Raw genomic sequence first — 57,671 nt, 5'->3', positions numbered from 1 at the left:
AATACTCTATATATTAAAATTCAAGATTACGAATAAAACGATAATCCGCAGACGACTTCTTAAGTCGATAGAGACTAGCAGGGCGTCCCTTCTCAGCACGTTTTTCTCCGGTATCAATTAATAAGTCGGCTTGTTCAATCCGTCGTCTAAAAGATTTTTTCTGGATCTCTTTACCTATCAATATCTCATGCACATGCTGTAATTCAGGCAAAGTAAACACTTCAGGTAACGCAAATCCCGGCACAATAGAATAAAGCGATTTTTGCTTTAATCGCTCTCTCGCTTGCGCAATCAGTTCATTATGATCAAATGCCAGATTTTTCTGTGCTACTTCATCAATAGGTAACCACATCACATGATCCACACTATCAATATGCGCTTTACATGCTTGGTGAGCAATTAACGCCGTGTAACATACAGTAACAGACCAACCTCTTACATCGCGCTGATTATTTCCCACTGAGCAGAGTTGTTCAATGTACGGCGGGATCACCCCTGTTTTCTCTTTTAATTTTCTGAGCACAGTATCTTCTAGGCAGTTGTCTTGTGTTTCATCAACAAAGCCACCAGGTAATCCCCATTTTCCTTTTTCAGGATGATTAGCTCTTTCCACCAAGAGCACTTTTAACTGCCCTTCATGGTAAGTGAATAGTACTGAATCAACAGTAATAAGCGGCGATAGAAAATCACGGCGATTGTAATTTGCTAAAAAATTTTGTTCGTTCATGGTCTGCACTTTATAAAAAGATAATGAGTTTATTTTAATGTTAAACACATGAAAATCAAATTTTGTCATAAAGACACTAAATGACTTGACACCAATAGTGTCCATAAGACAATATATAGTTAATGTCATAAAGACACTAACTGGAGAGGACTATGTTTAACTTAAATTATTTCAAAGCAGACTCATCAACATTTATTATTAAATCGGTCAACGGGAAAGTGCGCCAACAAGGTAAAGGCTTAAGTTTTTGGTATAATTCGGCAACAACATCTATTGCAGCACTGCCGTTAAATGCACAAGAAGCCCCTTTTATCTTTAACTTCCAAACTGCTGATTTTCAGGCACTACGTATTCAAGGACAAATTTCATTCCAAGTCACATCACCTGAAAAAGCTGCTGAAGTCCTCAACTTTAATTTAAGTAAGAATGGCAAATCTTACGCCAGTGAAGATCCCCTAAAGCTCAACGATCGCGTGGTGCGTATTGCTCAAACCCTGATCCAAGCCAAGATCCAAAGCACCCCTTTACGAGAAGCACTACAACTTAGCCAATCCTTGGTTACTTTAGTGATGAAACAACTTACTGAACACCCTTCATTAGAGGCCTTAGGTATTACTATTTTAGATGTTTCTATTGCGGCCATCTCACCCTCTCCCGAAACGCTTAAAGCATTAGAAGCTGAGGCGCGGGAATCCTTACTCAAAGAGGCTGATGATGCAATTTATGCACGTCGTAAATTCTCAGTAGAGCAAGAGCGCACCATTAAAGAAGCTGAATTAGAAACAGACTTATCTATACAGCGTAAACGACAAGAAATTGAAGAAGCTCGTTTAGAAAATGAACGTACCCTATTACGTGAACAAGCCGAAATAGAAAAAGAGCGTCTTGAAGCCAAAGTCAATGCCGAAGCAAAACGTAAAGAATTAGTCGCGTTAAGTGCGGAAAATCAACGCATACAATCTGATGCTGATGCTTATGCTATTGAAGCAACTATGCGAGCTTACCGTGAGTTGCCCGTTGAAAATCTCAAAGCAATGGCTCTAGCAAAAATGGACTCACAACAGTTAATGGCAATGGCATTTGAAACTTTAGCGCTTAATTCAGGAAAAATTGGTGAATTAAATATCACTCCTGATTTATTTAGCCAATTTATGAAAAAAAGAGGATAACCTATGAAAAATAATACCGATTTTCGTTTCATATTAGTGATGCGAAAAAGTCGCTTACAAGAATTAATTGAGCGTTTTAACACTTGGTCACAAGCCAAATTCTATTTAGAACATAACCATGTTGAGGTAACAGATTATCTTAATGAACATAATCTCTATCAAAAACAACTCACAGAAGCTGAGCTTATTTTAAAATCATTTGGGCGTTTTCAGCTCTTGGAAAGAGGATTATTGCCTAGTTATCAATTTTCCTCTCATGATATTGTAGTGGTAATAGGTCAAGATGGCCTCGTCGCTAATACTCTGAAATATCTTAATCAACAACCCGTTATTGCTATCAATCCAGATCCTTCAAGATGGGATGGTAAGCTCTTGCCCTTTGAAATAGGGCAATTGAAAGAGATTATAATTAATACAATAAATCACAAAATGCCTTTTAATTCGGTCACTTTTGCACAAGCAAAAACCAATGATGGTCAATCACTGTTAGCGGTTAATGACTTATTTATTGGCCCTAAAAGCCACACTTCCGCACGTTATATCTTACAATGGGGAGACTCTCAAGAAGTGCAATCCTCATCAGGCATTATTGTATCAACGGGACTTGGCTCTACAGGGTGGTTTCAATCTATTCTTGCTGGAGCCATGGCCATCACCGGAAAAGCATCACACCCTCTTTTACAAGGGTTTAGCTGGAGTGATAAAAAATTACAATTTAGTGTAAGAGAGCCATTTCCTAGTAGAACAACAGGCACCGCTTTAACTTTTGGCACGATTGAGCCGGACTCTCCATTGCAATTAGGATCTTTAATGCCCGAAAATGGTGTTATTTTCTCAGACGGCATTGAAGAGGATTATTTACATTTTAATGCTGGCTGTATTGTGCAAATCAATATCGCAGATAGACAAGGGCAACTCATCGCCCCTAAGGGGCGTCAGCCTATTTAATGATGATTATTTAGCACTGTTTCTAGCCCTGAAATCATCACATCAAGCACAAAAAGGAATGCAGCTTCACCATTATCACTATCCATAATATCAATAGCTTGCGTTAATAGTGGTGGGTAGTTTATCTCTATTTTTGGCACTTTTTCTCGCTCTTTTTGGCTCTCTTGATGTTCTTGGGTTTCAAGCACTGAACCAAGTGTAAAATGCGCGATGGAACTTAATGCATAAACAGCTTGCGTTAACGTAAAGCCAGCATCGCACAAAAATTGCAATTGTTGCTCTGATGTCTCAAATTGATTGGCTGATGGTCGTGTGCCTGCATGGATCTTTCCACCATCACGATACATTAATAGCGCCTGACGAAAACTTTTTGCGTTATTACGCAAAAAATCCTGCCAACTTTCATTCGCTAATGGCAAAACATGATGATGATGCTTTTGTAAAATAGTCTCAGCTAAAGCATCTAATAACGCACGTTTATTCTTTACATGCCAATAAAGTGTCGGTTGCTCTACCCCTAATTTTTGCGCCAACTTACGTGTTGTTAACCCTTCCATACCGACTTCATTTAATAAAATCAATGCGTTATCAATAACCTGTTCTTTATCTAATTTTGCCATTTGTGTCCTCATAATAAAATATTCTTGACAATCTATCACTGATAGAGATATTTTTCACCTCTCTATCAGTGATAGATTTTTAGGATATTTATGAATAAATCAATTATTATCATACTGCTTGTCACAGTATTAGATGCCATTGGTATTGGCCTTATCATGCCAGTACTACCAACACTATTAAACGAGTTTGTGAGCGAAAACAGACTCGCCAATCATTACGGTATATTATTAGCACTCTATGCGACGATGCAGGTGATCTTCGCACCTATTTTAGGAAAATTATCAGATAAATATGGCAGAAAACCTATTTTATTATTTTCGCTATTGGGTGCGGCATTAGATTACCTATTAATGGCTTGCTCTACCTCATTATGGATGCTCTACATTGGACGCATTATTGCGGGTATAACAGGAGCCACTGGTGCAGTATGCGCATCAGCAATGACTGATGTTACTCATCCTCATGAAAGAACACGCTATTTCGGTTTTTTGGGTGGTGCATTTGGTGTGGGTTTAATTATTGGCCCCATGTTAGGGGGATTACTGGGTGAGATCAGCGCCCATACGCCATTTATCTTTGCGGCTATTTCTCATTCGTTATTATTTATATTTTCATTACTTTGTTTCCAAGAAACTCAAACCACAAAAATATCGACTGAAATATCCGTATTAAATCAGGAAACAGCGCCTCACTCTGCCACTGGTTTTATTAAAAAGAGTCTCTGTTTTTGGCTTATTGCCTATTTTATTATTCAACTAATAGGGCAAATTCCGGCCACCATTTGGGTGCTATTCACACAAGTGCGTTTCGCTTGGCACACTACTGAAGTAGGTTTATCTCTTGCATTTCTTGGTGTATTACATATTTTTTTTCAAGCGGTTCTCGCAGGAAAACTGGCGCAAAAATGGGGAGAACGCAACACGGTTATCATTAGCATGTCAATTGATGCATTTGGTTGCTTATTATTAGCCTGGATAAGCCATGTTTGGGTTATGCTCCCCGCTTTAATCTGTTTAGCTGCGGGAGGAATGGGACAACCTGCTTTACAAGGATATTTATCAAAATCTGTTGATCATCATGTTCAAGGACAGTTACAAGGAACGTTAGTCAGTCTAACGAATATAACTGGGATTGTTGGCCCGTTACTCTTCTCTTTTATTTATAGTTACAGCGTTGAATATTGGGATGGCTTATTGTGGTTTATTGGTGCAATGCTTTACAGTGGGTTACTTGTAGCCAGTTATTTTAAACAGAAATCACCAATATTAAAAAAATTTCCCTCATAACATACTTGTCATTAAACAGGTTGAAGATCAAGACTGGCTTCCTTGCAGACTTGATCTTCATTTATCGTGATAAACGTTCCTTGTCTCCACGTCACGCAGTCTCGATACTCATCTTGAGCAACCCAATTTACGCTACTTGCAATCCATACCAATCAATAGCGCTATTGGATATCACTTAATTCCCTATGATGCGAAACCACACAAATATCATAAAATACAAATATAACGCTCAACTTATTGATTATTGATAATTAATCATTGGTCACTTAGTTTTTCTTCCGTGAAAATAGCTCATTTCCTTTTTTCCTTAGCCAAATTTCGACAAGTTGATAACCGGCGATCCCCAGGGCAGAGCCGATCCCCATAACCGCAATAGGATGAATACCCGGCCATAAAATCAACAGAGCACCTGCCACAACAGAAACCGCTGATCCTAGGATGATCCTGCCAATAAATAGTCGTAATGTGATAACTTCATTAGCAACTAGCATCTTCCCTAATGCAATAAAAGCGCCAACAACTACCAATGATACTAGTGTGTGATCATATTCATCCATGAATATACCTCGCATTCGCTTACAGTATTTAGCCGTAAAAAGAACCCTCACCTCCTAGTATCAATCAGATAATCTGTATGGAATATGCAAGATCCTTTTGCTCAAGGATAAATACAACGTCCTTTTGTACTATCCTTGCCCACTTCCTTGTTAATTTGTAATAGGTTATCCATTACCTATTTTTCTCCTCATATTAGTCATTACAACAAATTAGATAATATTTAAATTCAATATGTTGTATCTCCACATGTAGGTTTAACGTGAAATCATTATCTATAAATTTTGTATTTTATACTAGTAACTTTGTTCGGTTATTGTCGGTTAATGGTGTTTAACCGAGGTTAACCGAATTATTTTTAGTTAAATAAACAAATAAACTTGTTTTTCATGATGAAAATCATTAACAACAAATTAAAATACAAAAAAACAATAATATTACTGGTGATTGTACAAACTTAGGCTAATATAGAAGGTGGTGATAGATTGATAATAAAGAGAAAATACCATGCGTGTTTTAACAATTTACTGTCCTGAATGTGGTGAAAAAGCGATGATAAAGAAAAGTAATCGCAAGCATAAAGAGTTAACAGATCTTTACTGTGCCTGCCGTGATCCGCTTTGTGGGCATACCTTTGTGCTAAATCTTACCTTTAGTCATACTCTAAGTCCCAGCGCCAAAAAACAAGATGCCCTTTTATTAGCAATGATAAAAAATCTCTCGCCACAGCAACGAGAAAAAGCCTTAACCTTGTTACAAGAGATATAACCCTTTTTTACTTACTCTATTTTGCCTTGATTTTATGATCCTGCTCCCATTCTGGCAGGTAAATAAGTTAACTGGTTCTTATATAACCATAAATGATGTAGATTTAATTTAATCCAACAGAAACATTCTTATATCGCTTATTAAAGCAACATAGCAATTCAACAACCACAGAACGCGGTTTTGATTAAAAAAGCCATAAAATGAGTCATTCCTTTAATCAGAATTTGTCGAAATCTTATGTAACAGCATTCTGTTACATAAAATTTCAATACAAGTTTCAAATGGAGTATATAGATGAAAAAGCTTATTAATCGTGTTGATGATGTTTTATCAGAACAACTGCAAGGTTTTGCTAAAGCCCACCCTGAAATCAATCTCCATCCCTCTTCTTTTTATGTCACCCGTCATGATGCCCCCGTAAAAGGTAAAGTAGCCCTTTTATCTGGAGGTGGCAGTGGACATGAGCCAATGCATGCCGGTTTTGTTGGAAAAGGCATGCTTGATGGGGCATGTCCTGGTGAGATCTTTACCTCACCAACCCCAGATAAAATGTACGATTGCGCAAAAGCAATTGATAGCGGTGAAGGTGTATTAATGATCGTTAAAAACTACACCGGTGACGTACTCAATTTTGAAACTGCGACAGAGCTACTACATGATGAAGGTGTAAAAATTGCTACAGTATTAGTTGATGATGATGTTGCGGTTAAAGATAGTCTGTATACCGCCGGTCGTCGTGGTGTAGCGAATACCGTATTAATGGAAAAATTGCTAGGTGCGGCGGCTGAGCGTGGCGATACACTCGATGATTTGGTTAAGCTAGGTCATCAAATTAATAATAATGGTTTTTCTATTGGTATTGCACTACAGGCTTGCACCGTACCTGCTGCAGGAAAACCCTCTTTTACTCTCCCTGAAAATGAAATGGAATTTGGCGTTGGGATCCACGGAGAGCCAGGAATAGACCGTCGCCCATTTACTTCATTAAATGATACCGTTGATGCAATGTTTAATACTCTAATTGAAAATGGTCACTATCAGCGCACCATTCGCAGTTGGGATCGAGTCAATGGTGATTGGATTGAAGAGACACAAGAAAAACAGCCACTAAAATCAGGTGATCGTGTTATAGCCCTAGTCAATAATCTTGGCGCCACTCCCCTTTCTGAATTATATGGTGTTTATCATCGCCTTGCCCTGTGCTGTGAAAACTTTGGTCTTAACATCGAACGTTCGTTAATTGGCTCTTATTGTACCTCGCTCGATATGTCGGGGATCTCAATTACCTTATTAAAAGTAGATGACGCGCTACTTACTTTGTGGGATGCACCCGTTGCTACACCTGCGATGACAAAATAAGTTTTCCTATAACGATAACTAAGGATCAGAAAATGGTATTAACTCATCATCAAATTATTCTTTGGCTACAACAATGCGCTCAACTTTTTGAACAAAACAGTGACTATCTCACCGATCTTGACCGTGAAATTGGCGATGCTGACCACGGCTTAAATATGAATAGAGGCTTCAAAAAGGTAGCGGAGAAATTACCTGAATTTGCCGATAAAGATATTGGTTTTATCCTTAAAAATACCGGTATGACATTACTGTCTAATATTGGTGGTGCCAGCGGTCCTCTTTTTGGCACCTTCTTTATTCGTGCCGCTAAGCCCACCGCATCATTACAAAGTCTCGATGTAAATCAACTTTATGAAATGACTAAAGAAGGTGTTGATGGCATTGTCAGTCGCGGTAAAGCACAACCAAATGATAAAACTATGTGTGATGTTTGGTGGCCTGTGGTTGATAGTTTAAAGCATGCGAATGACCAAAGTTTATCTATAGAAGATGCTATTGATAATGCACTGAAAGTTGCAGAAAAAGCGGCGGAGGAAACTATTCCTATGCAAGCGAAAAAAGGCCGTGCCAGTTATCTTGGTGAGCGCAGTATAGGACATAAAGATCCCGGCAGTGCCTCTGTGGTATTGATCCTCCAAGCGCTGTCTAATGCTATCCACGCATAATCATTCACAATATAATCAAGAGAGGTCTGCCATGATTAATATCGTGATTGTTTCTCATAGTAAACATCTTGCTGAGGGTATTGAGGCGTTGGCGAATCAAATGCTTAACCCAACGCATTGCCGACTAGCCATTGCCGCAGGTGTTGATGATGAAGCGCACCCTATTGGTACTGACGCTGTTAAAATTATGACGGCGATTGAATCGATCGCCGAAGCTGATGCCATTATTGTTATGATGGATTTAGGTAGTGCCATACTCAGTACAGAGACAGCAATTGAACTGCTTGATACAGAATTAGCGCAAAAAGTGACACTATGCTCAGCTCCGCTGGTAGAAGGAACATTAGCCGCTGTTGTCGCAGCGTCATCCGGAGCTAGCTTAGAAAAGGTTCTCGAAGAAGCCAACCATGCACTAACCCCTAAAAAGATGCAATTGGGTGAAAACATGGGTGGCTCAGAGCCAAATGATGTCACGCCTTCTATTCAAATGCACGGCAAAGAAGCTCATTGGGTGGTAAAAAATCCTCATGGTTTACACGTTAGACCTGCAGCGACACTGGTTGAGCTACTGTCAAAATTTCGTGCTGACTATCAATTAATTAAGGGAGATAGACGCATTAATCCCCTTAGTTTAAATCAACTTTCTCTTATTCAAATTCGCCAAGGTGATGAAATAACCTTAATTGCTTCAGGGGAACAAGAAAATGAGGCTATTGATGCCTTTTTAGCACTGGCTAAACAAGGTTTTGGCGAAGCATTACCGGATGAACTCACGGAGCAAAGTTTAACTGGTACTCTCGTACCCGCTTCCCCCATCAAGGGACCAGCTTTTATTTGGCATGAGCTAGAATTAGCTCCTATTGAAAATTTATCTGCACCACTCGATAGCACAATACAAATTGAGCAATTTAATCAAGCGATAAAAGATACACTCAATGATTTGAAGCACTATGCTGAAAAAGCCAATCACACATTAGGTGAACAAATAGGCGCTATTTTTAACGGCCATATCATGATGCTGGATGATGAAGAATTACTCACCAATGTTATCGATCGTATTAAAACAGATAACGTTAGCGCTCAGCAGAGTTGGACGAATGAAATGAAAGAACGTATCCAACTCTACCGTACTCTCAGTGATCCTTATTTGAGAGCACGGGAGTTAGATCTTCGTGATCTGCGCAATCAAGTTCTTTACCATTTACAACAGAAAACGCCTCCTAAATTTACCCCATCACAACCCTCTATTTTAGTGGCTAAAGAGTTATTCCCCTCGACATTAATTCAGTTTGATGCAACTCAATTATTAGCCATTACCTTAGCTGAAGGGGATAGTTGTTCTCACAGTGCCATTATCGCCACGCAGATGGGGCTACCTATGTTAGTTCATTTAGGTGATGGATTATTAAAAATAAAAGAAGCACAAGAATTAACCCTTGATCTCAAGAGTAGTGAATTAATTATTGGCTCAATAAATTAATATGCTAATGCAATAAGCGCCAAATGGCGCTTATTGATAACTATCAAACCTTAGGTTTATAACTCTCTTTATCCAGTTCATGCTTTTTCATGCGTAAATAGAGTTTTTTACGTGGGATACCTAAATAATCAGCCACATCGCTCACACGGCCAGCAAATAAATAGAGTGCATCTTCAATTAAGCGACGCTCATAATCATCAACTAAGTTATCTAAAGGCCCTTCAGGGGGGATAATGGCACGATGTTGCTCACTATCAACCATTTTCACAATACCAACAGCATAGAGTTCAGCGACATTCCGTAGCTCACGAATGTTTCCAGGCCAATCATAACGTTTTAATATATCGAGATAATTACGATCAATTTTTGGTACGGCGATCCCAAGCCGCTGAGCACTTTGCCGTAAAAAGGCTCTAAATAGAGGAATAATATCTGGGCGTCTTGCGCTTAATGGTGGCAAAGAAAAAGTTATTTGCGAAAAGTAGTAATAGAACTCAGGTATCAATCGCCCTTCAGTGACCAATTGCTGGGTATTATTTTCTAAAATCGCGATCGTTCTAAATTGACGCTTACCCTGCCTTTCCATATCTAATAGGTAAGCACTTAACCAACGTTGTGCACCAGAAGGTAAATCATAAGGGGAGCGTAAAATAAGTGTGCCGACTTCCTCTTGCTCTATTTGAGCAATCAGTGGCTTAATATCTACTAAATTTTGACAATCTACCGTAGTCACCGCTTTATCGCTGTGAGGACTTAATTCATGTAATAACTGAGCGAGTAGATGTCGCCCTGTCCCCATCTCACCTTCAATCATTAAGTCTTTATCAATATCAGCAATTTGCTGTACTTGCTGTCTAATGGCGGTAATTTGTGCACTATCGCCAACTAAACGCTCTTGAGTCGTGGTGATCATCGTTTTTCTAAGTGAAAGAAGTGATTTTCGCTCTTTATGCGCTTTAGCAACTAACTCTAAAAATAGCGGTGGATTAATGGGCTTTTCAATAAAATCATAAGCGCCTTTTTTAACGGCCTCTACAGCAAGGGGTATATCACCGTGGCCGGTGATCATAATCACCGGAATACGAGGATCAATTTGTTGAATACGCGCTAAGACTTCCATGCCATTCATCGCAGGCATGTAAATATCTAACACTACCGCACCTTCATATTCTGGTGTCAGCAGACTCAATGCTTTTTCTGGCGAATCAGTCACTCTGGCAACCATTCCGGCAAGATTAAGCAAATGACGATAAGATTCGAGAATATCCTCATCATCATCAATTAATAGTATATCAATATCAGACAGCAGTGACTGTGTCATGAGTAAACTCCAAAACAACCATCGCACCGCCATTTAATGCCGATGCTAAATAAATTTCATAACCAAACCGTTGCATAATAGAACGGCAAATCGATAGCCCTAACCCTAGCCCAACATCTTTGGTGGTGGTAAAAGGGGTGAATAATTTTGGTAAAACATCAGCATTAAATCCTTTGCCACTATCGGTAATGCCTACTCGTTGATATTTAGCTTCATCCGATAATAGGTCGACGCTGATCTGACTTTCGCCCATTCCCGCGACCGCATCCATTGCATTAACAAACAGGTTAACTAAGACCTGCTCTATTTGTGTTGGATCGGCACAAATATTCAGTTCACTGGGGATATTATTGATAATGGTGCACTGCTCTCGTTTAGAGCGCGATTCCACTAATACCATGGCACTTTCCACCAGCCCCTGTAACGGCGCTGAAACATAACTGACTTCAGATGAGGATTTTTTAGAAAAATTACGTAATGCTGTAATGATCCTATTCATACGAGCACATAATTTTTCAATACGCTCAATGGGATCAGGGAGTTGGTCATATTTCTCCATCTGTAGTGTTAATTTAACGCTATATAAGTAGGTATTAATGGCTGAAAGCGGTTGATTTAATTCATGAGCAAGACTGGTCATTGCCTGTCCTACTACTGCCATTTTGGCCGCTTGCACTAACTCTTCTTGTGTCTGAATTAAGTGTTTTTGTGCTTGTTCACGACGCACAATCTCTTCATTTAATTGTTGGTTCTTTTCTTGTAAATCTTGGGTTTTTAATGCCACAAGATGTTTTAATTCTAATCGACTTAATTCTTGGCGAGTAATATCCGTGATCGTCACAATATATTTATGCTCGTCTTTATGAGGATATTCGCGAATATTAAATTGCAGAAAATGAGGCTTTCCTTGTTTTACCATGCTCACAATAGACTCACTTTGCCCAAACAAATAAAGCGGACTTGTGGGACTAAACTGCGCTCTTAATATCGTATTGGCTTCACCACTAAATAATAACCATAATGGTTTATTGCTCTGTTCATGACCAATACCTAATAAAGTAGCAGCACTGGGATTGACGGTTTCCATACGTCCATCATGATGACAAGTAATTAAACTGGCATCGGTATTATTAATCAAATTCAGGGCATTCGTGGCTTCAACTTCTTTCATTTGACGCCAAAAGCGTCGCAAACGGCGACTTAATAATCCAATTTCATCTTGCCCTTCAATTAATACAGGCTCTGTTAAATGACCTTTAGCAACATGGGCAAGATCATCACTCAACTTATTTAATCTAGCAATCAGTCGCCTATCTATTAAGATTTTCATGACAATAATGCTGAGCAATAGTGAAGCAACGACAATTAAGATAATGACAATTTTTCCCGTTGCCATCAGTTGTCGCGTATTATCATTGAGCTTATTCAATGCTTCACTGGTGGCAAGCACATTACTTCTTACTGCATTATCAAACTGAGATAATTTTTCATTTAATTTAGGGGTAAGTGCTTTAAGTTTTTTTTCGGTTTCGACATCATCAATCAATGTTTGATAGATATCACCGTCAAAACGAGTGATCGCAATAATTTCTTGCAATACTTGGCGATGAGCAATGGTAGAAGGATAGCTTTTTAATTTCTGATTTAAAACGATAATTTCATCAATTTTGACACTTATATAGTGAAATGCGACATCAATATCACGGCTATAGCGTTGATGTGCAATTTCTTCCACTAAGCTAATTAATTCATTTTCTGTAGTGAATAACTCTTGAAGTAACGTTGATTCTAAAAGCAGTTGTAAGCTATTTTCCTGTACATTTTTTTCATTAAGCATTTGGCTGACATGCCACTCAATTTCATTAAGTAGAGGCTTAATATCTTCACCTACCGCATCATGCATCCAAGCCAATTGACCTAAAAGCTGTGCTAACCTATTTTCGAGTTCACGACGTTTATCTAATAAAATATCTTGCTGCTCAATTAAGTTTGATAAGTCATCCACTAATTGATTATAAAAAGTGCGTTGTGATTGTTGCTCAATCGGAAACTCGCGCAGATTATCTAATAGTTGATAAATCTGCTGTTTTTGTTGTTCTGAAACTGATTTACGTTGTGTTTGTTCACGCTCTTTTAATAGCATCTGTAAATTAGTGCTGTAACGCTCCATATTATAGCTGGTGGTTAACATAGGTAAGGAGTCACCAACAGACGCATTGATTTGAGTGGCTAATTTTCCCCACATAAAAAATATCACCCCACCAATCAATAAAGTGAGTAACGAACTAAAGATAAACGCCAAATAAAGGCGTCTACCGAGTTTGCCCGATTGCTTAGGCATTAATATCTGCATCCATCATACCTTTCAAAAAAACAGTATTTTCAACTGTATATCTGAACCACAAGGCGGTTAGGGAGATTTAGTTTCTTTCAATAAAACTAATGCTTGTTCAAGTTTTTCCGCTTCTAATGTACGCCATTGGTACAATACGGCTAACGCTTGATCTGAATATTCCCGCTGATCGGCTTCTTTCATAAATAAGGCTTGTAATGTCGGTGAATTAGCTTCTTTTTCGCTAATTAGTACTGAACTGGCTATTTTTCGGGCTTGATTGGTTGCTGCGATCCGTTCTGGTGATCGATTTTGTTGTTTTTCTGCCTCGTGGATCTCATTCCAAACTTGGCGCATTAATGGAAAATTATGGGTGATCATTTGATCAAAAAGAACATTGACCACTTCGCTACGGCGATAAGCTTCATTACTGTTTAAAATAAACTCAGTATTATTAGCAAGCTCATCATTATTACGTAAAATTTCTTTGCTGAGGGGGATCTTCGCCATATCACTTTTATAGATAATCTCTTGTCCTTCATCCGATAAAAGAAAGGCGATAAATTTGGCCGCAGTATCTCTTTTACTGCTTTCAGCCACAATAGCGACATAAGCAGGTAAAATAATTGATTTATCAAAATAACTAAAATCAACAAAATCAAAGCGTTTTTGGTGGTTAAAAGCGTAATTATCAATAATAGGCCCCGCCCCTACAATACCTCTGGCAATAGCGTCACTCACTCGTGAACTACGTGCCGATATCGAAGAAAGGTTACCACTGGTTTCTAGTAAAATTTGCCATCCGCGCTCCCAACCATACTCTTGCAGCACATTTTCAACCATCAGTTGCATCGTGCCAGAGTTGGCTGGTGTCGTCATAGTTAAGTGCCCTTGGTAAATCGGATCACTTAAATCAATCCAACTTTTAGGTGCCGGAATACCTAACTTTTGCAAGTATTGTCTGTTACTCATGATCCCAATACCTGAATAACCCACCGTGGTTATTTTGTCATTTAAGATATCACTATGACGAGTTAGCCATTTTGGTGTTTCATAGTTAATCGGTAAGCGCGCGAGTAGTCCTTCTCTATCTAAATGATGAAAAAAATTAGCCGAAGAGGACATCACTATATCAACAGGTTGCGTAGGATACTGCTTCATCATCCGTGTAGCGATCGCAACACGCCGATAAACCACTTGTACCTTAGTTTCAGGATAACGAGCACTAAAAGCTTCGGTAAGTGGTCGCATAGGTGTATCTGAAAGTGTCGTCAGTATAACCAATGGCTGCTCATCACTTTTTGCTGGAGTGATAAACAGCCAACTAAATAATAGTATGAGGCTAAAGATTATTTTTATTCTCATGACATACCCCTGATTTTGTGTTGAATAAACCTAAAAATGTGTTGAGCATCAAATTTCTGATATTTAGCAATATTTATTATTTTCAGTGAATGAGTCCTTAATGACCCATTTTCGATGATGATACGACGATATATTCACTCATTTTTAGTCCAACACCTAATAGCAATGTTACAAATTTGACTCACCGATTCAGCAGAATGTGTCAGCTCTGACTCAAATTAGCGCTTTTGCCCTCTGATGGCCTAAATGAATAGCATCTGCCCTGAAAAACAAAATCAGCTTCAGGCATGAATAATATTCGGAGTCATCTCTATGTTAAGTTTCTTTAAAACCAGAAAGGATCTGCCGCTAATCGAAGCGTCCAATGAAAAGATCCGCTCAATATATAAAAAATATCAGTGGCAGGTTTTTCTTGGGCTAGTACTAGGCTATGCCATGTTCTATGTGGTACGTATGGCACTTGGTGTCGTTAAAAAGCCGATGCTAGATGCCGGTATTGTGACCACTGCAGAACTGGGTTTAATGGGGTCGGCGTTCTTCTTTACCTATGCCTTTGGTAAGTTTTCCAATGGCTTCTTGTCGGATTATGCCAATATTGGCCGCTTTATGTCCATCTCGCTGATTGCGTCCTCTTTTGTTTGTATCTTTATGGGAATGTCGACTGCGAGCCTATTCTTCATCTTATTGTGGGGAATTAATGGTTGGTTCCAATCGGTAGGATCTGCCCCTTCTTGTGTGTCTATTTTCCAATGGTTTTCTCCGAAACAGCGCGGTACAGTCTATTCTATCTGGGGTGGCTCACGTAATATCGGTGAAGCAATCACTTGGATATTAACTGCGACCATAGTGAGTTTCTTTGGCTGGCGTGCCGGTTTTATCGGTGCAGGTATCGCAGGTATTGCAGCAGGTATCATCTTACTGATGATCTTAAAAGATCGTCCTCGTACTTATGGTCTACCTGATCCTGCCAGTGCATATGGTGAAGAGTCAGAAGCCGTTAAATCAAGTGATCCAAAAGAAACTCGCCGTGCTCAATTATTTGTCCTAAAACAACCTACCGTATGGATCATCGCTGCAGCTTGCGCTGCCATGTATATTTCACGCTACGCAATCAGTTCATGGGCGGTGCTTTATCTGCAAGGCTCAAAAGGCTATTCACTGATTGATGCTGGCTTTGCTATGTCAACTTACCCTATTGCCGGCTTCTTTGGTGCCATCTTAGCTGGTATGGCATCTGACAAACTATTTAATGCTAATCGTCATATCCCAACTCTTATTTATGGTATCGCCAATATTGCCGGTTTCGCCCTCATGTTCTGGGGTCCACAAAGCCGTGTTATGGATGCCATTGCATTAAGTATGATTGGCTTTGCCATGGGCGGACTGGTGGTGTTCTTAGCGGGCTTAACGGCTTGCGATCTGATGCCAAAAAACGCAGTAGGTGCAGTAAAAGGCTTTATCGGACTTTTTGCTTATATTGCCGCATCTGCTCAAGAGCTTGTTTCTGCCTCGCTGATCAAAGTCACGCAAGTCGGTGATATCACTCACTATGATTTCACAACGGTACAGTATTTCTGGATTGGTTCTGCCATCGTGTCCATGATCTTAGCTACGCTGGTCTGGAATGCGAAAAAAGTCACCATGGATTAATAAATTAAGTTGTTATCAAGGGATACTTTTCAGTATCCCTCTTTAAAAAAGAGAATGTCACTATGCGTAAGACAAAAATTGTTGCGACTCTTGGCCCTGCTAGTTGCTCAGAACAGATGATTGAAAAACTGATTTTAGCTGGCGCTAATGTATTTCGTTTAAATTTTTCACATGGTACTCGCGAACAGCATCAGTCCACAGCCGCAACTATCCGTCAGGTCGCAAAAAAACATCGTGTATTTATCGGCATTTTAGCTGATCTGCAAGGCCCTAAGATCCGTATAGCGAGTTTTAAAAATAATGCTATTCAATTAACACAAGGGGATAGTTTTATCCTCAATGCAGATTTAGACAGCACACAAGGCGATGAACAACAAGTGGGGTTAGATTACCCACAACTTGTACAAGAAGTCACACCAGGGAATATTCTGTTACTTGACGACGGTAATATCCAATTAAAAGTCCGTGCAGTAAATAATAATAATATTGAGACAGTGGTCACTGTCGGTGGAAAATTATCTAACCGTAAGGGAATTAATTTACTCGGCGGCGGTTTATCCGCACCAGCCTTAACGGACAAAGATAAGCAAGACATACACACAGCAGCCGCTATTCAAGCAGATTATATAGCCGTTTCTTTCCCTCGTAATGGTGCAGATATTGAATATGCCCGTCGTTTAATTGTTGCTGCTGGCAGTCAGGCAAAAATTGTTGCCAAAGTAGAGCGTGCAGAAGTCGTTTCATGTCAAGCCAATATGGATGACATTATTCAAGCATCGGATGTCATTATGGTAGCGCGAGGGGACTTAGCGGTTGAAATTGGCGATGCCAGTCTTCCTGGTGCACAAAAACAGTTAATTGCTCGTTGTCGTGCTCTAGGTTGCCCAGTTATTACAGCCACCCAAATGATGGAGTCCATGATTGAAAATCCAATGCCTACCCGTGCGGAGGTGATGGATATCGCTAATGCAGTAGGTGATGGCACAGATGCGGTGATGCTTTCTGCAGAAACAGCTGCAGGTAAATATCCTGAAGAAGCCGTTCGTGCAATGGCTCGTGTTGCAGAAGGTGCAGAGCGCTCTTTTGCCGCCAATGCCGAAAACCCATGGCAATCCCCTTCTTACTATTCACAAACAGGCCGTTGGATTGCTTTAGCGGCGACCACAGCAGCTTTTCATAATGATAAACATCTGAGCGTTGCTGCTTTAACTGACAATGGTCAATCAGTCACGCTTCTATCGCGCTTTATGCCAAATAACAATATTTATGCATTAACAGATAACCCCGCACTTGCTGGTCAGTTGACTGTATTACGTGGTGTAACGCCTGTCACTTATCAACGTCAAAATAATAATGATGGTGATGAAAACATCATGCAAAAACTGCAAACAGAAGGATTATTAACAGATATTCACTCACTCTTAATCACCCGTTTATCGACCTTTGAAAAAACCGGTGAAAGTGACTGTTGTCATCTGGTTCCGGTAAAACAAGTTACAACAGCTTTAACTTAATTGTCTGTTATCAAATAGCTTATGAGAGAGGCAACCTGAAGAGGCCAATAACAAGAAAAACAGTATAGCCAATTATTTTAGCCACATGGAACGTGGCTATTTTTCTTTTTAATGCACCTAACCATCATTATCTATTAAAAAATAGTGCTCCTAGCTGTTGTTTTTTTCGACAGCATCCCAATATTAATTCCTATATTCACTGTATTAATAGGAGAATATGATGGCAAGTGGATGGGCAAATGATAGTGCTGTTCAAGAACAAATTGATGCCACTATTGATGATGCCATTGCAAGAGCGCGTAACCAAATGACTCAGGGAGAAAGTGCTGAGTTTTGTGATGAGTGTGGTGAAGCAATTCCATTAGCTCGGCAAAAAGCGATTCGAGGGGTTCGCTATTGTATTAACTGCCAAGAAGCGATAGATAAAAAATATAATACCTTTAGTGGCTATAATCGCCGTGGTAGTAAAGATAGCCAACTCAGATAATGAGCACACTTCTTATACAAAAAACTGTACCTTATGTAAGCTTACTCAATCAAGGTACAGTTTATTTTATTCAATCAACTCACGAGTTAAATCTTGCTAACTTTCTTAGCACTTAAACTATGGCTCATTTCAGTAATTATCTTTAAGAAATTATCAATATGGGAACGTTCCGTATTCGGGTTCATAAAAACAGCTTTTTCACCCGGAATATAAACATAGCGATTATTTTTTGCATACTTAGAGCAAGCAATAGAGTCAACCCAGTTGGTAAATAATCCCTTTTTACCCCGTTGTAAAAATAATTTTCTATGCCATTGTGCATTATGAACCATAAAGTCATAGGCTTCTTTATCTGTCGCACAGGTTGATTCTAGATCAAAGGCAACATTAGGATCAGAGACTAAGTTTGGATCATATAATTTAAACCCAACGCTTGGGCCTTGGTTTTGAGGCACTATGACTTTGGCATTCCCCATAGCAAGTAATTGATGGCGCATATAGTTCGCGTTTTGTAGGCAATGGGCAATGATGGTTTGATAGCCTTCAATCCCCATATAATGCATCGCAGAATAAGCACCAAAAATACCAACCCCACTACGTGTACATTCAATAGTTGATTGTAAATGGGTTTGACCTTCTAATTCATGTTCAAAGTAAGTGAAGTTTTCCGGATCATTTTCAAGGGCAACAAAGTCATTGCCATTTTTCACTAACACTAAACTTGAGGTATAAGGTACATATCCCCACTTATGGAAATCGATAGTAATTGAATCAGCATATTTTAGATGTTTAAATTTCGCCACATTTTGGCGTAAACCATCTAAAGTAATATCGTTGATAGCCAGAGGGTTGCTATTAAAATCATAATCTAAGAAGAAAATAATTGGCCAACCTACTGCTGCATCGACGTGAATATGTGGTTTAACCGCGATTTCAAATTCTTCACACAGACGATCTCTTAATTCGCAAACGCCTTTAACATCATCAACGCCAAAGGTGTCCGTCGTCCCTGTCGTCAGCATAATAGTTGGTACTTTACACTTAACAGTAAAACAAGCTCTTAATTCACGCTCTAAGTGTTCTAAATTAATCGTATTATCTTCGGACACCTTAATGCGGATAGTCTTGTTATTAACATCAACCCCTAATAGCGCCAAGTTGGTCATATTAGAATAATGACCCCCTTGAGAGTTAATAATACGATAATCCTGATCGGCTGCCATGCCTAAATGTTTAGAATTAGGCATTGATTTACGTAAACCAAATAGATAACCATATAAGTTACACATGGTGCCACCCTGGGTGAAAACCCCAGAGGCAACTTCGGGATCGTACCCTACTAATTTAGCTACTTTTTTAATGGTGACTTTTTCTAAAACGTCAGCAACACCTGAGTATTCACAATAAACCATATTAGGATTGCCCATTAATCCTAATATTGAGCCATAAACACCCGGATCGCTTGGCATCGCAATGACATTTTCAACCGCTAATGGATTTTCCCAGTTTTTGCATAACGTCGACACTAACATGAGTAACTCGTTAGGATCATTCTCTGGGTAATTAATATGTTGCTGGATCTGCCCATCAGCCATTAAACGGTCAAATAACGCCTGCCCATTCTCATAACGCTGTAATTGATCCTTATCATTCGTCATGGTCTTTCTAAACTGTGTAATAGACTGAATGGTTTTATCCTGAAATATCGGCCAATACTGCGGATCACGGCTGAAAAAGTGAGCAATAACATCACGGTACTTCTTCTCAAATTCAGCATTTAGAATGTTAGCAGAAGATAAACCCAACAAATCTTGACTTTTCACTATATTCTCCAAATAAAAACCGACAATAGCTTAAATAAACTGAATAGCAATACTATACATTTTCTTATTAAAATAGTTAGTGATCTATATATAACAGTTGTTATTTAAATAGTTAACTAATAATTTATTTTATTTAAAATATATCAATAAGATAGGGATAAATGGCAAGCTATATTGACAGTCATTGCACTCCTACCCTTGCTTTTATGTGACTGACATCACAATAAAAATAGTCTCACTATTAGCATTATCGCCGGAATTAACTGTAATAATTTGATATATAATGAAAAAATATTAAAACCAAATAACTTATTGAAATTATTAGAATAGATATTTAATTAAATTAATTAATCTATTTTTAATGAAATTAATGCAATTAAAATTGCATTTAATGTAACTACAATACTCAAAATAAGAATAAAAAACTACATTACGCTTTATTAATAGATAATTTATTTTTTACTTAACTTTTACGTGACATTAAATATTAAAATAATAGTTAATGATGCTAAAGAGGCTTAATAAAAACAATCAAGTCAATAACATTAGTTATTTATACTAAAAATAATTAAAAAATTAGCATAAGTTAAAAACTTAATATATTAAACTGTTAGGGCAAATAGTATTGGTAAGCGATGATAACGAACTTTACCAATAAACTGATAATAATGATGATACAGCTGAAATAGCTGATAGAAGATTGAGTAGGAAAATCAAATTGAGATGGGGATTAATACATAAAGCGGGAACAGTATTTCTTCCCGCTTTATTAATTAGAATTCGACCTTAATGTACAAAAATTAAAACAGTCCCAATAATGTGCCAACACCTAGGGTAAAGAAGCTAAATAGCCAAATCCAACCAAATGAGTAACGTAAATGTTTACCCATATCAGTGCCTGCAAGCCCCATAGCAAGCCAAGCGGCTGGTGAGAATGGACTTACAAAGGTTCCGGCATTATTACCTATGGCCATAGCATACACAACATCAGCAACATGGACACCACCACTAGCAGTGACCTCCTGCACAATAGGCAATAGCGCAAAATAATAAGCATCAGTGCTGGTAAAGATATCCATGGGAACACCTAATATACCTACAACAATATGCAAATTATCGACCCAATGAGAAGGTAATACTGCTGCTAAATCGAGGGCAATAGCTTCCAGCATTTTCCCATTAGACATGATGCCTAAAAAAGCACCTGCCGCTAAAATAATTGCTACCATAGAGAGTGCTTGAGGAGCATGATGATTAATTATCGCTATTTGATCTTTCGGCTTAGGATAGTTGATCACTAGAGCGGCTGATAATGCAACCATAAAAATATAAGGTGCCGAAAATAATCCTAAGGCTAAACACGTAATTGAGCCGATAATTAACAGAAGGTTGATCCAAAATTTTTGTGGTTTTTCTGTTCCTGTTTCTGGCTGATCTTCATCAAATTGTCTTAATAAAGAATCTTGCTCATAAGGCGTAGTCCCTTTTAGTTTTGCTTTAGCAATACGTTTGGTTTCTCGCACCCCCATAACCGCGGCAAAAAGCATCGAGCCAAAAATACCAATTATCTGTACTGGGATGATCTTTTGCCACAATTCCGCAGCCGAAATACCGGTTACAGCCGAGGCTCTACCTAAAGGCCCTCCCCAAGGTACCATATTCATCACCCCCATACTGGTGCACATAATTAGCAACATAAGATAAGGGCTCATACCTAAACGGCGATATAGCGGTAAAAAAGCAGGAATAATAATTAAGAATGTCGCCGCACCCGAACCATCTAAATGTACAACAGCCGCGACTAACGCTGTGACAATACACACTATAATGACATTGCCACGGGTGATACTGATCATCATACGGATCAGAGGGTTAAAAATATGCAGATCTTTCATTATGCTAAAAAAAAGTATCGCAAATAAAAACATCGTTGCGACACTACTCACCTTTTTAATACCTAATTCAAAAAAAGTAGATATTTCAGTAAATGAATAACCTGCGACAAGCGCACCAATTAATGGTATGACCGACATTGCAATAATTGGGCTTGTTTTCCCCATCATTAGTAATGTCACAATAGAAATAATAATGAGTAATCCGATAATCGTTAGCACATGAGGATCCTTGTAGTCGTTATTATATTTGCACTTTATGTTACAAAAATGCTAACCACTCATGTAAAAACAGTTTCAATGATGTGAAGTTAATCACCGATTATTTTCTATATAAATATACTTAGTAAAAATCCTAATTATATTAAATAAAGTTAAAAATCAAATGAATAAAAAGAAAAATAGACATAAAAAAACCCAATGCAACATTGGGTTTCAATTCAATTTAAGCAACGAAATGTATCAATTAGTCTTCTAATAACAGAACAGATTCTAATGCAATTTCAATCATTTCATTAAAGGTAGTTTGGCGCTCTTCTGAGGTTGTTTGTGTACCTTTCTTAATGTGATCAGAAACAGTACAAATTGTCAGGGCACGTGCACCATATTCCGCAGCTACACCATAAATACCTGCTGCTTCCATTTCAACACCTAAGATGCCGTATTTTTCCATCACATCAAACATTTCTGGATCAGGCGAGTAGAAAAGATCCGCTGAGAAAATATTACCCACACGAACTTTAATATCTTTTGCTTTCGCAGCAGAGACAGCATTTTGTACTAATTCAAAATCAGCAATAGCCGCAAAATCTTGGTCTTTAAAGCGTAAGCGGTTAACTTTAGAATCTGTACATGCTCCCATACCGATCACAACATCACGTAATTCAACATCTGGTAATACCGCACCACATGAACCCACGCGAATAATCACTTTTACACCAAAATCAGTAATTAGCTCTTTAGCATAAATTGAGCAGGAAGGAATACCCATACCGTGGCCCATTACAGAAATTTTACGGCCTTTATACGTACCAGTAAAACCTAACATGCCACGAACATTATTTACTTGACGTACGTCTTGTAAAAAAGTTTCAGCAATGTATTTAGCACGAAGCGGGTCGCCCGGCATTAAAACGACATCAGCAAAATCGCCCATTTCTGCGTTAATATGAGGGGTAGCCATAATTCTTCCTTTTAATATTGATCTTTCACTATTCAAATATAATTCGGTAGACATATTGCTATGCCTACCGAAGTAAAATTAAAACATTGCTTTACCGTATTCTACTGGTGATAAACCGAAGTATTTCACAACAGTTTGTCCGATATCAGCAAAAGTTTCACGGTGACCTAATGAACCTGGTTTAACTTTTGGCCCATAAACCAGAACCGGAATGTGTTCACGGGTGTGATCTGAACCTTGCCAAGTTGGGTCACAACCATGGTCTGCGGTTAAGATCAAAATATCATCTTCTTTCACTAATTCCATCAGCTCAGGTAAGCGACGGTCGAATAATTCGAGTGCTTCACCATAACCGACAACATCACGACGGTGACCATAAGATGAGTCGAAATCAACAAAGTTAGTGAAAACGATAGTGTTATCACCTGCTAATTTCATCTCTTCAATCGTTGCATCGAACAGAGCATCAATACCTGTTGCTTTCACTTTCTTAGTAATACCTACATTTGCATAGATATCAGCAATTTTACCGATAGAGACAACGTGGCCTTGTTTTTCATCAACCAGTTTTTTCAACATAGTTGGTGCTGGTGGCTCAACAGCTAAATCATGACGATTACCTGTACGTGAGAAATTACCTGGTTTGTCGCCAATAAATGGACGAGCAATGACACGACCGATGTTGTAATCACCTTTGTTTAGTTCATCACGAGCAATTTCACATAGCTCATATAATTTATCTAAACCGAAGGTCTCTTCATGACAAGCAATTTGGAAAACGGAGTCAGCAGAAGTATAGAAAATAGGTTTCCCAGTTTTCATATGCTCTTCACCCAGTTCATCCAGAATAACCGTACCAGAAGCGTGACAGTTACCTAAATAACCCGGCAAATTGGCACGTTTAACAATGTTGTCTAGCAACTCTTGAGGGAAAGAGTTTTTCAAATCTTTAAAGTATCCCCAATCAAATAATACAGGGACACCCGCGATTTCCCAGTGGCCTGACGGTGTATCTTTACCAGAAGAGATCTCACTCGCGTAGCCATAAGCACCAATAATTTCCGCATCTTTGTCTAAACCAACAGGGAATTTACCTGTTGATTCTTCAGCCGCTTTACCTAAACCTAAACGACAAAGATTAGGTAGGTGAAGAGGACCTTTACGACCATCTTTATCCGCTTTACCTTCTGCAAATGCTTGTGCGATATGTCCTAAAGTGTCTGCGCCTTGGTCACCGAATTTCTCCGCATCACCAGCAGCACCGATACCAAAGGAATCTAATACCATGATATGTACACGTTTCATAATTCTCTCTCCTGTGTCATTTTCCGTAGACCACGGATATGTCACTTATAAATCATCATTGAGTTCTTATTCGCTGACTTGGCGATACACCATTGGTGACGTTTCACGTTTTGTCTCACCAATTACCATCGCTTTACGGACTTCTGCCGCAGCTTCTTGCCATGATTTTTCACTATTGGCATGGATCATCGCGAGTGGTGTATCTGTATTGATTTCTGTTCCTAGTGCCGCGATTTCACTTAATCCAACACTGTAATCAATAGCATCAGTTGCTTTACGGCGACCACCGCCTAAAGTCACAACTGACATACCTAAAGCACGGGTATCCATTTCTGTGACAAAACCGGCTTTCTCAGCAAATACAGGCTTACTTAATACCGCCGTTGGCAGGTATTTATTGTAGTTTTCAACAAAATCTGTAGGACCATTTTGGGCTGCAACCATACGAGCAAAGACTTCCGCTGCTTTACCGTTATCCAGCACATCTTGCAGTTTTTGGCGAGCTTGTTGACGTGAGTCAGCTAAACGACCTGACACTAACATTTCTACACACAGTGCCATCGTAACTTCAAATAAGCGTGGATTACGGTATTCACCCGTTAAGAATTGTACTGCTTCACGGACTTCCACTGCATTACCTGCACTTGATGCTAATACTTCATTCATATCAGTCAGTAGTGCTGTAGTTTGGCATCCTGCGCCATTTGCTACTTGTACAATTGATTCTGCTAGCTCTTCCGATTTCTGATATGTTGGCATAAAGGCACCTGAGCCAACTTTAACGTCCATCACTAATGCATCCAAACCTTCAGCTAATTTTTTACCTAAAATAGATGCAGTGATAAGCGGGATTGAATCAACGGTAGCAGTAATATCACGTGTAGCGTAAAAGCGTTTATCAGCAGGTGCTAATGAATTGGTTTGCCCAATAATTGCTACACCAACATGACGAATAATATCGCGGAATTTTTCATCATCAGGGAAAATATCAAAGCCGGGAATAGCCTCAAGCTTATCAAGAGTTCCACCAGTATGACCTAATCCACGACCAGAAATCATCGGAACATAACCACCACAAGCAGCGACCATTGGCCCTAACATCAGTGATGTAACATCGCCAACACCGCCTGTTGAGTGTTTATCAACAATAGGACCATTTAAGTTTAGACTCTTCCAGTTTAGTACAGTACCGGAATCACGCATGGCTAATGTCAAAGCCACACGTTCAGGCATGGTCATATCATGAAAATAAATTGTCATTGCAAGTGCTGCAATTTGACCTTCAGAAACAGTATTATCTCTGACGCCATTAATGAAAAAACGGATCTCTTCTTCAGTTAAAGGATGACCATCACGCTTTTTACGAATAATTTCTTGGGCAAGAAACACTGCAACCTCCTGGTATTATAGCATTGATAACGCCCACCCATTGTAGGGTAGGCATACTTCATAAATGAATTAATAACCACTAGACGATTTTTGTTCGCCATGACCGAGTGTGGCTAATAAATTACCTAACAGACTTGATGCACCAAAACGGAAGTGGCGAGCATCAACCCAGTTATCACCCATAATACGGTTTGCTAATGCAAGGTATTGCGCAGCTTCTTCAGCTGTACGTACCCCACCCGCTGGTTTAAAACCAACTTCTTTGCCAACACCCATATCGTGGATCACTTGAAGCATTAATTCAGCGCTTTCCAGTGTTGCATTAACAGGCACTTTACCTGTGGATGTTTTGATAAAATCAGCACCTGCTTTAATTGAGATTTCAGATGCTTTACGAATGAGCGCAGCATCTTTCAACTCACCCGTTTCAATAATAACTTTCAGTAAAGCACCCGCTTTAGCGCAAGCGTCTTTACATGCTTTAACGATATCAAAACCGATTTGTTCATTACCTGCCATTAATGCGCGGTAAGGAAAAACAACATCAACCTCATCAGCACCATAAGCTAATGCTGCATTAGTTTCAGCTAATGCGATATCTAAATCATCATTACCATGAGGGAAGTTAGTTACGGTTGCAATACGAATTTCTGGTGTTCCCTGTTCACGTAATACTTTACGAGCCAGTGGAATAAAGCGTGGGTAGATACAGATTGCGGCTGTATTACCTTCTGGGCTTTTCGCCTGATGACATAGTTTTGTCACTTTTTCATCAGTGTCGTCATCATTTAAGGTGGTTAAATCCATCAAAGACAGCGCAAGGCGCGCTGCAGCGGTTAAATCTGTCATAAAACTCTCCAACGATGTTTCTCAAGCCCTCTATGGGCATACGCTTTAAGGTTAGCGATTAATTTTGTTGGCGAGCGGACTTGGTTCCTTGAAGATGTGGTTGTAACAAGTGCTACAACGACAGCTGAGCTCCCTCTCACCGCGCTATGCTCACTTCGGCGACCCGTCATTGAGCTTTCGCCATTCCATGAAGTTTCAGCACATCTTATTTGAACACGCTAGAGAACAATTAGATGTGCTTTCTGTCACAAGAATAAAATGAAACTTGCAACTAAAGACATTAAATTGTGATTAGAATCACAAAAATTTTATTTTCTGGTTTAATGTTACTCGAATAAAGTCAGTAAGTCGTCTTTATAACGTAAAAACTTTTACTTTTAATGAAATGACTCATTAATTGGCTAACTTCTCTACAAGTTGCGAAGTAACTCACATATATATAAAGGTAGTTAACATTACAACAGAAAACAAACAAAAAGAGCAGATAAGCAATTACCTATCTGCTCTGTAAATACTTTCTTATTTAAGCAGCAACCACAGCCATTGCGGTTAATGCAAAAAAGAAGCCGGCGATGGTTGCACTCATTAAGTTAGAGAGTGTACCCGCTAAAACGGCTTTCATACCTAAGCGTGCGACATCTTTACGACGGTTTGGTGCCATTCCCCCTAAACCACCCAGTAATACCGCAACAGAGGAAAGGTTAGCAAATCCACACAGCGCAAAAGAGATAATCACTTTTGTTTGTTCAGACAAGGCCATTAAACCCGCTGCTGCTAATTGTGATTCATCTTGCAGATATTTACTAAACTCCGAGTAAGCATAGAATTCGTTGATCACCAGTTTTTGACCAATAAAAGAGCCAGCAATGGTTGCCTCACTCCAAGGCACACCAATTAAGAAGGCGATTGGTGCAAATACCCAGCCTAAGATTAATTCTAGCGAGAAGTCTTCATAACCGAACCAGCCACCAATTCCGCCAAGAATACCATTAATTAAGGCAATTAATGCGACAAAAGCGAGTAGCATTGCACCTACGTTTAACGCAAGTTGTAATCCTGAAGAAGCCCCTGATGCCGCAGCATCAATAATATTAGCGGGTTTTTCTTCATCACTTAAGTTATCAAAAGCATCTTTTTGATCATCAGGTGTTTCTGTTTCAGGAACCAAGAGTTTTGCGAAGAGTAAACCACCGGGTGCTGCCATAAATGAAGCGGTGATCAAATACTCCAATGGCACACCCATACTTGCATAACCTGCCAATACCGAACCTGCCACTGATGCTAATCCACCACACATCACCGCAAAAAGTTCTGAGGTTGTCATTCTAGCAATATAGGGGCGAACCACCAGTGGTGCTTCTGTTTGTCCAACGAAGATATTGGCTGTTGCAGACATTGATTCAGTACGAGAAGTGCCTAATACTTTTTGTAATCCGCCACCTAAAATCTTAATGACAAATTGCATGATACCTAAGTAATAAAGTACTGCTATCAATGAAGAGAAGAACACAATAACAGGTAAAACACGCAAAGCAAAAACAAAGCCACCGCTGCCAAATAGCTCAAACATTTTGTCGGAAACTAAGCCAGCAAAAAGGAAGCTCATGCCGTTTTCACCATAATCGATGACATTTTTAACGGCATCAGAAATAGCCAATAACACTTTACGGCCACTTTCTGAATAAAGTACAAATGCGCCTAAACCAATTTGAATAAGGAATGCGCCACCGACCGTGCGTAATTTTATTGCACGTCGGTTGCTGGAGAAAAGAATGGCTATCAATATCAATGTGGCCATTCCGACCAAGCTCATAATGAGGTGCATTGAAGGATCCCTGTTCATATAAAAATTTAATGGATTATCAATAAGCTTGTTACTAAGTTTATTGACTCTTTTTTTGCCAGATAATTATACCTAGTCCCAGAAAAGAACCCTCTATATCCATCACAATTAGCATCTTAAAAAAGTAACATAAAAGTCACAAATGAGATCTAAATCACACTAAAAAGCAAAAAACGCACTTAATGGATAAAGTTCATTTGGAAAAGTGGTTAGCAGTTTAATAAAAAACGGTAATACGAATGGCAGAATAATTACTAATTTACTTAAAACTAGGCATCATCTGTTAACTGAAATAATTGTAGACTATTTAGGTAAAGTTGGTTTGCAATAACCTCTGCTGACTCTTGACGCAATTCACAAAGAGAAGAAAAAACAGCGAGAATTCGCTCAGGGCGGTTAGGCTCGCCTTGAAAACCACTTACAGGCATATCAGGCGCATCCGTTTCTAATAACAAGCGCTCTAAGGGTAGAGAGGCAATTGCACGACGTGTTTTTTGTGCACGTGGATAAGTGATAGTGCCCCCTACCCCAATGAAATAGCCTTGTTGAACAAAACGTTCTGCTTGTTGCAGACTGCCGGAAAAACCATGGATCACACCTTTACGAGGAACTGAATAACGGCGCAAAATAGCACTTAGGTTATCATGAGTTTTACGTGAATGAAGGATCACTGGTAAATCAAATTCTATCGCCAATTTAAGTTGTGCTATTAAAAATTGTTGCTGTTTTTCCGGATGTGGATTTGTCATATAGTTATCCAAACCCATCTCCCCCATTGCAACACAACGTGGCGTCGTTTTTAGGCGTGTTTTAAGTTCAATCAAGTGCTGCTCTGTATGCGCTTCAATATATAAAGGATGCAAACCTAGTGCACAATATAGTGCATTGTTATAACGAGACAATTCCGTTACCGCGTCCCAATTCCACTGAGCAACCGCAGGAATAATAATTTTTTTTACCTGAGCCTGTTGTGCTAAAGCAAGGCTATTCTCAAGGTCGTGATAAAAGACGGGAAAATCAAAATGACAATGCGTATCAATAAATCGACTCATTCTTGAACACTCCTTACTTCAGGGTGCACACTCCGAGTTCCTTTTTGAATGATTTCGGCATCTTCCGCTTTATCTGCTTTTGCTTCATTTTCAAATAGGCTAAATATTTTTTTATCGTGTTGCTGAAATTTTTTCTTAGAGAAGTGTTGACCAATAGTGGCTAGAAAATAGCGCCCACAGCGTCTACCAACATGATAATCATGATTTAATGCACTTAAACGGCTTCCTAATGCACTAGATTGTAGTGTTGTTGGTGGATATATTTCAATGATAACGGCATCTTCAGGTGGAGATTGGATAAATCTTAGTGTGTCAGTATAAGTTTCAATATGGACTTGAGCCATATTGAGAAAGCGTTGAAAACGGCCATTCTCAAACCATTTTCCCATTTTATCCACCCACTCGGTGGTATATTGATATTCAGACGGTACGGTTCGTATAACGACAATTGTACGACAACCACGACGATAAGCCTCTTTTACCGGGATCGCATCACTAATACCGCCATCATGGTAAACAACATCTTGAAATAAAACACCATTGCGATAAAACGCGGGGATCGCACTGGAGGCTTTCACAATATCAAGCCATGTGCTTTTTTCTGGTTGAAAATAATTTGCCTTAAAATTGTCGGAGCGACTTGCCACCATATAAAACTCGCGACCACTATCGAAACGACGTAATGCTTTAGGCATATTTAAAGGCATTTCTTTCGAAGTGGTTTCTATATACCAATCAAGATCGAGTAAATTTCCCCCACGAACAAAACGAATCGGATTAAAGAATTGGTTATTGGTGGTATAACGGTTAATGACTCTGCGGGCGTACCCCCTTTGTCCACAAGCAAAAGCAGATAAGTTTTGCGCCCCCGCGGATACCCCTAGGAGTAGATCAAAAGGATCAAATTGAGAGCGCATAAATTCATCAAGAACACCGGCAGTAAAGATGCCTCGCTGTCCACCGCCTTCGCAAACTAATGCAACTTTGCCTTGTGGTAAGGATGATTGAAATTCAAGTGCAGTAATATTATTTAATGTAACCGGTATATACTTCCCCATAGAGTCTCCTTAATACAACCTTATAAGGATACTCGCACCTGTTTTCAAGGTCATTCTTTTTAATCACTAATTAAAATAAATTAAGTCGCTATTAAGTTAGCCTTGAATATTCACTGATGATTCAACGCTTTTTACACCATCAATTTTTTCAATGATCTGAATGATTTGTTTTTCCTGATCTGCATTTTTAACAAAGCCGGCAACTGTGACATGACCAAATTCAGTACGAATTGAAAGTGATCCACTGTCAATGGAGGGGTTAGGTAATAGTGTTTCTTCGATTTTTTTCGATATTGCCGTATCGCTTAATTCATTGTTAACATTACTGGTAGTTTTATCAATTTCGTTATACCACGATGTCTCCGCAATAGTTGCTGTACTTATCATTGTCACTGTCATACCCGTGACGAGCGCTAATACTAATTTTATTTTTTGTTGATTCATTGCTTCCCCCTGCTCATAAATTAATCATGACAGGAAATGTGTGTATTTTTTATCAAATTATTAACAAGTACTTCAGTTACACTACTAAGTTATGAGTAGCAAATAAAGTAATAAATAGTAAATAAAGATAACTTTTTGTAATTTTAATCTAAAAAATAGCCATTTATATGTAAAAAGTTTTTATTTTATTTATACAATGAGTATAAAAATATCATTATTAGGATAGCAGAGAATAGAAAGAGTAATAGCTGATTAAAGGGTAGTTTTTATTAGAATATCGACGGAATATAAATAGTATAGATAAGATTATTGAGTAAACCTAAACAGATACTGGAGTTGATTTTACAATACATCATTGTGAAAAAAGCCATAAAAAATATGGCTTTTTATATGATTTATAACAGAAAATTAGTGTTCACGCGTTTGATGGAACTCAATATCAGGATAGCGTTCACGGGTTAAATTTAAGTTAACCATCGTTGGTGCAATATAAGTTAAGTTATCACCACCATCTAATGCCAGATGTTGCTCATTTTTACGCTTAAATTCTTCGAGTTTCTTTTCGTTACTACATTCAACCCAACGAGCCGTCGATACATTCACTGATTCATAAATGGCTTCAACGCTATACTCACCTTTTAAGCGTGCAACCACGACATCAAACTGTAGCACCCCAACTGCGCCAACAATTAAATCATTATTAGCTAGGGGTCTAAACACCTGTACCGCACCTTCTTCAGATAATTGCACCAGACCTTTTAACAATTGTTTTTGTTTTAGCGGATCACGCAGACGAATACGGCGGAATAATTCCGGAGCGAAGTTAGGAATACCGGTGAATTTTAACATTTCACCTTGAGTAAAAGTATCACCAATTTGAATGGTACCGTGATTATGCAGGCCAATAATATCACCAGGATAAGCATGCTCAACATGAGAACGATCCCCTGCCATAAAGGTCAATGCATCTGAAATCACCACATCTTTTTTCGTGCGTACTTGGTGCAGTTTCATCCCTTTATCATACATGCCTGACACCACCCGTAAAAAAGCAACACGGTCGCGGTGTTTGGGATCCATATTAGCTTGAATTTTAAAGACAAAACCCGTGAATGTCTCTTCAGCCGCTGTCACTTCTCGCATATCAGTTTGACGAGGCATTGGCGCTGGCGCCCACTTCACCAAACCATCAAGCATGTGATTAACACCAAAGTTACCTAATGCGGTACCAAAGAAAACCGGAGTCAATTCACCCGCTAAGAAAGCTTCATGATCAAACTCATGTGATGCACCTAACACCAACTCTAGCTCATCACGTAATTGAACGGCTAAATCATCACCAATCGCTTCATCTAACTCAGGATTATCCAACCCTTTGATTACTCGTGAGTTTTGGATAGTATGACCTTGGCCTGTTTGATAAAGATAGGTTTCATCTCTTAAGATATGGTAAACCCCTTTAAACAGTTTTCCACAGCCAATCGGCCAAGTAACAGGACTACAGGCAATTTTTAGCTCAGTTTCAACTTCGTCCATTAATTCCATCGGATCACGAATATCACGATCCAATTTATTCATAAAGGTCAAAATTGGCGTATCACGTAATCGAGTCACTTCCATTAATTTACGGGTACGATCTTCGACCCCTTTTGAAGAGTCAATGACCATTAAACAACAGTCAACGGCAGTTAAAGTACGATAAGTATCTTCAGAGAAGTCTTCGTGCCCTGGGGTATCAAGTAAGTTAACTAGACAATCAGCGTAAGGAAACTGCATAACAGAAGTGGTAATGGAGATACCACGTTGTTTTTCCATTTCCATCCAGTCTGATTTAGCATGCTGATTTGAGCCACGCCCTTTTACTGTTCCTGCACGTTGGATAGCTTGTCCGAATAACAACACTTTTTCAGTGATGGTTGTTTTACCCGCATCGGGGTGGGAAATAATGGCAAAAGTTCTACGGCGAGCAACTTCTTGCTGAAAAATAGGATTAGACATCAATAGTGATCTTCTAGTTGATAAACAAGTGAATGCACTGCACTGAGATATTTCTATAACGACTTATTAAAGTGACTATAAAGCACATTCACCCGTAAGTTAATCTTAGTTGGCGCTTATTTTCGCCTATCTTGGCTTTATAAACAATCAATGGTTATCTATTTATTCTCAGCATTGTGCCAATGCTCTGTTGTCGTTGTTTGCAATCGTTGTTTTTTTAGCTGATGAACAACCGAGGCTAGACCACAAATTTCTTTGCTACAAAAAATCGATAATAGCCTATCGTGCTACACCAATGATGGTGCCGTTGTCGTTGATCGCTGTTGCTGAATATTGGGAGTCCAGAGGCTTTAGGTATTTCTGTTCATCGTCAATGACTAACTGCTTAAAGGTTGCTTCTTTCGAATCATCCAAACGCGCAACAACCAATAAATCTGAAGAATAAGATAACTCAGGATCAACAACGATCACAGCCCCCTCGGGTATGATTTTTTTCCGCTTGGATTTTCCATACTGTCGCCTTTTACGCGAAGTGCGAAACCACCCTTATGCTTTCCCTGTGACTTCACGCCACTCTTCAGCATCTTCATAGGCAAATTCCTTCGCTATTTCAGTCCAATCACCGGCCTGAACCCAGTTAATGAGAGGAATTCTTCCCTTGATATCAGGCACGACTTCTACATTACCGACTCCCAAGTCAATCTCGACGTCAAAGCAATGACATTTCGTTGATCAATGGACTTTTTCCACAAAAAAACGTCACTGATTAAGAACCTTAGAATAAAGGGCATCAATGAAAATACTACACTGCTCTTTCATTTTCCTATTAAAATCAATATAAGTATCTTCAGGGATTTTTAGAAAAAGCACATGGAACGGTATCTCTTGCCCTTGCTGGTGAATAATATCTGAAATCACCCCCTGTGTTTTTTCAAGGTTAAGTGAAGCCCATCGTTCTTCTGATATAGGGTAAATAAATCCACACCCCTTGATTGCGGCAATATTTCCATACTGCCCTATGTAAGTATGTAGCTGAAAAAGATCTTCACGCTTCACCCCAAATTGTGAATCAAATGCTTTATACTTCACATCAAATACGAATAATCTCTCATCGATTTCTATAACAAGATCAGGTTCAAGTTTTCTCATATAACCGCTGAGCGCACCAGATGCTATTTCCTGACATAGCTCGAACTTACCTAGCAGGCGTAACCCATCTCGCTTGATGAGCTTACGAATGAAATATTCAAACAACATCGAAATATCGAAAAAGAAAGCACTCGAATCCTGCTGCGAATCAAAATCAGAGCCCTTCCGGCCAATAACTTGCTTAGATAAGTCAATGAGCACGTTATAATCATTGTAGAAAGGATTGGTGAAATGAGAAGTCCTCAAAATTTCTTGCTGTGACCTTTTTATCCCCTGATTGGCAGTCAGAAATGCACTATAGATATTTCGTGTTTGGTGACAAAATGAGTAATGTGCAACTGCTTCATAAGCTTTTATAAAAAGTGAAGTTGCAGGGCTATCGTAGCTGTGCTCTCGGTACGAGCATAAATATTTTCCAGATGATTTATTCTGGAAATAATCTGTAGCATTTATAGTTCCCCTTACACGGGAAATACGATCATTTCTTGTAATATAAGTCTTTGGCAAGCCCAAGCGGTAGGCTCTCTTAAACTTAATGTTCCATAGATATGCTAAAAGCCATTCGTAACCGTCTGTGTGACTTTCTCCTCCAATGTTTTCTAATTCGAGAAATCCATCGGCATCTGCAATGATGTATTGAAGGAAAGCATCACCAAAACGTGAGCTGATCTTCAGAGAGTAATCTCCTCGCTTAACAAATCCGATTAAATTGCCCGTGTCGAGATTAAAATTTCTGGCATCCGTACCAGAGACATCGATGAAACCGCCATCTGTATTGTGTTCGTAATCTTCATCATTGAAGAGTATTAAAGCATCGGAAATATTATCATTCAGCGTTTTTTCGACATCACGAGATACCGAATTCAAAAAGTGCCAAATTGCAGACTCGTCGTTATGAGGATAGGTCCACTGCCCTTTTGATTTGGTTCTAAGGGTTATCGACTTTCCTAAACGTCTATTTTTCAAAATGCCTTCGCTGACAAAATAGGACTGGTTATCGACCAGTGTGCCGTTCTTAATGATATCGAAAAGCCACACTGTTTAAACCCCAAACGCCTTTCCGAAGGAGCTAATCAGTTCAGTCTCCTTACCCGTTCCACGAAGATACTCCTGTAATAACGGACGAATACAATCATCCCATACACGCTCTCGTACTTCCGAAACTGTAAGGCTGGTTGCATACTTCAAGTCCATCAAATAGGCATGACCAATTTGGTAATCATTACCAAGCAAAGGCTCTTTAGCTATCAATTCATTCAAGCGTTCAAGGTTATCCACCAGGGGCAGCCAAGCTTTGCAAAATTGGTTCAAATGGTATTTCAATAGCGCCATATCAGGCACCACTTCTTCCCAACGGAATCTTCGACGTAAAGCGAAGTCAAAACTTTCGACACTTCTGTCTATCGTGTTCATCGTTCCAATAAGATAGATGTTTGTTGGAATGAAGAACAAATACCCTTTAGCGTCCTTAAGCATACCAGTATGTTCATTGTTCAGATTGGCATATTGGGTTTTAACGCAACCTCTAGTGCCTCGGTATTCCAGACAGTACATTAACTCACCAAAAACGCGAGATAACTCAGCCCGGTTTACCTCATCAATTATAAAGAAAAATGGTGGTACTGCTTCCGATACAAGCTTGGATGTATCTGATATTTCGAAAACATCCCGCCAATGCTCACCTGATAACCTTTCTCTAAACGGGAGAAGTTCCTTGATAGTAAGAGACTCCCACTTCTGAGCAAGTCCAAGCCCATATACATCGATTTCCCACTTACCAGCGCTTCGACAAAACTCTTTAAAAACACCATTTTGCAACCTTAATTGAGAGTTCCCATTACTGCCCAAAACCGGACGTAGCCCTTCCATAAAGTCTTCATAACTGAAAGAAGGATGAAATTGAACCAACTCAATCTGACTTGCATGTGTGAGACGGCTATTGGAAGCAAATTCCTCTTTCCAGATGTCAAACATGAGCGAAGTTTGCAGGCGTGCTTGATAAGTTTTCCCTGTCCCCGGTGCCCCGTATTTAATAATCTGCTTCTTTAAACTGAATGGGTTTGACAAATTCTCGTAAAGCACCCAAACAAACTGACTAAGATAAAACTCATCAGTTTTACCTTCCCGAAGCTCATTATCAAACTCGCTTTTGATGCTTTTTAATAGAAAAATGTTTTTAGCAAACCAACTTTGATTTTCTTCTGTTGGGTATACTGGAATTATTCCTTCGCGTATAAGCCAACTAAAAACCTGATTGAATTTACCGGAGTCAACCGTTGTGGAGACTTCGAGTGTACAAGCTGCAGCCACTCGATTAACGAGAACAGGGTTGTTGGATTTACCTTGGTTAGACCACGTATCAGAAAAAATCGTGAAGTTTTCACTGTTTGGAATCAATATAAATTTTTCTAATGCGGATATGAAATTCTTGTTTTTAATGAATGACTGGAAATTGTCATTGCTCAACACAGACTGTCCGCGAGAAGCGATACCGTTGCTCTTCTCATAGATTAACTGCTTCAGAAAAGCTTCATCATTTTGAGACAAGCCTTCTCCAGATGTGATTCGCTCACGAATTTGAGCGACCTGACTGTAAAAGTCACGATAGGCTTTGTGCCATCCATTGACTTCATGTTTCCTGTTCTCAATAAGATATTTATATAGGTTTTTCAGTCTACTTTTCATTTATTCCCTTGTTACTGGATTATCGGACACACATCTTGATTTCATTTTGAGATTTTTTGAGAGACTTATTTAGTCTGAAAACAGTAACCAAAGTCTTCATTGCTCCTGACTGAACGACTACAAAATGCAAATCACTGTTACTGTGCAGCCAAATATCAGCTTTGTTACTATATTTTTGGTTCTTATGAAGAGCTACCTTTTCAGGCAAAATTGCTTTTGTCAATGATGAGCTAAATAACCTTGAAGCCAAAGCCTTCCAAGGATGCTTGGGCACTCTGTCAGAAAACCATTCAACAGACCTTTCCTGTTCATGACTAGTCACCACGACAGGTCCAATATTTGGCACATTGATGACTTCATCGATTTCTCTCACGGTAGTATTATCGACACTGTATTCCTCGAAGGGATATGAGAGCCAATCGTCATGCTTTTCTACTGAAAGTTGTGCTTCCTTGTGTCAATGATCTTCAAAAATCCACCGCGATGATCATTGACACCATAAGGTAAAAGAGTTTTAAGAGACTGCTTATATGACTCTTTCACTGTTTCGCGCTGGGAATGACTAACCATTGCGTTCCTCCTTTCTCTAGTTTATCTTTTTAGGATTTTACGGCGAAATTCGCCGTGTAATTGATATTTTTTAAACTAATTCAACTAAAACTGAGAAAGCTTACCTAATTCGATATGCGAGTAACATCTGTGATGCTTTGATGCGTTTTTTTTGTTAGGACCAATCCAGCTATTAACTCAGTAATAAAATATCAGGCCCCATCCGCAGAGGTACTTGTTGGCTCAACTTGATGGGATTCACTTATAGATACCAGTAGCGATTTTCTAGTTTAGAAACAAATAAATGTACAATACGAATGTATTTTCCTATCTTAATAGGCTTTTTATAAACTAACGATAAATTTAAGAACTAAAGTAAACATGCGTTTTACTTATTTTAACGCCCTTCATATTGTCTTTATTATTCTCACAATATGTTTTACTAAATACCCCTTGTAACTAAAGTAAAATTATTCACCAAAATATCCATTAGGTAAAATTTAAATAAAAGAATAAAAGTCTACTCACTTCACATAAAATAAAAAAAGACGCCTAATAGAAGACGTCTTTAATTTAACTTAAATAAGTATTTAATTAGAATTTAATTGGATAAGCCATGATTATCGCATCTTCTTTTCCCGTTGCTGTTGGATAATAATTCTTACGTACAGATACTGAATTAAATCCTATAGATTCATAGAGATTAGATGCTTTTTGATTGGATTCTCTTACCTCAAGCCATAATGTAGCAATATCTTTTCTTTCAATATTATCAATAAGTTCTAATAACAATGCTTTTCCATAGCCTTTACCTTGATAATCAGGATGTATCGCGATATTAAAAAGCGTTGCTTCATCTAATATTAATTGCGTAATAGCAAAACCTACCATAATATTATCAATGCAAATTTTTAGATTAAAATAATGATCACCTTGGTTACTATAGAATGTTTCTTCGCTCCAAGGGAATGAATGACTTAGTTTTTCAATTTCCCATGCTAAAGGTAAATCAGCAGGGTTTAATGGGGAAATGGTCTTCATGTTGATAGATTTGTTTCCAAAGATCGCGTTTTGCATTGGCATCAAAATATAATTGATGTAATGAAGGGCTTCTCAGAGAAGTATATTGAGCAGGTAGAGTGATATCAGTACCTAATAGCCAACAGGCTGGTGTAAATGATCCTGTGAGCAGGCTCACATCCTCTGAGGTAATACAATAGATTTCACTTTTATCTATTCCCATAGTGCTAAAAATATCAGAGAAAAGCCCGTTATTTAGATCAACAACATCATCAGTAATGATAAGTAAACGAGTGGTATCCGGAAATTGCACAGAATGTTCGCCTTTTAATACAGCAGGCTTACGAAGTACCCATTGACGAATTCCAAGTTGGGCTAACATTCTGTCTTTACGGCTCATGATATTTACCTATCAAGTGTAGAACAACGGTACATAGTATCAGAGGGCATAAACTACGCCAATAAATAGCGTCAGTTTCTTTATATCTGATATCATGCGTTTTATGTTTTTTAAGGAGTAATAATCATAATGTCCTCATTGTCCCCTGCCAGCGAAGTTATTCTTCGTCATCTAGATCATTTCGCAGACAGGCACGTGCTCATAGCAGGTGATCTTCAAGACACGCTAGCATCACAAATTCAGGCCAAAAGTGTTAGAGCCTATACAAATCAATATCACCAGTGGCTACCGCTACTCAAATCCATGGGTGATAATGCATTTTTTGGTTTAGCGGCAGATCAATCATTCGTAAAATATTGCGACACTTTGATTTATTTTTGGCCTAAGAATAAGAATGAAGCAACTTTTCAGTTACGTAGCTTATGTGCAAGTTTATCTGTCGATACTGAAATCTTCATCGTCGGCGAAAACCGTAGTGGTGTAAAAAGTGCTACGGAATTAATGAATGGTATAGCAAAGCTAAAAAAAATAGATTCAGCACGTCGTTGTAGCCTCTTTTTTGGTTCACTAACCTATCAAACACTCTTTGATCGAAATAACTGGTGGCAAACTTATCGTTATGACGATTTAACGGTGATGGCATTACCCGGTGTTTTTAGTCAAACCGCATTAGATGAAGGCAGCCGATTATTACTCTCTACATTTGATGATGCAATGGTAGGTGACTTACTGGATATGGCCTGTGGTTGTGGGGTGATTGCCACGGTATTAGGCAAGAAAAACCCGATGTTAAAACTCACACTCTGTGACGTCAATGCAGCCGCTATTTCATCCAGTATTGCCACGTTAAACGTTAATGAATTAGAAGGACGGGTTATTGCAAGCAATGTCTATTCTGCGGTAGAAGAAACTTATGATTGGATAGTCTCTAATCCTCCTTTCCATGATGGCTTAGGTACCAGCTATCAAGCTGCAGAAGACATTATTCGTCTCGCGCCTAACTTTTTGAAAAAAGGCGGTAAACTGCGTATTGTTGCCAATGCTTTCTTACCTTATCAAGATATTCTTGATCACGTGTTTGGCTCTCATGAAGTGCTTGCATCAACAGGTAAATTCAAAGTTTACCAAGCAACCAAGAAATAGTAATCACCAGCACTATTATAAAAACCGCCAGTAATTGATTTTTCAACTACTGGCGGTCTTCTGTTTATAACTGAAAACAGTCATCTAATAGCAGACACTTTTATTTTCAAACGAAATTATCATTTTTTTGAACCAATAACCTGACCACTTTTATCTCTGTAGATGGTAGTACCATTACTGTCTGTGCGAGCTGAACCTGTGACTTGACCACTTTTATTGAGATAGATGGTCTCACCGTTACTATTTGTACGGGTAGAGCCTGTGACTTGACCACTTTTATTTAGGTAGATGGTATTACCATTATTACTTCTACGGGCGTAACCAATAACTTGACCACTTTTATTTAAATATGTGATCTGACCGTTACTACCTATACGGGTTGAACCAATAACCTGACCACTTTTATTTAAATAGGTGATCTGACCGTTACTACCTGTACGGGTTGAACCAATAACCTGACCACTTTTATCTTTGTAGATTTCCGCATATACATTACTTGATATAATCACAAACAAGATAACAATCAATATATTGATTTTTTTCATAAAAAACCTCATAAACCTACTGCATAATCGGTTTTTGTCATAATTATTTATCTTAGTTCTAAAAATAGAATCTATCTATTTTATATTATAACTCTCGCTGTTTTATTTTTATCTCCAAGATAATCTATTGATAAAAATAATTGACGCCAAAATTAAAAAGCATAAAATTCGCCGACTATCTATTAAGATATTGTGTTTTGCGAGAGTGGCGGAATTGGTAGACGCGCTAGCTTCAGGTGTTAGTGTCCTTACGAACGTGGGGGTTCAAGTCCCCCCTTTCGCACCAAAACAGACTGATGAGTTAAACCCTACTTTATTTACTTCCTTCCATTTTATTATCAGCATGTTATCGTGCCTTTATTTACGGTTATCTACCCATGATAGGTTAAAAAAAAGGTCATTAAGCTATAGGTGATCACAACGCCGGCGGGGATCATCACCCACATTTGTAATTTCTTATGAAATAACATAATGGTAGATAGCAACATAGAAATAACAAGAACCAATGTAAATGCTGCTGTTCCTGCAATAGAGTGGGTGATCACAGTAAATAACGAAGCAACGGCCAACATTTCCCATAAACTAATACGAGATGTCCAAGAAGAGACAGAGGAGATACGTGTTGATTTAGCCATGAGAGTCACCACCCGTTAATGATAATGATAATGATAATGATAATGATTTTCATTATTATATAACACATTGGTTAACTCAATGTCTATCAAGAAAAAAAGTAGCCATAACCTTAATTTTAAAGAGGTTAAACAAAAAACGCTTTACCGCTGCCAACGATAAAGCGTTTTAGAGTCATCAAATGATGATGTAAAATAAGTGATTAATCTTCTTTATTAAAATTAAGCACTAAATGAATATCTTCAGGCTCTCTTTCATAAAGCTCAGTATCAGGCACATCAATTAAACGACAGCCCATATGCTGATAAAAATTAACACTATTTTCAGAAGGCGTTGAGGATATATATAATCCGCTAGCCCCTTTTTGCTTCGCATATTCCACACAATAATCAAACAATATACGGGCTAATCCTTGCCCACGCTGCTGGTGGCTAATATGTAAGAAAGAGAGCTGTAACAAGGTGTTATCTTGGCCTCGCCACTGTGGATCAACACTGGCAGCAGCGACTAACTTGTCATCTTCAAAGACTCCCCAAAAAGGGGCACCGCGCTCAGCGCTTTCAAGTAAAACAGGGGTATAATGTTCTGCCTCACCTTCAGGCCAGCCTTTCATATCAAAACGCTGTTCAGATAACACCAGTTGCCCTTGTTGTAAAACATATAGCCTTTCAATCAGTTCTGTTCTATCAATTTCCCAAACGCGAGGGATTTCATTATGTGTTAATAGACGAATATTTTTTTTCATTGTTGAAGATTAACCAGTTCTGAAGAAGACCCGCTCCGCTCTAATGCGTGGTAAGCCACTGCACAGAATAAGGAGTTCAACCGTTTCATATCACCCAACAAACTGGTATGCAGCGAACTGGTTTCAATACTTTGCATATTATGCAAATGAAGACGTTCTACATGAGCAAACGAGTAACGTTGGTTGAGTAAACGGAATCGATGTTTTGCTCGGCGTAATTTACGCGCATGCTCCATATTGCCGGAAACAAACACCGACATCGCCAGATTCAGATTACTTTGCAGACGCTCAAGGAGTGTCTGTAATTCACGACGTCCTTCCTCCGATAAATTTAAGTGATGATCTAAACTTTTATTCACCACCTCACCAGACATACGCGCTATGATAGCGGAAGATTGTTGCAAATTCATCGCGGTATCAATAATTTCTGCCCAGCGACGAGAGTCTTCAGTACCAAGATCATGCTGCTGAATTTGTGCCATATACAATTTAATACTGCTATGGAGCAATTCCACTTCCTCTTCTAGCTGGCTAATCTCCCTTTTTTGCAGACGATCCCCTTCCATTAAGGCTTGAAAACGTTGCAACATCTGTTCAACCACATCCCCTAACCGTAATGTCTCTCTGACTGCATTAGCAATAGCTAAAGAGGGAGTATCAACGGCGGATGGATCTAAATAACGAGGTGCAACTTCTGTCCCAGTAACCGGTAATTCCGGCACTAATTTTTGACATAATTTCGCCATTGGCCCCACAAACGGCAACATCAACACACAGCGCACTAAGTTATAAATCACATGAAAATAGATAATCACTTCCGCAGGGGAAAAATCATATTGTTGGATTTTTGTCGCAATGATGGTGATCCACGGCAATACCAGCAAGGCGCCAATTAATTTAAAAAACAGACTTCCTATGACGACTTGACGTGAACTAATACTTTGACCACGGCTACTGATTAATGCCAACAATCCACTACCAATATTAGAACCAATAACAATACATAAACTAATATATAAAGGCATAAAGCCTGTTGCACTTAATGTTGCGGTAAGTAATACCGCCGCTAAGCTTGAATAACTGACCATCGCAAAAATAGCGCCGACCAGTAGTGCTAAAATCGTATCCCCGCTCAAAGAGGTAAAAATAGCTTGTACTGCACTGGCATGGGTTATCGGCTCAGCAGAAGTCACAATCAGTTGTAATGCTAAGATAATTAAACCAAGGCCTATTCCCACTCTACCCAGTTGCCCGATACGCTCTTTTTTACGACTTAAAAAAGTCATGACACCCAGTAAAATCAGTAACGGTGATAACCACGAAAGATCGAATGTCAGCACCCGCGCCATTAGCGCTGTACCCACATCAGCCCCTAGCATAATCACCAAAGCGGGTGTAATAGAAATAAGACCTTGAGTGACGAACGAAATCACTAGCAATGCCGTAGCATTACTACTTTGTACTAAGGCAGTAACACCGACACCAGCAAGAAAAGCATTCGATTTTTTATTAATACTTTTACCTAAAATTCGGCGCAAATCAGAGCCGAACACTCGCATAATACCGGTGCGAACAATATGTGTTCCCCAGACTAAAAGTGCCACGGATGAGAGTAAATGAAGCAGTGTTAGCATAGAAATTAGTCACCTTATTTTTTATCGTTGTTTATTGGCTCATTTCTCCTTCAATGCCATAAAAAAGAGAGAGATCCTACGCAGATAACCATATCTGAAAAATGATTTTTATAGATAACGCCCTAATCAAAACGACGTTATTAGGCAAAAAGATATTGCGACTTAAGTGCAATAATCAATGAAGAAGTTAAGAATAGTATAAGAATATCATTGTAAATTCTGTTAATTATAGCAAACAAAAAGTAACTTTCAAAATCAGACTGTAAATAACGTCTTGATTTATTATCGTTTTCTTATTTTTTGTAAAGAAATCATAGAAAAAAACGCGACTTGAGGGTATCTCTCTAAGTCGCGTGAAAATACAACAATTTTAGTAAGACAATTCAACTACATTTCAGACAGACTACAATTCAGTCACCTTATCAAGGTTATTTCAATCCCATCGCATCGCGCATAGTAAAGAAAAGATCTGTTTGGTCTGTTAACCCTACGACATTAGCAGCATGTGGGCCATAAGCGGCAACGCGTAATTGCGCGCCAGTATGCTCTTGTGAATCCGTTTCTGAGTTACCATAATTCACCACCATGACAGCGCCATCTTTGGTAATCAATGCTTGTGTTAAGCCACTTGATTTCACATCAGCTTCAATAATTTGACTAGAGTGAGCGTGATCTGCGGTCACTATAATAAGCGTATCACCATTTTGTTTAGCGAAATCTAAACCAATTTGTACCGCTTCATCTAATGCCACCGTTTCACCAATTTGACCACAAGGATTAGCATTATGATCTTGTTTATCAATTGAGGCGCTTTCAACTTGTAAGAAGAAACCATTTTCATTCGTTTTCAGCAAATCAATCGCTTTTTTGGTCATTTGCGCTAATGTTGGTGCATTCGGGTCTAATTTTGAATTCGGTTTACACTCTAAAGGAGGATTCTTTAAATTACCTTGATAAGTGGCTTTTGGCCCTTCCCAAGCGACGGCCATATTACCGTCATGAAATAGACCTAACACAGGTTTGTCTTGATTTGCTAGCGTAATCGCCTCTAACGATTTAGCATCTTTCACAATTTGATAGCCACGCTCTATCGCTTGTTGCTCGAGCGTTTTCCCTTTATATTCACCGGCCGTTGCTGTTTGAGCAAAACTTTTCGCGCCCCCTCCCAGTGTAATATCTGCACGAGTCACTAACAATTGCTCAGAGATTGAACCTCTACCGCCATTTTCTAGCGCATTCGTTGAGCATTTTGCTAACGTTTCTACAGGCCCATAACACTTACGCCCAGTAACATGTGAAAATAGCGCAGCCGGTGTTGCATCTTGGATTTCAGAGGTAGTGACATTCCCCGTCGCTTTACCATTCGCTTTTGCTAATTCCAAAATCGTTTGGTGATCTTTACCAAATACATCAATCCCTAATGCCCCATTATAGGTTTTAACCCCTGAAGCCCATGCTGTTGCTGATGCGGCCGAATCTGTTACATAATTAGGTTTTTGTGTTTTTCTATCTAAAGAATAATGAGTATATTGGCCGGTCATCGGTAACGCATCAATTCCTTTAAAGAAGCCACCAGCCCCTTCGGCATAGTTACGTGCTACCGTTATCTCAGAATCCCCCATCCCATCACCGATAAATAGGATCACATTTTTAGCTTGATGATTATTAAGTGCTGCTTTTAATGCTTCAGTTTGATCTGAGGTTATACGACGAGCACCACCAAATTCCGTAATATTACCTTTTGCTGCGCGATCTTGCGCCAAAATAGTATCGGCAGTGACGGGGGCTGCAAAAGAAGAGAAACCCACGCTTGTAAAGAGTGTTGCGACGACTACAGATAACGCAGAACGTTGATAACGTAGAGACATAGCTTTTTCCTTGCACGCAAAAAAATAAAGAATTTTGGGGTTTATGTTTTAAGTCACAAAGAGCTTACGAGAGTAAAATGACAAACAGATGAAAGAAAAAAGCGATTTAGATGACAGCTTTATGGCAAATAAATGACAAATTAGCCTAAAGAAAAAGGATGTGTAGTTCACCACCACTCACATCCCTTTAAGATAAAAAAGATGAATAATTAATCGTTAGTTAACGCTTTTGTGCCAATATAAAGCGCCTCACACCAAGAGATATAATCATGCCCGCTCGCCATCTCTAGCGATTGCACAGGATAGCCCCTTTGCTGTAAAACCTGCTTTAATTGGCGATTATTATTTAATATTCCTCCAGTGCCTTCACGAGACTCAAATAACCCAGCCTCTAAGAAAAACTGTAATGGTTTTTTATCCGCCTGTTGATATTGGCGAATTAACCATTCTGGGGCTTCGTTTTCTGGCGCCCACCAATAAGAGCCGGACATACTAAGCACTTTCCCAAAGCGATCAGGACGGTTAAATGCCACCCATGCAGAGGCTAACCCCCCATAGCTTGAGCCTGAGACTATAGTTTCCTTAGCGGCTACTTGCAGGCCTTTCTCTTGCTCTAACCAAACCAAAAGTTCATCCGCTAAAAAGCGGTGAAAATCAGGATTAGGTGGTAATTCAACACTACGACGATCACTATCGATACTATCGACAAATAAGATAGCAATAGGAGGTAATTTCCCCTCTTCAATCAACTTATCAAAAAACCGGTCTATGCCATATTGTTGGCGATAAATTTGTCCATCAAATAGCACCAATAGCCGCGGTGTCGTCATTTTCTGTGCGGGTAAATAAAGCGCAATCTCTCGATCATTATTTAAAATTTCACTATGAAAACGACTGATTGATGTATTGCCATTCATTGCCCTATCTAAGATATCTGGCAACTGGCATTCACGGGGATAATCAAGTGACAGCAATGAAAAGTAATTATAGCGATCGTCCGCTTTACTTGGTGAAGGGTGAAGATTAAAAGGATCGGCCTGTGCCGTCGTTAAAATAGCACGGCGCTGCTGTGCAGCTGTTGCATTTTCAATGACTGGCACATCTGGTGCTAATTTATATTGCATTAATGTATCGTTAGGCACGATATAACTACGATACCAAATATCACTATTGGCTAAACGCGTTAACGGATCATGATCACCTGCAGGCGATCCCAATAGATATACATTAGATTGCGCACCTTGCCATAAAAAAGTCACGCGCTTGTTATGATTATCGTAAGGTTCAACAAGGGGAGTTCCCTCTTGCTGTATCTGTTGCCAGAATAACTGTATATTGCTGGCGGTGAGATCTTGTGCCAGCATTTGCAATCTAGGGCTAGTTAATGCTATACCCGCATCTTTATCTAAAGGCTGATAAGGGTATGTTTTCAGTGTGATATGCCACTGTACCCCAACTTCTCCTTGGGCAATAAACTGATAATTTGCCGTTTCAGGTAATAGGAAGCGTATCTTTTGTTGTTGTCCATCAACGGGCACATCTTTTAATAAGCGACGAATATGAGTGCCATCTTGGTTTGCTAATTGCAGATTTTGTATACCTTTAACATCTAACTCAGCATAACGCTGGCTCTGTAAATGTGTAGAAAAACAGAGTGCCTTATCGTGATTAAACTGGCCTGTTATTTCTTTATTTTCTGTTATTGATAAGCAATTGGCGAAACTAGAAAAAGAGGCCATCAATGCGCAGATCATTAGAGGAGTTCTCACTGTATTTTCTCATTATAATTTAGGTAAGAACTTATAGTAATGATAATTGTTATCAATTCAATAAGGATTTATTGGTGCATGAATTTGATCACTTAGAATAATAAAAAAACTCCACAATCTTTTGGTTTTCTTGTGGAGTTTTAGTAGCAAAATAATATTCAAAGGGTCTATCAACGTTCTTCTAATGGATAACTACGGAAGCTCCATAATCCCAATGCTTTTAAGCCATCGCGATAAATACCTTGTAAATCAGATTTTGATGTTTTTTGTAATTCAGCTAATGGCTTATCGGGGGCTACAACCGTTAAATAAGTGATATCACTGGGGCCACTTTGCCAACTCGCAACCGTAAAAATAACATCAGCACGACGAACATGACTACCAGAGCTAATAATCACCGCTGTTTTAATTCGGTGTTTAGTTAATGCATAACGGCTAAATAACGCATTCTCCACCGTTGAGCGTGCATAATTGTCTTGGAAAATTCGCTCTGCGGGAATACCTTTTTTAACTAACCAATCCGCCATTAATTTACCTTCAGTTTGATGTGCTTTCGGCACACCACCTGTCACAACAATCATTGCATCAGGTAACTGTTTTGCGACTTCAAGGGTTTTATTTAAACGATCAATCAAGATCTGATTCATCGTACCATCTGGATTAAGTGCATAACCCAATGTCACAATGGCATTATTTCCTTTGGTTTTATTTAGCGTTGCCAAATCTGCTGGCGTTAACTTATCACTTAATGGCATTTTGCTTACACGATCAACTTGAGCAAAAAAGCGGCTTAGCTCTTCAGCTTTTGCCGGATTAAGGGATTTTAACTTGTTAAAATAGGCTTCACTTTCTTTATCTTTACCTTCAAAACGCGTCCAAGAAGTCACATAAATTAATGCATCAATATCATCCGGTGCGGCTTCTAAAATTTGTTTATAAATCGTTACCGCGCGCTCTATTTGATTGTTATAGACATAAGCACTGGCGGCACTAAATAGTAAATCTAAGCGATAAGGCTCTAATTTATAAGCTTGTTGTAGCTTTTGTGCTACGACTTCCATATTAGAAGGTAGTTTTCCCGTAAATCCAGCGTCAGAAACACGCGCTGGCGATTTAAATGCCTCTAATGCATCTTGGATCAACATATCTACCGTTTGGCGCTGAGAAATATATTGCTGATAGCTATTATCGGGTTGATGGACTTTTTGATAAGCCAATGCAGAAGAGGAAGCCGTAAAGCCTAAAGCAGCAATGGCTAATGAAATAACTGTTTTTTTGATCTGAAGTGAAATACGGGAAGGTTGCGCCATTATCTTGTCCTTTTGCGAAAATAAATCTGTTTCTTCAATTGGTTAAGCTTATGAAGACAAAGTGTGTGACTCCTCACACTTAAGAGAAAAAGAAATACACACCGATATATCTATACCTAACTTTTATCATAGAGATCTACCATTAATTTGCAGTAATCATTTTCACTAATTTGAAAAAAATAGCATTATTATGCTAATCGCTTAATGAACAGCCGTTTTTATCCATACTTTAGGTTTAAACAAAAATTTCATTCTTATTGTGATTATATAGCTAGCAATAAATAAAAAACGCCAATTAATGGCGTTTTGAAAAATACTTATTCGATATGCTTTGATTGCATCATCAGCAATTCCCTGACTAATTCGACACAACGAAGAAAACGCTCATCATAATCAGGAGGATCTACTTTGACATATTCAATATTGTTTTTATCTAACATCTCTATCAACAATGTTTGAAAACGACGGCGCTCTTTATCACTCCCTAAACTACGTAAACCATCGGCAACCCATGGCGTATTGTTCTCTAGCAGAATAACTAAATCAAAACGATATTCATCAATCAATGCCTGTACAAAAGGATGTTCTTTTCCTTCATAGCGTAAACAAAAAGCCTGTGTTGTTACAAAATCAGTATCGATAAATGCGACTTTATTAGCATATTTAACTGCAAAATCAATATATTGGGCATGACCTAAAGCTATTTTATCATAATCAGAATACTGCAATGCCATTTCGTCTCCTCCTAAATGAGAGAAGACATAATCACGGCCATATTCCCACGCACTGGTTGTATTAAAAATATTGGCAAGCTTATTTACTAAGGTCGATTTGCCACTCGATTCACCACCTAATATAGCCACTGTACGCACGAAAAAAGGTTTTACTTCGGTAGGAATATATACCCAATATTTAAATGGCGCTTGACGGATTTGACTACCGCTAATATTCATAAACGAGCGCTCAGGATCGACCAGTACCGTTTCAATACCTAAAAATGCTTCATATTGACTGGCGTCCTCTCGTTCACTGGTATAGATAAAATCCGGCGCGATTTGTTTTTCTTGTAGAAAGGCTTTGATACCCTCACTCCACATTTCCCAACCATGAGGTTGAGGCTCTATACCATGTTCATTAAACTCATGAATACGAATATTTTTCTGATACTTAAAAGTTTGTAATAACCAGCGCAACCTATCACTTACCGTCGGCTGTTGTGACATCGCACTATTGATAAATAGCTCTTTATCACGAGGTTCGTCATGACATAAAATGACATGCAATTCATCCACTTGACTACAAGCTCGTTGAATTAAATAAATATGCCCAGTATGAAGAGGATAGAATTTACCAAAAATCACCCCAATGGTTTTCTGTTGTAATGGATATTCTAATCCCAAAAATTGGTGTAATGCGGACATTTTTTGTGCACTGGGGCTTTTGATTTTGTTATTAATAAGCTGGCTAAGATAGCCCTTTGTCATCTGACTTTCATCGGCAACTTGCTGTAAGGTATAGCCATTCTTTTTTATTGCCTGTTTGATATAATCAAAAGATCCCATGATTTACTCCTTTAGAAGTCGTCCAAATCATCAAGTACAGATAACGCATCTGATAGTTTCTTCACACCATACACTTTCATATCAGGTGGATTTTTCTTTGGCATATTCGCATTAGGCACAATAGCACGTTTAAAACCGTGTTTTGCTGCTTCTGCAATTCGCTCTTGTCCACTTGGTACAGGACGAATTTCTCCCGCGAGTCCTACCTCACCAAAAATAACTAAATCACGCGGTAAAGGACGATTACGAAAACTCGATACTAATGATAGTAATAAAGCTAAATCTGCACTAGTTTCGGTTACTTTGACACCGCCAACGACATTAACAAAGACATCTTGATCAGACATCTGTAAACCACCATGACGATGCAAAACCGCTAATAATATTGCTAAGCGATTTTGCTCTAATCCCACCGCAACACGGCGAGGATTTGATAACATAGAGTGGTCGACTAACGCTTGGATCTCCACCAGTAATGGCCGTGTTCCTTCCCACACCACCATAACAGAACTACCTGAAGTCACTTCATCACCACGACTTAAAAAGATAGCCGATGGATTACTCACTTCGCGTAAACCTTGTTCGGTCATGGCAAAAACACCTAACTCATTCACCGCACCAAAGCGGTTTTTATGACTACGCAATGTTCTAAAACGTGAGTCTGTTTCACCATCAAGCATCACTGAGCAGTCAATACAGTGTTCTAATACTTTAGGTCCCGCTAATGTGCCATCTTTGGTGACATGACCCACCATAATAATGGCAATATCATTCGTTTTAGCAAAACGAGTCAGATAAGCGGCTGTCTCTCGTACCTGTGCCACACTGCCCGGGGAAGATTGAATATCGGCCATATGCATTACTTGGATCGAGTCAATGACCATTAATTTAGGTTGCTCTTGAGCAGCAATTAAACAAATTTGTTCAATACTGGTTTCTGACAACATATTCAATTCGGTTGTTGGTAAACCTAAGCGGTGCGCCCGCATGGCAACCTGCTGTAATGACTCTTCTCCCGTGACATACAAGGTTTTCATTTCAGTGGCTAAACGACACATGGTCTGCAGTAATAGTGTACTTTTACCTGCCCCCGGATTTCCGCCAATTAAAATGGCACTTCCCGGCACAACCCCTCCGCCTAACACACGATCAAATTCTTTAAATCCTGTCGAAAAGCGAGGTAATGCTTCAAGGCTAATTTCAGAGAGCTTTTGAACACGGCTTATTCCTTTCGCATCTCCGGCAAAACCGCTAAAACGATCGTTACGGGCAGAAGGTGCCGCCGCAAGGCGCACTTCCGTAATGGTATTCCACGCATGACACGCAGAACATTGTCCTTGCCAACGCGGGTAATCGGCACCACATTCATTACATACAAAGGCTCTTTTGGCTGCTTTTGCCACACTGCTCTCCCCGTTATTTTCTTGACTGAAAACTTATCGTTCTTCGTGCTTTAATCCTGCACTTAAAATACACATCACACCCATTAAATCAGCATGACGAATAGCTACTTTGGCTTGTGCATATACTTTAGGTTTGGCATGGTAGGCAATACCTAAACCCGCCTTTCTAAGCATTTTAAGATCGTTTGCGCCATCACCTATCGCAATGGTTTGTTCCAGCGGTATATCTAAATCTTTAGCTAAGCGTGTAAGCACTTGCGCTTTATATTTAGCATCAACAATAGGGCCTTTGACTTTGCCCGTTAATTTACCATCTTTAATTTCTAGCTGATTAGCAACCGCTGCAACTAAACGTAATCGCTGTTTTAGGTTATCAGCAAAATAAGTAAATCCCCCTGATGCAATCGCAATTTGCCAATCCATTGCCTGAAGCTTACGCACTAAACTTGTTAACCCGGGCATCAGAGGTAAATTATCCATTACTTTTTGTAAAATATTCGCATCAGCTCCCGCTAATTGTGCAACACGCAATTTTAGGCTTTCACTAAAATCCATTTCACCTTGCATCGCTTGCTCCGTTATCTCGGCCACTTTATCACCGACACCGGCCAGTTTAGCGATTTCATCAATACACTCAATTTGAATAGCCGTGGAATCCATATCCATCACTAAAAGTCCCGGAGAGCGTAAACGTGGGATCTGCCCAAAGGGTACAACATCTAAACCACATTCATCAGATAACCGACGAATACGACGGGTTAAACTTCCCGCAATACGTACCACTTGGTAATCATCAATACGCCATGAAGAAACCACCACAATAGCCATACCTAATTTATGCTGGAACTCACTTATTCTTTTTTTATCAAGTTCTCGTCCATAAAGTAACCATCCGCTATCGCCTGCACGATAATCCAGTGGCATCACTTCTTCACCACTGAGTGATAGCGGTAGACCTGGCCATTTACGGATCTCATCCGGTAAATAGCAATAGGTCAGACTATTTGACATACTTATTCTCCTGTTTTCCCCTGTCTGAACAAAATAATTGTTATTCAGCCTATTCTATCTGCGACTCATCTGGCAACATGCACATACTTGCTTACGCAAAAGGTTGAACATGCTTAAAGATAAACTAAAATTCAAACTACAAAAAACCGCGATTATACTGATTTGTATCGCATTATTGGCTTTTTTGATGCAAGGTGCCTCTTATTTTAGCCGTGCAAATCAGCACGCCCGTATCACCCAGTTTGAAGAGCTTGCCAAAACACTGGCAGAACAAGTTGCCTTCTCATTATCCAATTATATGGATGACAGTAGCAAAGATAACGTAAATCCACACATTATAGCTAATTTAAATCATCTAACTCACGATAGTCGGGTACTGGATGCAAGTCTTTATTGGCAAGATGGCACACAAATAGCGCATAGTGGTGAAAATGTGACGGTAAAAGAGCGATTGGCCTTAGAAGGACAAAAAAGTGGCGGTTCTTTTAATCATCAGCTGGGGGTGCCTATCCCTGGTCAAGATCAGCCAAAGGGTTTTCTAAGATTGACGTTAGATACACACCAACTTGTCACAGAATCTGGCCAAGTCGATAACACCACCAATTTATTGCGTGTGATGCTATTGGTTGCTCTGGCGATTGGTTTTTTACTGTCCCACAGCTTATTGCAATTAACACCAGTGCATTGGCAGCAATCGCCCTATTTATTAACCGCAAGTTTACCCACTCGTCATGAAAAAGAAGATGATGAACAAAAAAGTGATCAGCAAAAAGAAACAGAAAATAGATCTGAAGTTAAATAACACTGCCACAAATTAACATAATAAGGTGAGTCATTAGTACTCACCTTCATGTCTATGTTTCTATCTAAAATAGGTTAAATTATTTTAGATATATCTAATTTATACGTATTTTCGTGCTATTCCCTTAAACTTTGAATGGGCTTTGTTTAAAATCACAGTAAATCTCAGTCAATTTATTAACCTAATACGATAAATAAATCTTACATCTTTCTTTTGCTCTTGAGTTGCTGAGGTGGTTATGACTGAACAATCTGTTATCCAACGTTGTCAACAAATCGTAGAAAATCCAACCCTTTCCCCCGAACAAAAACGTCATTTTCTAGCATTAGAAGCGGAAAATATGTTGCCATACCCGACATTATCTAACGAGGCGAGCCTTGCGCTAAATGAACGGGTTATCTGCGATATGTATGAAGGTCATGCCCCTTATAAACCACGTTATGTATTACCTGATTACGCGAAATTCTTAGCACAAGGCTCGCGCTATTTAGAGCTTGAACCTGCCCAAGATTTTGATGATGCGCTAAATATGCTGACTATCCTTTATCATCATGTTCCTTCAGTCACTTCAATGCCGGTTTATTTAGGTCGTATTGATAAAATCTTACTACCTTATGTGGGGAATTTGACGCAAGAGCAACTCTATCCAAAATTAAAGCGTTTCTGGCGCTATCTTGATAGAACCCTTCCTGATGCCTTTATGCACGCTAATATTGGCCCCGAAGACTCTATCATTACACGTTTAATTCTTAAGGTAGATGTTGAACTTCAACAAGTAGCCCCGAATCTCACCTTTATTTATGACGCGGCACTAACACCTTCTGATTTATTGCACCAAGCAATCACCAATATTTGTCATAGTAGTAAACCCCATATTGCTAACGGTACATTGCAAGATGCTGTATTTGGTAAAGATGAATACGGTATTGTTAGTTGTTATAACTCTCTACCGCAAAGTGGTGGCGGTAGCACTTTAGTTCGTATCAATCTCAAAGAAGTAGCAAAGCGCAGCCAAAATAGTGCCGACTTTCTAGAGAATGTATTGCCGTTTTATATGCAAAAACAAATCGAGATCATCAATGCTCGTTGCGAATTCCTCTATGAAAAATCAAACTTTTTTCAACAAAGCTTTTTAGTAGAAGAAGGTTTGATCTCACCCGATCGTTTTGCCCCGATGTTTGGCATTTATGGTATGGCTGAAGCAGTTTCTCTATTACTTGAGAAAGAAGGTCATACAGCAAACTATGGTCATAGCGAAGCGGCCAATAAACTTAGCTATATTATTAGTGAAAAACTGGCCCAATTTGTTGCACAGACTCCTGTAAAATATGGTTGGAAACAGCGTGCCATGTTACATGCTCAATCAGGCATAAGTTCTGATATTGGTACTACACCGGCGACCCGAATTCCTTATGGAACAGAGCCTGATCCTGTTACTCATTTAATGACCGTTGCCCCCCACCATCAATTTTATACTTCAGGTATTAGTGATATTTTAACCGTGGATGAAACTATCAAACAAAATCCTGATGCCTTAATGCAACTGTGCTTAGGGGCGTTTTCTTGCGGATTACGTGAATTTACCGCTAATGTGGGTGGCAATGATTTAGTCCGTGTCACTGGGTATATGGTGCGGTTATCTGATTTAAAAAAATATAAAGAAGAAGGCTCTCGCCTAAATACAACTTGGTTAGGAGATGAAGCAACAACCAATTGCCATATTGCTGAACGAAAACCACGAGTGATTAGCCATGAACAGCAGATGCGCTTCGATAAATAAAATACTGCCTTTTTCTTGTGTTGATGGCCCAGGCAATCGCCTCGCCATCTTCCTACAAGGATGTAATTTACGCTGTAAGAACTGTCACAATCCCTACACTATGGGGATTTGTGATAACTGCGGGGATTGCATTGCCACTTGCCCACAGCAAGCGCTTTCATTACAAAACGGTGTAATAAATTGGAACGCTGACAGCTGTGAGCAATGTGATACTTGTATTCAGCAATGTCCTCGCCAATCAAGCCCTATGACATTGACCTATACGGTTGATGAACTAATTGCAATTACGCGTAAATATGCAGCCTTTATCAATGGGGTAACAGTTAGTGGCGGGGAATCTACGTTACAACTTCCATTTTTAATTGATTATTTTAAAGCAATCAAAGAAGCCCCTGATCTTCGACATCTTACCTGTTTAATTGACAGTAATGGCACTCTTTCACTTAATGGTTGGCAAAAAATCGCCCCCTTTATGGATGGAGCGATGATTGATTTAAAAAGTTGGAGTGAAGAAACACATATTTATTTAACCGGACGTAGTAATCAACGTATTAAAAAATCAATCAAATGGTTAAGTGAGCATAATTTACTTGCAGAATTACGCCTTTTATATATTCCAGAAAAAACCGATTATTTAGAGAATATAGAACCGCTTTCTCATTTTATTAATTCACTTGGTGAATCAATTACAATTCGTATTAATGCGTTTCATCAGCATGGCGTATATGGTGAAGCGAAGAATTGGCGTTCCGCAAATAAAGAACAAATCATAAATCTACAAAATGAATTAATACTTAGAAAAGTAAATTTAATTAAAACACCAAATATATATACATAATAATAATTCCTTACTCATTATTATATATTAAATTCATTTCATTTTATCCAATTGACTTTAATTAATACAGAGGTTAACCTCCAGTTAAAATCTTATTTTTGGTATATAAAATGAAAATGAAAAATAAATCAATATTATATATATTGTGTCCTCTCTATATATGGCCTATTAATTGCTACAGCAATTATAATATAAATGATATGGGAGACTCAATTTATAACCCTTTTAGCATTGCAAATAATGCAAGTCAATATTATGAATTTAATCATAATAGATATGAATACATTAAACATCTCCACGGCCGTGTCTTAGATAAGCATAGTTACAACCAACAGTTAATGACGCCGTTTGGAAGCACTTACATATATGCAACAATAAGTGATGATACACTTTCATTATATAATCGTATAGCTGATGAAGGTGAACGTAATATTCAAAAAAAGATACCTAATTATAATGTTAGAGAAACCGTTTATTTCTCAGAAGAACTCTTACCAAATGAATTATTTATTAGTATAGATGGCGGAAAAACCATAAAAAAAATAAATAAAGAAAATAATCCGCAATTAGATCTTCTTTACCTTTCCCATATTTCAAAAAATAGTAAAACTGTTGTTGGGTATGCCTTTGCAGGTGCTAGAGCCAGATTAGAGCAGATGGTTAAAAATAATAGTATTTTTGAAGATACTATCGGTTGTGGTACATACAATGGATGTTATGTATTTGCCTATAACGTATATAACAATACATTTTCTATTTTAGATAGAAACATGGAGATTAGATATTTAACGAAAGATGGTAATTTTATTTTATATGAATACAAAGGTGATGAGAGAAAGAAACTATATATTTATGATATCTATAAAAAAGAAGACTTCGAATTAACATTCGATAACGTTAATAAGTATTTAGCTAATCATCCAGAAAAAGCAATTTTACTTTCACCAATTACTGAATATCCTTTCTTAAAGGGAATAAAAAGAAGAGGTGTTGATATTCAAAAAATCAGTGATAATGGTCAAGTCTTTATTGGCCAGCTAAACCGAGATTTGCCTAAAAAGAAATTACTGGATAGAGAATATCCTAAAGTTGCCTTTATCACAACAGCATCAGGCCCTATACGAGAACTTAGTCTCTCTGAATTTGGATCGACAAAACTTGCAGATACCTCAGCAGATGGGAACTATAGCGTTGGCTGGGGAGATGTTTGGCATTATAATTATGCAATTAAGTTACCTACTAGAACAAAAACTTCTTCAGCAATTTTTAGTCAAGCACTACTCTATGACTTCTCTAATGATAAACTCATCAATATTGGTAATCTTTCTAAAAAAGAAGAAGAAGCAAGATTTAGAAATGCCAGAGCACTTGATATTACTGCTGATGGTAAATATGTTGTAGGGTGGTCTGAAACTGATGAGTATAACTTAAATACCATTCCAAAAGATCTAACAGGCACTGGTCCTCATGCCTTTATCATGTTTCATCGTCATGGTTTTATTTATTTCAATAATCATATGTATGACTTAGGAACACTTGACGGGGGAAAAGATTCAGAAGCACATGCCATCTCAGATGATGGAAGAATCATTTATGGTGTAGCCACTAATGAACGTAATAACTGGCGTCAAGTTATTTGGAGAAATGATGAAATCGATGATAAATATTTCAATACTGAACAACAAGAAATTGCAGATGAAAAAGATAAGCAAGCTGAGCAAGAAAAGGCGGAGCAAGAGCGC

49 protein-coding genes and 1 tRNA gene are annotated in these 57,671 nt (G+C 38.8%); 16 read left to right on the top strand and 34 right to left on the bottom strand.

Translation table 11 applies throughout. From position 1 onward, the window contains the following. Positions 1-13: 13 nt before the first annotated feature. Entirely contained in the window at positions 14-727 is a 714-nt protein-coding gene (locus HMPREF3129_RS16350) for an NUDIX hydrolase (protein ID WP_012368340.1), read from the bottom strand. Positions 728-879: 152 nt separating this feature from the next. Here HMPREF3129_RS16350 and HMPREF3129_RS16345 point away from each other — a divergent pair, with 152 nt between their 5' ends. Both HMPREF3129_RS16345 and HMPREF3129_RS16340 read left to right on the top strand, forming a co-directional pair. Continuing rightward, the gene (locus HMPREF3129_RS16345) at positions 880-1,896 is read left to right on the top strand and encodes an SPFH domain-containing protein (protein ID WP_004245618.1); all 1,017 of its coding nucleotides are present in this window, start codon (positions 880-882) and stop codon (positions 1,894-1,896) included. Between the two features lie 3 nt (positions 1,897-1,899). Further along, positions 1,900-2,844: a diacylglycerol kinase catalytic domain-containing protein gene (locus HMPREF3129_RS16340; protein ID WP_004245619.1), complete on the top strand. Its 945-nt coding sequence runs from the start codon at positions 1,900-1,902 to the stop codon at positions 2,842-2,844. Here HMPREF3129_RS16340 and tetR(J) read toward each other — a convergent pair. Next, the gene (gene tetR(J) / locus HMPREF3129_RS16335; RefSeq protein ID WP_004250195.1) at positions 2,841-3,464 is read right to left on the bottom strand and encodes a tetracycline resistance transcriptional repressor TetR(J); all 624 of its coding nucleotides are present in this window, start codon (positions 3,462-3,464) and stop codon (positions 2,841-2,843) included. The genes HMPREF3129_RS16340 and tetR(J) overlap by 4 nt on opposite strands. Before the next feature lie 90 nt (positions 3,465-3,554). Here tetR(J) and tet(J) point away from each other — a divergent pair, with 90 nt between their 5' ends. Then, entirely contained in the window at positions 3,555-4,751 is a 1,197-nt protein-coding gene (tet(J), locus tag HMPREF3129_RS16330; RefSeq protein ID WP_036919017.1) for a tetracycline efflux MFS transporter Tet(J), read from the top strand. A gap of 266 nt (positions 4,752-5,017) precedes the next feature. Here the strand turns inward: tet(J) and HMPREF3129_RS16325 are convergent, their stop codons facing one another. Beyond that, positions 5,018-5,308: a phage holin family protein gene (locus tag HMPREF3129_RS16325; RefSeq protein ID WP_004249433.1), complete on the bottom strand. Its 291-nt coding sequence runs from the start codon at positions 5,306-5,308 to the stop codon at positions 5,018-5,020. A gap of 505 nt (positions 5,309-5,813) precedes the next feature. On the opposite strand from HMPREF3129_RS16325, the gene HMPREF3129_RS16320 reads away from it, so the two are divergent. The 4 genes from HMPREF3129_RS16320 to dhaM all read left to right on the top strand — a co-directional run bounded on the left by HMPREF3129_RS16320 (position 5,814) and on the right by dhaM (position 9,578). Further along, complete coding sequence (locus tag HMPREF3129_RS16320; RefSeq protein WP_004245624.1) at positions 5,814-6,074, top strand: Ogr/Delta-like zinc finger protein; 261 nt, start codon at positions 5,814-5,816, stop codon at positions 6,072-6,074. A 294-nt stretch (positions 6,075-6,368) separates the two neighbouring features. Beyond that, entirely contained in the window at positions 6,369-7,433 is a 1,065-nt protein-coding gene (gene dhaK / locus HMPREF3129_RS16315; protein WP_004245625.1) for a dihydroxyacetone kinase subunit DhaK, read from the top strand. Between the two features lie 32 nt (positions 7,434-7,465). Next, positions 7,466-8,098, top strand: a complete 633-nt coding sequence (gene dhaL / locus HMPREF3129_RS16310; protein ID WP_004249430.1) for a dihydroxyacetone kinase subunit DhaL — start codon at positions 7,466-7,468, stop codon at positions 8,096-8,098. Positions 8,099-8,129: 31 nt separating this feature from the next. Then, entirely contained in the window at positions 8,130-9,578 is a 1,449-nt protein-coding gene (dhaM, locus tag HMPREF3129_RS16305; RefSeq protein WP_036895593.1) for a dihydroxyacetone kinase phosphoryl donor subunit DhaM, read from the top strand. A 43-nt stretch (positions 9,579-9,621) separates the two neighbouring features. On the opposite strand, the gene HMPREF3129_RS16300 is transcribed toward dhaM, so the two are convergent. From HMPREF3129_RS16300 to HMPREF3129_RS16290, 3 genes are read right to left on the bottom strand one after another with little or no spacing between them, the layout of a single operon-like run. Beyond that, positions 9,622-10,899, bottom strand: coding sequence for a sigma-54-dependent transcriptional regulator (locus tag HMPREF3129_RS16300; protein ID WP_017827552.1), 1,278 nt, complete (start codon positions 10,897-10,899; stop codon positions 9,622-9,624). Further along, complete coding sequence (locus HMPREF3129_RS16295) at positions 10,877-13,252, bottom strand: ATP-binding protein (protein ID WP_036919021.1); 2,376 nt, start codon at positions 13,250-13,252, stop codon at positions 10,877-10,879. The genes HMPREF3129_RS16300 and HMPREF3129_RS16295 overlap by 23 nt, the downstream gene beginning before the upstream one ends. Before the next feature lie 57 nt (positions 13,253-13,309). Then, positions 13,310-14,596 (bottom strand): ABC transporter substrate-binding protein, encoded by a 1,287-nt coding sequence (locus tag HMPREF3129_RS16290; protein ID WP_004245630.1) that lies wholly within the window; start codon positions 14,594-14,596, stop codon positions 13,310-13,312. Positions 14,597-14,908: 312 nt separating this feature from the next. Here HMPREF3129_RS16290 and HMPREF3129_RS16285 point away from each other — a divergent pair, with 312 nt between their 5' ends. The 3 genes from HMPREF3129_RS16285 to HMPREF3129_RS16275 all read left to right on the top strand — a co-directional run bounded on the left by HMPREF3129_RS16285 (position 14,909) and on the right by HMPREF3129_RS16275 (position 18,247). Next, positions 14,909-16,246, top strand: coding sequence for an MFS transporter (locus HMPREF3129_RS16285; protein WP_004245631.1), 1,338 nt, complete (start codon positions 14,909-14,911; stop codon positions 16,244-16,246). A gap of 62 nt (positions 16,247-16,308) precedes the next feature. Further along, positions 16,309-17,760 (top strand): pyruvate kinase, encoded by a 1,452-nt coding sequence (gene pyk / locus HMPREF3129_RS16280; RefSeq protein ID WP_036919024.1) that lies wholly within the window; start codon positions 16,309-16,311, stop codon positions 17,758-17,760. Between the two features lie 220 nt (positions 17,761-17,980). After that, positions 17,981-18,247 carry a DksA/TraR family C4-type zinc finger protein gene (locus HMPREF3129_RS16275; RefSeq protein ID WP_004249427.1) on the top strand — a complete coding sequence of 89 codons (267 nt, stop codon included), beginning with the start codon at positions 17,981-17,983 and terminating at the stop codon, positions 18,245-18,247. An 86-nt stretch (positions 18,248-18,333) separates the two neighbouring features. Here HMPREF3129_RS16275 and HMPREF3129_RS16270 read toward each other — a convergent pair whose 3' ends face one another. The 18 genes from HMPREF3129_RS16270 to HMPREF3129_RS16190 form a co-directional block, all read right to left on the bottom strand. Continuing rightward, positions 18,334-20,070 carry a pyridoxal phosphate-dependent decarboxylase family protein gene (locus HMPREF3129_RS16270; RefSeq protein WP_004249425.1) on the bottom strand — a complete coding sequence of 579 codons (1,737 nt, stop codon included), beginning with the start codon at positions 20,068-20,070 and terminating at the stop codon, positions 18,334-18,336. 800 nt (positions 20,071-20,870) lie between these two features. Next, positions 20,871-22,184, bottom strand: coding sequence for a CitMHS family transporter (locus HMPREF3129_RS16265; protein ID WP_004249424.1), 1,314 nt, complete (start codon positions 22,182-22,184; stop codon positions 20,871-20,873). A 244-nt stretch (positions 22,185-22,428) separates the two neighbouring features. Next, positions 22,429-23,145 carry a purine-nucleoside phosphorylase gene (gene deoD / locus HMPREF3129_RS16260; RefSeq protein WP_004249423.1) on the bottom strand — a complete coding sequence of 239 codons (717 nt, stop codon included), beginning with the start codon at positions 23,143-23,145 and terminating at the stop codon, positions 22,429-22,431. 78 nt (positions 23,146-23,223) lie between these two features. Further along, positions 23,224-24,450 carry a phosphopentomutase gene (gene deoB / locus HMPREF3129_RS16255; protein ID WP_004245637.1) on the bottom strand — a complete coding sequence of 409 codons (1,227 nt, stop codon included), beginning with the start codon at positions 24,448-24,450 and terminating at the stop codon, positions 23,224-23,226. A gap of 66 nt (positions 24,451-24,516) precedes the next feature. Beyond that, a complete protein-coding gene (gene deoA, locus HMPREF3129_RS16250; protein WP_004245639.1) occupies positions 24,517-25,839 on the bottom strand; it encodes a thymidine phosphorylase in 1,323 nt (440 codons plus the stop codon). Positions 25,840-25,908: 69 nt separating this feature from the next. Then, positions 25,909-26,688 carry a deoxyribose-phosphate aldolase gene (deoC, locus tag HMPREF3129_RS16245; RefSeq protein ID WP_004249420.1) on the bottom strand — a complete coding sequence of 260 codons (780 nt, stop codon included), beginning with the start codon at positions 26,686-26,688 and terminating at the stop codon, positions 25,909-25,911. Positions 26,689-27,211: 523 nt separating this feature from the next. Next, on the bottom strand, positions 27,212-28,513 hold the full coding sequence (locus HMPREF3129_RS16240) for a NupC/NupG family nucleoside CNT transporter (protein WP_004250187.1): 1,302 nt from the start codon (positions 28,511-28,513) through the stop codon (positions 27,212-27,214). Positions 28,514-28,800: 287 nt separating this feature from the next. After that, on the bottom strand, positions 28,801-29,583 hold the full coding sequence (locus HMPREF3129_RS16235; RefSeq protein ID WP_004249416.1) for a metal-dependent hydrolase: 783 nt from the start codon (positions 29,581-29,583) through the stop codon (positions 28,801-28,803). Next, a complete protein-coding gene (locus HMPREF3129_RS16230; RefSeq protein ID WP_004245643.1) occupies positions 29,580-30,641 on the bottom strand; it encodes a patatin-like phospholipase family protein in 1,062 nt (353 codons plus the stop codon). Before HMPREF3129_RS16230 ends, HMPREF3129_RS16235 begins: the two co-directional genes overlap by 4 nt. Before the next feature lie 96 nt (positions 30,642-30,737). Continuing rightward, positions 30,738-31,085 carry a BON domain-containing protein gene (locus tag HMPREF3129_RS16225; RefSeq protein WP_036919027.1) on the bottom strand — a complete coding sequence of 116 codons (348 nt, stop codon included), beginning with the start codon at positions 31,083-31,085 and terminating at the stop codon, positions 30,738-30,740. 408 nt (positions 31,086-31,493) lie between these two features. Then, positions 31,494-33,083, bottom strand: a complete 1,590-nt coding sequence (prfC, locus tag HMPREF3129_RS16220) for a peptide chain release factor 3 (protein WP_036919029.1) — start codon at positions 33,081-33,083, stop codon at positions 31,494-31,496. A gap of 279 nt (positions 33,084-33,362) precedes the next feature. Further along, a complete protein-coding gene (locus HMPREF3129_RS19185; RefSeq protein ID WP_427910263.1) occupies positions 33,363-33,569 on the bottom strand; it encodes a LexA family protein in 207 nt (68 codons plus the stop codon). Positions 33,570-33,629: 60 nt separating this feature from the next. Continuing rightward, positions 33,630-33,779, bottom strand: coding sequence for a hypothetical protein (locus HMPREF3129_RS19180; protein ID WP_004245648.1), 150 nt, complete (start codon positions 33,777-33,779; stop codon positions 33,630-33,632). A gap of 63 nt (positions 33,780-33,842) precedes the next feature. Further along, positions 33,843-35,270 carry a 5-methylcytosine restriction system specificity protein McrC gene (locus tag HMPREF3129_RS16210; protein WP_036919032.1) on the bottom strand — a complete coding sequence of 476 codons (1,428 nt, stop codon included), beginning with the start codon at positions 35,268-35,270 and terminating at the stop codon, positions 33,843-33,845. Between the two features lie 3 nt (positions 35,271-35,273). Next, positions 35,274-36,917 carry an McrB family protein gene (locus HMPREF3129_RS16205; protein ID WP_049199376.1) on the bottom strand — a complete coding sequence of 548 codons (1,644 nt, stop codon included), beginning with the start codon at positions 36,915-36,917 and terminating at the stop codon, positions 35,274-35,276. Positions 36,918-36,936: 19 nt separating this feature from the next. Then, positions 36,937-37,290: a hypothetical protein gene (locus HMPREF3129_RS16200; protein WP_036919037.1), complete on the bottom strand. Its 354-nt coding sequence runs from the start codon at positions 37,288-37,290 to the stop codon at positions 36,937-36,939. A gap of 770 nt (positions 37,291-38,060) precedes the next feature. Then, on the bottom strand, positions 38,061-38,507 hold the full coding sequence (gene rimI, locus HMPREF3129_RS16195; RefSeq protein WP_004245652.1) for a ribosomal protein S18-alanine N-acetyltransferase: 447 nt from the start codon (positions 38,505-38,507) through the stop codon (positions 38,061-38,063). Continuing rightward, the gene (locus tag HMPREF3129_RS16190) at positions 38,476-38,886 is read right to left on the bottom strand and encodes a DNA polymerase III subunit psi (protein WP_004245653.1); all 411 of its coding nucleotides are present in this window, start codon (positions 38,884-38,886) and stop codon (positions 38,476-38,478) included. Before HMPREF3129_RS16190 ends, rimI begins: the two co-directional genes overlap by 32 nt. 129 nt (positions 38,887-39,015) lie before the next feature. On the opposite strand from HMPREF3129_RS16190, the gene rsmC reads away from it, so the two are divergent. Then, positions 39,016-40,029, top strand: a complete 1,014-nt coding sequence (rsmC, locus tag HMPREF3129_RS16185) for a 16S rRNA (guanine(1207)-N(2))-methyltransferase RsmC (protein WP_004249302.1) — start codon at positions 39,016-39,018, stop codon at positions 40,027-40,029. A gap of 119 nt (positions 40,030-40,148) precedes the next feature. On the opposite strand, the gene HMPREF3129_RS16180 is transcribed toward rsmC, so the two are convergent. Beyond that, positions 40,149-40,574 (bottom strand): hypothetical protein, encoded by a 426-nt coding sequence (locus HMPREF3129_RS16180; RefSeq protein WP_036919042.1) that lies wholly within the window; start codon positions 40,572-40,574, stop codon positions 40,149-40,151. 199 nt (positions 40,575-40,773) lie between these two features. On the opposite strand from HMPREF3129_RS16180, the gene HMPREF3129_RS16175 reads away from it, so the two are divergent. Further along, positions 40,774-40,860: transfer RNA gene (locus tag HMPREF3129_RS16175), tRNA-Leu, on the top strand. 85 nt (positions 40,861-40,945) lie between these two features. On the opposite strand, the gene HMPREF3129_RS16170 is transcribed toward HMPREF3129_RS16175, so the two are convergent. The 9 genes from HMPREF3129_RS16170 to serB form a co-directional block, all read right to left on the bottom strand. After that, positions 40,946-41,209, bottom strand: a complete 264-nt coding sequence (locus HMPREF3129_RS16170; protein ID WP_004245657.1) for a DUF1435 family protein — start codon at positions 41,207-41,209, stop codon at positions 40,946-40,948. 200 nt (positions 41,210-41,409) lie between these two features. Continuing rightward, positions 41,410-41,952: a GNAT family N-acetyltransferase gene (locus HMPREF3129_RS16165; RefSeq protein ID WP_004245658.1), complete on the bottom strand. Its 543-nt coding sequence runs from the start codon at positions 41,950-41,952 to the stop codon at positions 41,410-41,412. Next, positions 41,949-43,586 (bottom strand): Na/Pi cotransporter family protein, encoded by a 1,638-nt coding sequence (locus HMPREF3129_RS16160; RefSeq protein ID WP_036919045.1) that lies wholly within the window; start codon positions 43,584-43,586, stop codon positions 41,949-41,951. Before HMPREF3129_RS16160 ends, HMPREF3129_RS16165 begins: the two co-directional genes overlap by 4 nt. A gap of 428 nt (positions 43,587-44,014) precedes the next feature. Continuing rightward, positions 44,015-45,454, bottom strand: coding sequence for an alkaline phosphatase (gene phoA / locus HMPREF3129_RS16155; RefSeq protein WP_004249299.1), 1,440 nt, complete (start codon positions 45,452-45,454; stop codon positions 44,015-44,017). 209 nt (positions 45,455-45,663) lie between these two features. Next, on the bottom strand, positions 45,664-47,223 hold the full coding sequence (locus tag HMPREF3129_RS16150; protein WP_223302948.1) for an alpha/beta hydrolase-fold protein: 1,560 nt from the start codon (positions 47,221-47,223) through the stop codon (positions 45,664-45,666). 170 nt (positions 47,224-47,393) lie between these two features. Then, positions 47,394-48,533: a YdcF family protein gene (locus tag HMPREF3129_RS16145; protein ID WP_004250181.1), complete on the bottom strand. Its 1,140-nt coding sequence runs from the start codon at positions 48,531-48,533 to the stop codon at positions 47,394-47,396. 317 nt (positions 48,534-48,850) lie between these two features. Continuing rightward, positions 48,851-50,095, bottom strand: a complete 1,245-nt coding sequence (gene nadR, locus HMPREF3129_RS16140; RefSeq protein ID WP_070487143.1) for a multifunctional transcriptional regulator/nicotinamide-nucleotide adenylyltransferase/ribosylnicotinamide kinase NadR — start codon at positions 50,093-50,095, stop codon at positions 48,851-48,853. Positions 50,096-50,106: 11 nt separating this feature from the next. Beyond that, positions 50,107-51,498: a DNA repair protein RadA gene (gene radA, locus HMPREF3129_RS16135; protein WP_004249295.1), complete on the bottom strand. Its 1,392-nt coding sequence runs from the start codon at positions 51,496-51,498 to the stop codon at positions 50,107-50,109. Positions 51,499-51,531: 33 nt separating this feature from the next. After that, a complete protein-coding gene (serB, locus tag HMPREF3129_RS16130; RefSeq protein WP_036919048.1) occupies positions 51,532-52,509 on the bottom strand; it encodes a phosphoserine phosphatase in 978 nt (325 codons plus the stop codon). A 109-nt stretch (positions 52,510-52,618) separates the two neighbouring features. Here serB and HMPREF3129_RS16125 point away from each other — a divergent pair, with 109 nt between their 5' ends. From HMPREF3129_RS16125 to HMPREF3129_RS16110, 4 genes are all read left to right on the top strand, one after another. Next, positions 52,619-53,311, top strand: a complete 693-nt coding sequence (locus HMPREF3129_RS16125; protein ID WP_070487141.1) for a YtjB family periplasmic protein — start codon at positions 52,619-52,621, stop codon at positions 53,309-53,311. Positions 53,312-53,549: 238 nt separating this feature from the next. Further along, entirely contained in the window at positions 53,550-55,091 is a 1,542-nt protein-coding gene (locus HMPREF3129_RS16120; protein WP_004245670.1) for a YjjI family glycine radical enzyme, read from the top strand. Then, positions 55,063-55,929, top strand: a complete 867-nt coding sequence (locus tag HMPREF3129_RS16115; RefSeq protein WP_036895610.1) for a YjjW family glycine radical enzyme activase — start codon at positions 55,063-55,065, stop codon at positions 55,927-55,929. The genes HMPREF3129_RS16120 and HMPREF3129_RS16115 overlap by 29 nt, the downstream gene beginning before the upstream one ends. A gap of 110 nt (positions 55,930-56,039) precedes the next feature. Then, a partial coding sequence (locus HMPREF3129_RS16110; protein WP_217630736.1) for a hypothetical protein occupies positions 56,040-57,671 on the top strand: 1,632 nt, incomplete at its 3' end.

Source organism: Proteus sp. HMSC14B05, assembly GCF_001808035.1.
GTDB classification, from domain to species: Bacteria; Pseudomonadota; Gammaproteobacteria; order Enterobacterales; family Enterobacteriaceae; genus Proteus; species Proteus mirabilis.
Note: the sequence above shows the minus strand (reverse complement) of the source record. Positions and strands in the feature narration are given on the sequence as shown.

Excerpts from the sequence above, each read along its gene's own strand:
- HMPREF3129_RS16165 (WP_004245658.1), bottom strand. The coding sequence starts at position 41,952 with ATGAAAAAAAATATTCGTCTATTAACACATAATGAAATCCCTCGCGTT.
- HMPREF3129_RS16240 (WP_004250187.1), bottom strand. The coding sequence starts at position 28,513 with ATGCACCTCATTATGAGCTTGGTCGGAATGGCCACATTGATATTGATA.
- HMPREF3129_RS16350 (WP_012368340.1), bottom strand. The coding sequence starts at position 727 with ATGAACGAACAAAATTTTTTAGCAAATTACAATCGCCGTGATTTTCTA.
- nadR (WP_070487143.1), bottom strand. The coding sequence starts at position 50,095 with ATGGGATCTTTTGATTATATCAAACAGGCAATAAAAAAGAATGGCTAT.
- HMPREF3129_RS16320 (WP_004245624.1), top strand. The coding sequence starts at position 5,814 with ATGCGTGTTTTAACAATTTACTGTCCTGAATGTGGTGAAAAAGCGATG.
- rsmC (WP_004249302.1), top strand. The coding sequence starts at position 39,016 with ATGTCCTCATTGTCCCCTGCCAGCGAAGTTATTCTTCGTCATCTAGAT.
- deoB (WP_004245637.1), bottom strand. The coding sequence starts at position 24,450 with ATGAAACGTGTACATATCATGGTATTAGATTCCTTTGGTATCGGTGCT.
- HMPREF3129_RS16325 (WP_004249433.1), bottom strand. The coding sequence starts at position 5,308 with ATGGATGAATATGATCACACACTAGTATCATTGGTAGTTGTTGGCGCT.
- HMPREF3129_RS16300 (WP_017827552.1), bottom strand. The coding sequence starts at position 10,899 with ATGACACAGTCACTGCTGTCTGATATTGATATACTATTAATTGATGAT.
- serB (WP_036919048.1), bottom strand. The coding sequence starts at position 52,509 with ATGTCAAATAGTCTGACCTATTGCTATTTACCGGATGAGATCCGTAAA.
- HMPREF3129_RS16230 (WP_004245643.1), bottom strand. The coding sequence starts at position 30,641 with ATGGGGAAGTATATACCGGTTACATTAAATAATATTACTGCACTTGAA.
- dhaM (WP_036895593.1), top strand. The coding sequence starts at position 8,130 with ATGATTAATATCGTGATTGTTTCTCATAGTAAACATCTTGCTGAGGGT.
- dhaL (WP_004249430.1), top strand. The coding sequence starts at position 7,466 with ATGGTATTAACTCATCATCAAATTATTCTTTGGCTACAACAATGCGCT.
- deoC (WP_004249420.1), bottom strand. The coding sequence starts at position 26,688 with ATGACAGATTTAACCGCTGCAGCGCGCCTTGCGCTGTCTTTGATGGAT.
- HMPREF3129_RS16115 (WP_036895610.1), top strand. The coding sequence starts at position 55,063 with ATGAACAGCAGATGCGCTTCGATAAATAAAATACTGCCTTTTTCTTGT.
- HMPREF3129_RS16340 (WP_004245619.1), top strand. The coding sequence starts at position 1,900 with ATGAAAAATAATACCGATTTTCGTTTCATATTAGTGATGCGAAAAAGT.
- HMPREF3129_RS16225 (WP_036919027.1), bottom strand. The coding sequence starts at position 31,085 with ATGAATCAACAAAAAATAAAATTAGTATTAGCGCTCGTCACGGGTATG.
- HMPREF3129_RS16160 (WP_036919045.1), bottom strand. The coding sequence starts at position 43,586 with ATGCTAACACTGCTTCATTTACTCTCATCCGTGGCACTTTTAGTCTGG.
- HMPREF3129_RS16285 (WP_004245631.1), top strand. The coding sequence starts at position 14,909 with ATGTTAAGTTTCTTTAAAACCAGAAAGGATCTGCCGCTAATCGAAGCG.
- HMPREF3129_RS16275 (WP_004249427.1), top strand. The coding sequence starts at position 17,981 with ATGGCAAGTGGATGGGCAAATGATAGTGCTGTTCAAGAACAAATTGAT.
- HMPREF3129_RS16290 (WP_004245630.1), bottom strand. The coding sequence starts at position 14,596 with ATGAGAATAAAAATAATCTTTAGCCTCATACTATTATTTAGTTGGCTG.
- dhaK (WP_004245625.1), top strand. The coding sequence starts at position 6,369 with ATGAAAAAGCTTATTAATCGTGTTGATGATGTTTTATCAGAACAACTG.
- HMPREF3129_RS16235 (WP_004249416.1), bottom strand. The coding sequence starts at position 29,583 with ATGAGTCGATTTATTGATACGCATTGTCATTTTGATTTTCCCGTCTTT.
- phoA (WP_004249299.1), bottom strand. The coding sequence starts at position 45,454 with ATGTCTCTACGTTATCAACGTTCTGCGTTATCTGTAGTCGTCGCAACA.
- HMPREF3129_RS16170 (WP_004245657.1), bottom strand. The coding sequence starts at position 41,209 with ATGGCTAAATCAACACGTATCTCCTCTGTCTCTTCTTGGACATCTCGT.
- HMPREF3129_RS16180 (WP_036919042.1), bottom strand. The coding sequence starts at position 40,574 with ATGAAAAAAATCAATATATTGATTGTTATCTTGTTTGTGATTATATCA.
- rimI (WP_004245652.1), bottom strand. The coding sequence starts at position 38,507 with ATGAAGACCATTTCCCCATTAAACCCTGCTGATTTACCTTTAGCATGG.
- prfC (WP_036919029.1), bottom strand. The coding sequence starts at position 33,083 with ATGTCTAATCCTATTTTTCAGCAAGAAGTTGCTCGCCGTAGAACTTTT.
- HMPREF3129_RS16295 (WP_036919021.1), bottom strand. The coding sequence starts at position 13,252 with ATGCAGATATTAATGCCTAAGCAATCGGGCAAACTCGGTAGACGCCTT.
- deoD (WP_004249423.1), bottom strand. The coding sequence starts at position 23,145 with ATGGCTACCCCTCATATTAACGCAGAAATGGGCGATTTTGCTGATGTC.
- HMPREF3129_RS16190 (WP_004245653.1), bottom strand. The coding sequence starts at position 38,886 with ATGAGCCGTAAAGACAGAATGTTAGCCCAACTTGGAATTCGTCAATGG.
- pyk (WP_036919024.1), top strand. The coding sequence starts at position 16,309 with ATGCGTAAGACAAAAATTGTTGCGACTCTTGGCCCTGCTAGTTGCTCA.
- HMPREF3129_RS16345 (WP_004245618.1), top strand. The coding sequence starts at position 880 with ATGTTTAACTTAAATTATTTCAAAGCAGACTCATCAACATTTATTATT.
- HMPREF3129_RS16145 (WP_004250181.1), bottom strand. The coding sequence starts at position 48,533 with ATGGCGCAACCTTCCCGTATTTCACTTCAGATCAAAAAAACAGTTATT.
- HMPREF3129_RS16205 (WP_049199376.1), bottom strand. The coding sequence starts at position 36,917 with ATGAAAAGTAGACTGAAAAACCTATATAAATATCTTATTGAGAACAGG.
- HMPREF3129_RS16125 (WP_070487141.1), top strand. The coding sequence starts at position 52,619 with ATGCTTAAAGATAAACTAAAATTCAAACTACAAAAAACCGCGATTATA.
- HMPREF3129_RS16120 (WP_004245670.1), top strand. The coding sequence starts at position 53,550 with ATGACTGAACAATCTGTTATCCAACGTTGTCAACAAATCGTAGAAAAT.